Origin of the sequence: Streptomyces sp. NPDC091412, from assembly GCF_044756885.1 — a bacterium.
Taxonomy (GTDB): Bacteria; Actinomycetota; Actinomycetes; order Streptomycetales; family Streptomycetaceae; genus Streptomyces.
This window is the reverse complement of sequence record NZ_JBIVTV010000002.1, coordinates 225,814-282,840: the sequence shown is the minus strand read 5'-3', so window position 1 is coordinate 282,840 and position 57,027 is coordinate 225,814. Positions and strand designations below refer to the sequence as shown.

48 protein-coding genes (1 of these 48 only partly in view) are annotated in these 57,027 nt (G+C 71.9%); 24 read left to right on the top strand and 24 right to left on the bottom strand.

The window, feature by feature from the left end:
- Positions 1 to 175: 175 nt before the first annotated feature.
- Positions 176 to 2,356: a DEAD/DEAH box helicase gene (locus tag ACIQMV_RS05400; RefSeq protein ID WP_402591322.1), complete on the bottom strand. Its 2,181-nt coding sequence runs from the start codon at positions 2,354 to 2,356 to the stop codon at positions 176 to 178.
- 259 nt (positions 2,357 to 2,615) lie between these two features.
- Between ACIQMV_RS05400 and ACIQMV_RS05395 the strand changes: the two genes are divergently transcribed.
- Entirely contained in the window at positions 2,616 to 2,996 is a 381-nt protein-coding gene (locus tag ACIQMV_RS05395; RefSeq protein WP_402591320.1) for a cupin domain-containing protein, read from the top strand.
- A 25-nt stretch (positions 2,997 to 3,021) separates the two neighbouring features.
- Here ACIQMV_RS05395 and purU read toward each other — a convergent pair whose 3' ends face one another.
- From purU to glyA, 7 genes are read right to left on the bottom strand one after another with little or no spacing between them, the layout of a single operon-like run.
- Positions 3,022 to 3,933 carry a formyltetrahydrofolate deformylase gene (gene purU, locus ACIQMV_RS05390; protein WP_402591318.1) on the bottom strand — a complete coding sequence of 304 codons (912 nt, stop codon included), beginning with the start codon at positions 3,931 to 3,933 and terminating at the stop codon, positions 3,022 to 3,024.
- A gap of 25 nt (positions 3,934 to 3,958) precedes the next feature.
- Complete coding sequence (locus ACIQMV_RS05385; RefSeq protein ID WP_402591316.1) at positions 3,959 to 5,323, bottom strand: L-serine ammonia-lyase; 1,365 nt, start codon at positions 5,321 to 5,323, stop codon at positions 3,959 to 3,961.
- A complete protein-coding gene (locus ACIQMV_RS05380; protein WP_402591314.1) occupies positions 5,323 to 5,940 on the bottom strand; it encodes a sarcosine oxidase subunit gamma in 618 nt (205 codons plus the stop codon). Before ACIQMV_RS05380 ends, ACIQMV_RS05385 begins: the two co-directional genes overlap by 1 nt.
- Positions 5,933 to 8,851, bottom strand: coding sequence for a sarcosine oxidase subunit alpha family protein (locus ACIQMV_RS05375; RefSeq protein ID WP_402591312.1), 2,919 nt, complete (start codon positions 8,849 to 8,851; stop codon positions 5,933 to 5,935). The genes ACIQMV_RS05380 and ACIQMV_RS05375 overlap by 8 nt, the downstream gene beginning before the upstream one ends.
- Positions 8,848 to 9,201 (bottom strand): sarcosine oxidase subunit delta, encoded by a 354-nt coding sequence (locus ACIQMV_RS05370; protein WP_402591310.1) that lies wholly within the window; start codon positions 9,199 to 9,201, stop codon positions 8,848 to 8,850. The genes ACIQMV_RS05375 and ACIQMV_RS05370 overlap by 4 nt, the downstream gene beginning before the upstream one ends.
- A 12-nt stretch (positions 9,202 to 9,213) precedes the next feature.
- Positions 9,214 to 10,434, bottom strand: coding sequence for a sarcosine oxidase subunit beta family protein (locus ACIQMV_RS05365; protein ID WP_402591308.1), 1,221 nt, complete (start codon positions 10,432 to 10,434; stop codon positions 9,214 to 9,216).
- Positions 10,431 to 11,837 carry a serine hydroxymethyltransferase gene (gene glyA, locus ACIQMV_RS05360; RefSeq protein ID WP_402591306.1) on the bottom strand — a complete coding sequence of 469 codons (1,407 nt, stop codon included), beginning with the start codon at positions 11,835 to 11,837 and terminating at the stop codon, positions 10,431 to 10,433. Before glyA ends, ACIQMV_RS05365 begins: the two co-directional genes overlap by 4 nt.
- 99 nt (positions 11,838 to 11,936) lie before the next feature.
- Between glyA and ACIQMV_RS05355 the strand changes: the two genes are divergently transcribed.
- The 4 genes from ACIQMV_RS05355 (at position 11,937) to ACIQMV_RS05340 (ending at position 16,404) form a co-directional block, all read left to right on the top strand.
- The gene (locus ACIQMV_RS05355) at positions 11,937 to 12,608 is read left to right on the top strand and encodes a GntR family transcriptional regulator (protein ID WP_402591304.1); all 672 of its coding nucleotides are present in this window, start codon (positions 11,937 to 11,939) and stop codon (positions 12,606 to 12,608) included.
- 173 nt (positions 12,609 to 12,781) lie between these two features.
- Positions 12,782 to 14,149, top strand: coding sequence for an MFS transporter (locus ACIQMV_RS05350; RefSeq protein WP_402591302.1), 1,368 nt, complete (start codon positions 12,782 to 12,784; stop codon positions 14,147 to 14,149).
- Between the two features lie 105 nt (positions 14,150 to 14,254).
- A complete protein-coding gene (locus ACIQMV_RS05345; RefSeq protein WP_216372775.1) occupies positions 14,255 to 15,484 on the top strand; it encodes an aminopeptidase P family protein in 1,230 nt (409 codons plus the stop codon).
- 98 nt (positions 15,485 to 15,582) lie between these two features.
- Complete coding sequence (locus tag ACIQMV_RS05340) at positions 15,583 to 16,404, top strand: IclR family transcriptional regulator (protein ID WP_402591299.1); 822 nt, start codon at positions 15,583 to 15,585, stop codon at positions 16,402 to 16,404.
- A gap of 619 nt (positions 16,405 to 17,023) precedes the next feature.
- On the opposite strand, the gene ACIQMV_RS05335 is transcribed toward ACIQMV_RS05340, so the two are convergent.
- Positions 17,024 to 17,899, bottom strand: coding sequence for a polysaccharide deacetylase (locus ACIQMV_RS05335; protein ID WP_141358797.1), 876 nt, complete (start codon positions 17,897 to 17,899; stop codon positions 17,024 to 17,026).
- Entirely contained in the window at positions 17,880 to 19,370 is a 1,491-nt protein-coding gene (locus tag ACIQMV_RS05330; protein ID WP_402591297.1) for a purine-cytosine permease family protein, read from the bottom strand. The genes ACIQMV_RS05335 and ACIQMV_RS05330 overlap by 20 nt, the downstream gene beginning before the upstream one ends.
- Before the next feature lie 134 nt (positions 19,371 to 19,504).
- Between ACIQMV_RS05330 and ACIQMV_RS05325 the strand changes: the two genes are divergently transcribed.
- Positions 19,505 to 21,019 (top strand): PucR family transcriptional regulator, encoded by a 1,515-nt coding sequence (locus ACIQMV_RS05325; protein WP_402591295.1) that lies wholly within the window; start codon positions 19,505 to 19,507, stop codon positions 21,017 to 21,019.
- A gap of 43 nt (positions 21,020 to 21,062) precedes the next feature.
- Here ACIQMV_RS05325 and ACIQMV_RS05320 read toward each other — a convergent pair whose 3' ends face one another.
- Both ACIQMV_RS05320 and ACIQMV_RS05315 read right to left on the bottom strand, forming a co-directional pair.
- Positions 21,063 to 21,866, bottom strand: coding sequence for a class II aldolase/adducin family protein (locus ACIQMV_RS05320; protein WP_402591293.1), 804 nt, complete (start codon positions 21,864 to 21,866; stop codon positions 21,063 to 21,065).
- A 21-nt stretch (positions 21,867 to 21,887) separates the two neighbouring features.
- Positions 21,888 to 22,859, bottom strand: a complete 972-nt coding sequence (locus ACIQMV_RS05315; RefSeq protein ID WP_402591291.1) for a C-terminal binding protein — start codon at positions 22,857 to 22,859, stop codon at positions 21,888 to 21,890.
- A gap of 208 nt (positions 22,860 to 23,067) precedes the next feature.
- Here ACIQMV_RS05315 and ACIQMV_RS05310 point away from each other — a divergent pair, with 208 nt between their 5' ends.
- The 3 genes from ACIQMV_RS05310 (at position 23,068) to ACIQMV_RS05300 (ending at position 27,287) form a co-directional block, all read left to right on the top strand.
- Positions 23,068 to 24,012: an Lrp/AsnC family transcriptional regulator gene (locus ACIQMV_RS05310; RefSeq protein WP_402591289.1), complete on the top strand. Its 945-nt coding sequence runs from the start codon at positions 23,068 to 23,070 to the stop codon at positions 24,010 to 24,012.
- A gap of 182 nt (positions 24,013 to 24,194) precedes the next feature.
- Positions 24,195 to 25,847, top strand: coding sequence for an amidohydrolase (locus tag ACIQMV_RS05305; protein ID WP_401773296.1), 1,653 nt, complete (start codon positions 24,195 to 24,197; stop codon positions 25,845 to 25,847).
- Positions 25,848 to 25,943: 96 nt separating this feature from the next.
- Positions 25,944 to 27,287 (top strand): MFS transporter, encoded by a 1,344-nt coding sequence (locus ACIQMV_RS05300; protein ID WP_402591286.1) that lies wholly within the window; start codon positions 25,944 to 25,946, stop codon positions 27,285 to 27,287.
- A 69-nt stretch (positions 27,288 to 27,356) separates the two neighbouring features.
- Here ACIQMV_RS05300 and ACIQMV_RS05295 read toward each other — a convergent pair whose 3' ends face one another.
- The 5 genes from ACIQMV_RS05295 to ACIQMV_RS05275 form a co-directional block, all read right to left on the bottom strand.
- Entirely contained in the window at positions 27,357 to 28,778 is a 1,422-nt protein-coding gene (locus ACIQMV_RS05295; RefSeq protein WP_402591284.1) for an aspartate ammonia-lyase, read from the bottom strand.
- A 468-nt stretch (positions 28,779 to 29,246) separates the two neighbouring features.
- Positions 29,247 to 30,410, bottom strand: a complete 1,164-nt coding sequence (locus ACIQMV_RS05290; RefSeq protein WP_402591282.1) for a M20 family metallopeptidase — start codon at positions 30,408 to 30,410, stop codon at positions 29,247 to 29,249.
- Positions 30,407 to 31,084, bottom strand: coding sequence for a DUF1028 domain-containing protein (locus tag ACIQMV_RS05285; protein WP_402591280.1), 678 nt, complete (start codon positions 31,082 to 31,084; stop codon positions 30,407 to 30,409). The genes ACIQMV_RS05290 and ACIQMV_RS05285 overlap by 4 nt, the downstream gene beginning before the upstream one ends.
- A gap of 33 nt (positions 31,085 to 31,117) precedes the next feature.
- Complete coding sequence (locus ACIQMV_RS05280; RefSeq protein ID WP_402591278.1) at positions 31,118 to 32,575, bottom strand: 4-hydroxyphenylacetate 3-hydroxylase family protein; 1,458 nt, start codon at positions 32,573 to 32,575, stop codon at positions 31,118 to 31,120.
- Entirely contained in the window at positions 32,572 to 33,171 is a 600-nt protein-coding gene (locus ACIQMV_RS05275) for a flavin reductase family protein (protein WP_216372776.1), read from the bottom strand. The genes ACIQMV_RS05280 and ACIQMV_RS05275 overlap by 4 nt, the downstream gene beginning before the upstream one ends.
- Before the next feature lie 143 nt (positions 33,172 to 33,314).
- Here ACIQMV_RS05275 and ACIQMV_RS05270 point away from each other — a divergent pair, with 143 nt between their 5' ends.
- The 7 genes from ACIQMV_RS05270 to ACIQMV_RS05240 all read left to right on the top strand — a co-directional run bounded on the left by ACIQMV_RS05270 (position 33,315) and on the right by ACIQMV_RS05240 (position 41,566).
- The gene (locus tag ACIQMV_RS05270; RefSeq protein WP_402591276.1) at positions 33,315 to 34,241 is read left to right on the top strand and encodes a LysR family transcriptional regulator; all 927 of its coding nucleotides are present in this window, start codon (positions 33,315 to 33,317) and stop codon (positions 34,239 to 34,241) included.
- A 93-nt stretch (positions 34,242 to 34,334) separates the two neighbouring features.
- Positions 34,335 to 35,480, top strand: coding sequence for a M20 family metallopeptidase (locus tag ACIQMV_RS05265; protein WP_402591274.1), 1,146 nt, complete (start codon positions 34,335 to 34,337; stop codon positions 35,478 to 35,480).
- Between the two features lie 104 nt (positions 35,481 to 35,584).
- On the top strand, positions 35,585 to 37,012 hold the full coding sequence (locus ACIQMV_RS05260) for an amino acid permease (protein ID WP_402591272.1): 1,428 nt from the start codon (positions 35,585 to 35,587) through the stop codon (positions 37,010 to 37,012).
- A gap of 262 nt (positions 37,013 to 37,274) precedes the next feature.
- Positions 37,275 to 38,567 (top strand): triacylglycerol lipase, encoded by a 1,293-nt coding sequence (locus ACIQMV_RS05255; protein ID WP_216372777.1) that lies wholly within the window; start codon positions 37,275 to 37,277, stop codon positions 38,565 to 38,567.
- 22 nt (positions 38,568 to 38,589) lie between these two features.
- Entirely contained in the window at positions 38,590 to 39,624 is a 1,035-nt protein-coding gene (locus ACIQMV_RS05250) for an alpha/beta fold hydrolase (RefSeq protein ID WP_402591270.1), read from the top strand.
- Complete coding sequence (locus ACIQMV_RS05245) at positions 39,621 to 41,099, top strand: carboxylesterase/lipase family protein (protein WP_402591268.1); 1,479 nt, start codon at positions 39,621 to 39,623, stop codon at positions 41,097 to 41,099. Before ACIQMV_RS05250 ends, ACIQMV_RS05245 begins: the two co-directional genes overlap by 4 nt.
- Positions 41,096 to 41,566 (top strand): diadenosine tetraphosphate hydrolase, encoded by a 471-nt coding sequence (locus tag ACIQMV_RS05240; RefSeq protein WP_402591266.1) that lies wholly within the window; start codon positions 41,096 to 41,098, stop codon positions 41,564 to 41,566. The genes ACIQMV_RS05245 and ACIQMV_RS05240 overlap by 4 nt, the downstream gene beginning before the upstream one ends.
- 164 nt (positions 41,567 to 41,730) lie before the next feature.
- On the opposite strand, the gene ychF is transcribed toward ACIQMV_RS05240, so the two are convergent.
- Entirely contained in the window at positions 41,731 to 42,819 is a 1,089-nt protein-coding gene (gene ychF / locus ACIQMV_RS05235; protein WP_141358831.1) for a redox-regulated ATPase YchF, read from the bottom strand.
- Positions 42,820 to 43,132: 313 nt separating this feature from the next.
- Between ychF and ACIQMV_RS05230 the strand changes: the two genes are divergently transcribed.
- Positions 43,133 to 43,513, top strand: a complete 381-nt coding sequence (locus ACIQMV_RS05230; RefSeq protein ID WP_402591919.1) for a DUF6542 domain-containing protein — start codon at positions 43,133 to 43,135, stop codon at positions 43,511 to 43,513.
- A gap of 108 nt (positions 43,514 to 43,621) precedes the next feature.
- On the opposite strand, the gene ppgK is transcribed toward ACIQMV_RS05230, so the two are convergent.
- Together ppgK and ACIQMV_RS05220 are read right to left on the bottom strand one after the other, a co-directional pair.
- Entirely contained in the window at positions 43,622 to 44,368 is a 747-nt protein-coding gene (gene ppgK / locus ACIQMV_RS05225; protein WP_402591263.1) for a polyphosphate--glucose phosphotransferase, read from the bottom strand.
- A 29-nt stretch (positions 44,369 to 44,397) separates the two neighbouring features.
- Positions 44,398 to 45,405 carry a 4-hydroxy-3-methylbut-2-enyl diphosphate reductase gene (locus tag ACIQMV_RS05220; protein ID WP_402591261.1) on the bottom strand — a complete coding sequence of 336 codons (1,008 nt, stop codon included), beginning with the start codon at positions 45,403 to 45,405 and terminating at the stop codon, positions 44,398 to 44,400.
- A gap of 123 nt (positions 45,406 to 45,528) precedes the next feature.
- Between ACIQMV_RS05220 and xseA the strand changes: the two genes are divergently transcribed.
- Together xseA and ACIQMV_RS05210 are read left to right on the top strand one after the other, a co-directional pair.
- Entirely contained in the window at positions 45,529 to 46,737 is a 1,209-nt protein-coding gene (gene xseA / locus ACIQMV_RS05215) for an exodeoxyribonuclease VII large subunit (protein WP_402591259.1), read from the top strand.
- 9 nt (positions 46,738 to 46,746) lie between these two features.
- Positions 46,747 to 46,980, top strand: a complete 234-nt coding sequence (locus tag ACIQMV_RS05210) for an exodeoxyribonuclease VII small subunit (protein WP_402591257.1) — start codon at positions 46,747 to 46,749, stop codon at positions 46,978 to 46,980.
- A gap of 291 nt (positions 46,981 to 47,271) precedes the next feature.
- Here ACIQMV_RS05210 and ACIQMV_RS05205 read toward each other — a convergent pair whose 3' ends face one another.
- On the bottom strand, positions 47,272 to 47,796 hold the full coding sequence (locus ACIQMV_RS05205) for a DUF4245 domain-containing protein (protein WP_402591255.1): 525 nt from the start codon (positions 47,794 to 47,796) through the stop codon (positions 47,272 to 47,274).
- Positions 47,797 to 47,922: 126 nt separating this feature from the next.
- Between ACIQMV_RS05205 and glpX the strand changes: the two genes are divergently transcribed.
- Positions 47,923 to 48,957 carry a class II fructose-bisphosphatase gene (gene glpX / locus ACIQMV_RS05200; RefSeq protein ID WP_141358844.1) on the top strand — a complete coding sequence of 345 codons (1,035 nt, stop codon included), beginning with the start codon at positions 47,923 to 47,925 and terminating at the stop codon, positions 48,955 to 48,957.
- A gap of 165 nt (positions 48,958 to 49,122) precedes the next feature.
- Here glpX and ACIQMV_RS05195 read toward each other — a convergent pair whose 3' ends face one another.
- Together ACIQMV_RS05195 and ACIQMV_RS05190 are read right to left on the bottom strand one after the other, a co-directional pair.
- The gene (locus ACIQMV_RS05195; RefSeq protein ID WP_141358846.1) at positions 49,123 to 49,500 is read right to left on the bottom strand and encodes a WhiB family transcriptional regulator; all 378 of its coding nucleotides are present in this window, start codon (positions 49,498 to 49,500) and stop codon (positions 49,123 to 49,125) included.
- 141 nt (positions 49,501 to 49,641) lie between these two features.
- Positions 49,642 to 50,337 (bottom strand): DUF1707 domain-containing protein, encoded by a 696-nt coding sequence (locus ACIQMV_RS05190; RefSeq protein WP_141358848.1) that lies wholly within the window; start codon positions 50,335 to 50,337, stop codon positions 49,642 to 49,644.
- Positions 50,338 to 50,518: 181 nt separating this feature from the next.
- Between ACIQMV_RS05190 and ACIQMV_RS05185 the strand changes: the two genes are divergently transcribed.
- The 4 genes from ACIQMV_RS05185 (at position 50,519) to ACIQMV_RS05170 (ending at position 56,922) form a co-directional block, all read left to right on the top strand.
- The gene (locus tag ACIQMV_RS05185; RefSeq protein WP_141358850.1) at positions 50,519 to 52,213 is read left to right on the top strand and encodes a fumarate hydratase; all 1,695 of its coding nucleotides are present in this window, start codon (positions 50,519 to 50,521) and stop codon (positions 52,211 to 52,213) included.
- A 104-nt stretch (positions 52,214 to 52,317) separates the two neighbouring features.
- Positions 52,318 to 53,703: a class II fumarate hydratase gene (locus tag ACIQMV_RS05180; protein ID WP_402591251.1), complete on the top strand. Its 1,386-nt coding sequence runs from the start codon at positions 52,318 to 52,320 to the stop codon at positions 53,701 to 53,703.
- A 72-nt stretch (positions 53,704 to 53,775) separates the two neighbouring features.
- On the top strand, positions 53,776 to 54,468 hold the full coding sequence (locus ACIQMV_RS05175; protein WP_402591249.1) for a DUF402 domain-containing protein: 693 nt from the start codon (positions 53,776 to 53,778) through the stop codon (positions 54,466 to 54,468).
- A gap of 285 nt (positions 54,469 to 54,753) precedes the next feature.
- Positions 54,754 to 56,922, top strand: a complete 2,169-nt coding sequence (locus ACIQMV_RS05170) for a SpoIIE family protein phosphatase (RefSeq protein ID WP_402591247.1) — start codon at positions 54,754 to 54,756, stop codon at positions 56,920 to 56,922.
- Between the two features lie 74 nt (positions 56,923 to 56,996).
- Here the strand turns inward: ACIQMV_RS05170 and ACIQMV_RS05165 are convergent, their stop codons facing one another.
- On the bottom strand, positions 56,997 to 57,027 hold the final stretch of the coding sequence (locus ACIQMV_RS05165; protein ID WP_402591245.1) for a transglycosylase domain-containing protein. The gene runs 2,315 nt beyond the window's last position; the window shows 31 of its 2,346 coding nt (coding positions 2,316-2,346); its start codon lies beyond the right edge, outside the window; its stop codon occupies positions 56,997 to 56,999.

Here is a 57,027-nt window from a genome sequence, read left to right as displayed (position 1 = left end):
ACCCGGCGGTCCGGTGGTGTCGGTGGCGAGGGGCCCGCTCGGCCCGTACGGCCAGGGTGTTCCGGAGCGGATCGGGGCCGACCGCTCCACGGCGAGGCCGGCGCGGGCAAGGCGTAGGGCGCCCCCCGGCACATCGACGCGTCGACTCATCGATGCCGTCGTGCCGGTCGGCCGGTCAGCCCGTTCCGGCCTTCGCGTTCTCGGACAGGCGCCGCTGTTCCTCCTCCACGATGCGGCGGGCCAGGCCGGCGTCGGAGACGTCGACGGCGTCCGGCGTGGCGTCGGCCATGTCGCTGCGCCGGGCGAAGGCGTCGAACAACCGTTCCTTGCGCGCCAGGATGCGCAGCAGCCGGTCGTCGACGCTGTCGGCGGCCAGCAACCGGTGGACCCGGACGGCGCGGATCTGGCCCATGCGGTGGACCCGGGCCACGGCCTGGTGCTCCAGGGTCGGTTTGACCTGGGGTTCGCACAGGATCACCACGGAGGCGGTCTGCAGGTTGAGGCCGATGCCGCCCGCCTCGATCTGGGAGAGCAGCACGGCGTGGCCGGACGCCCCGGTGAAGTCGTCGACCAGCCGCTGCCGGCGGGCCGCCGGGACGCTTCCGGAGATCGGCCCGAATGCGCTGTCGCCCAGGGCCTCGCGGACGGCGTCGAGCACGTCCCGGAAGTAGGAGAACACCACTGCCTTCAGCCCGTTCGCGGCGGCCTCCGCGACGAGTTCCCGCAGCCGTCGCAGCTTCGCGGACGTCTCCGGATCCGCGTAGGCGGCCCGGCGCATCGCCATGAATTTCCCCTCGGCGACCGCCTCGCGGTACGCCGCCCGGTCGGCGGAGCCGAGTTCCACCCACTCGTCGGTGTGCACCAGCGCGGGCAGTTCGGTGAGCACGTCCTCCTGGTTGCGGCGCAGGTAGGCGGGGGCCACCGAGCGGCGGAAGGCGTGCGGTCCGGCGGCCGCGTCGGTGCCGCTGACCGCGGGCACCAGCTCGGGCCGGAGGTGGCGCAGCAGGGCGCGGAACTCCTCGACCCGGTTCTCCATCGGCGTACCGGTCAGGAACAGCACGCGCTCGCAGCGTCCGGTCCACACGGCGACCGAGCGGGATCTGCGGGTGTCCGGGTTCTTCACGTAGTGGGCCTCGTCGACGACGAGCATGCCCGGCGGTGTGCCGTCGGGTCCGGGCAGGGTGTGCAGGACGTCGAAGGTGGTGACGGCGACCCCGCCGCGCTCGCGCCACTCGGCGTGGGCGTCCTGCCGGTCCGGGCCGTGCACGGCGAGGACGCGCAGGGTGCTGCGGGCGTGGATCTCACGGGTCCAGTTGATGAGGACGCTGGCCGGGCAGACCACCAGGAAGTGGCTGTGCCCCTCGGCCGCGAGATGGGCCAGGGCCGCGACGGCCTGCACGGTCTTGCCCAGGCCCATCTCGTCGCCGAGGACCACCCGCCGCTGGGCGAGCGCGAAACGGGCGCCGAACTCCTGGTAGCCGCGCAGGGACACACGGCGGTGGGTGTCGTCGAGCCGCTGGGCGTGGACCCGTTCGGCCACCTCCGACGGGACGAAGCCCTCGCTCGCGGCGGCGTCCGGGCGCTGTTCGGAGACCTCGGCGAGCAGGCCGTAGTACTCCGCGGGGCGCAGTTCGAAGTCGACCCAGGCCTCGATGTCGGAGGCGGCCGGGCGCAGCAGGTCGGTGGAGGCCTGGGCGAGCAGCAGGCGTACGCCGGTGGCGGCCGCGTCGGCGAGCAGTGCGCCGAGCTCGGCGGCCGCGGCCAGGGCGCGTTCGCGGCGCTCGCGGCGGGCCAGCGCCAGCCGCAGCCGTCCGCCGGCCGGCCGGGCCGCGGGCAGCAGCTCGGTCAGCCGGGTGTCCAGCCGCTCGGCCGCGTCGAGGGCGCGGCGCAGTTCCGGGCCGGCCTCGACGAGCCGGTGCAGGGCGACCACCAGGGCGGTGGTGCGGGGCTCGGGGTGGTCGACGTCGATGCGGACGGTGACGGTGTCGGCCACGGCCCGCGCGATCTGCCGGGCGGCGGCCAGCGCCCGGTCGGCGGTCTGCTCGCCCACGCCGGGCACCTGCCGCAGTTCGTACCGGCTCGTCTCGTGCACCGCGCGTACCGTGCGCAGGCCCGCCGCCTCCACGGCGCCGAGGCGCAGCCGTCCCTCGGTGACGTCCCGGAGCCGTGCCACGGGGATGGACTCCAGCTCCAGGGCGACGAGTTCGTCCCGCAAGGGCTCGAAGGCCGCGCGGACGGCGGCCACGGCGCCGGCCTGGTCCGTGCGGAGGTTCCGCGCCGCCTCGTGCAGCCGCGCGCCCTGCTCGCACACCTCTCGGACCCCGCGCCCGGCCCGCGGCGGAACCTCCCCCTCCACGTCACCCCCGTCTCTCCGTACCGCACGGGCCTCCCCGCCGTGCGGTGCGCGTCCATCGTGGCACGCGGCACCGGCACCGGACCCGGGCGGCCCGGCCCGGCGGCCCACGGGGGGGACGGCGGCCGACGAGCGGCGAAGTGGGGTGCGTCACAGTGGTCGTGACGGCCGGCCCGCGCGGGCCCCACCATGGCCGTCCCGCCGCGCCCCGCGGCTTCCGCACGACCGCGGGCGCGGAAGCAGAGGAAGGCAGGAGACTCGGATGCCACCACGGAAGTACCCCTCCGCGCCGCTGGAGCCGCGCCCCTCGGGCCTCATGGGTCGTGTCTTCGTCCCGGCCGGCGACGGCCCCCGGACCTCCCCCGCACTCATGGAATGGGAACTGCGGGGCGAGTCGTGGACGGACGAGCACCCGCACGACGAGTTCAACTACGTCCTGGAGGGCCACTTGTACGTCGAGTGCGACGGAGTGACCGTCGAGGCACGCGCCGGTGAGGCCGTCCAGGTCCCCACCGGTGCCACGGGCCGGTACTGGGCGCCGGAATACGCGCGCCTGCTCGCCGTGTACGGCCCCAACCCCGAAGGTCTTCCGAGCCGGGTGCACGAGCACCGGCGGCTGGCCGAGGACGAGTCGGCCAACTAGCCCGGCGGACAGGCCGGTTGAGCGTTCACTGGAGCACCACGGTGCGCCGGCCGTGGACCACCACCCGCCCCTCGCAGTGCCAACGCACCGCCTTGACCAGTGCGGCCGACTCCACGTCCCGGCCGACGGCGACGAGGTCCTCGGGGGTGTGGGTGTGGTCGACGCCGATGACCTCCTGGGCGATGATCGGTCCCTCGTCGAGCTCGGCCGTGACGTAGTGGGCGGTCGCGCCCACCACCTTGACGCCGTGCTCGTACGCCTGGTGGTAGGGCTTGGCGCCCTTGAAGCTCGGCAGGAAGGAATGGTGGATGTTGATCAGCCGCCCGGCGAGCCGCGCGCACAGACCGTCGGACAGCACCTGCATGTAACGGGCGAGGACGACCAGTTCCACGCCGAGTTCGTCCACGACGCCGAGCAGCCGCTCTTCGGCGGCCCCCTTGGTGGCGGCGGTCACGGGGAGGTGGAAGTGGGGGATGCCGTACCACTGGGCGAGTGCCTCGTGGTCGCGGTGGTTGGAGACCACCGCGACCACGTCGATCGGCAGGTCGCCGGAACGGGCCCGGAAGAGCAGGTCGTTGAGGCAGTGGCCGTAGCGGGACACCATGATCAGGACGCGACGCCTGGAGCCGGCCGGTTCCAGCCGCCAGCTCATGGCGAAGGGGGCCGCCACGGCGGCGAAGTCCCGGCGCAGGAGGCCGGTTTCATCCGCGCCGCCGGTGGCGGAGGCGAACCGCACCCGCATGAAGAAGTGGCCGCCGCGTCGGTCGCCGAACTGCTGGTTGTCGATGATGTCGCAGCCGTGGTCCACCAGGTAACGGGTGACCGCGTGCACGATGCCGGGAGCCTCCGGGCAGTCGAGAGTGAGCACGTGCTCGACCGGAGGGGGCGGGGAAGCCGGTGCGGCCCGGGTGGCCGGGTTGGCCGGGGTGTCAGCCATGGCGACGGCAACTCCCTTCTGTACGTCAGCACTCGATGACGTTGACGGCGAGACCGCCGCGGGCGGTCTCCTTGTACTTGGCCTTCATGTCGCGGCCGGTGTCCCGCATGGTCCTGATCGCCTTGTCCAGGCTGACCTTGTGGGTGCCGTCGCCGGCCAGGGCGAGCCGGGCCGCGTTGATCGCCTTGACGCTCGCGACGGCGTTGCGCTCGATGCAGGGGATCTGTACGAGGCCGCCCACCGGGTCGCAGGTGAGGCCCAGATTGTGCTCGATCCCGACCTCGGCCGCGTTCTCCACCTGGGCGGGGCTGCCGCCGAGCACTTCGCACAGCGCCCCCGCCGCCATGGCGCACGCCGATCCGACCTCGCCCTGGCAGCCGACCTCGGCCCCGGAGATGGAGGCGTTCTCCTTGAACAGGATGCCGATGGCGGCGGCGGTCAGCAGGAAGCGGACGACGCCGTCCTCGTCGGCGCCGGGCACGAAGCGCGCGTAGTAGTGCAGTACGGCGGGCACGATCCCGGCCGCCCCGTTGGTGGGCGCGGTCACGATGCGGCCGCCCGAGGCGTTCTCCTCGTTGACGGCGAGGGCGAACAGGTTCACCCAGTCCATGCCCCGCAGCGGGTCCGTGCTGTCCCCGGTGGTGGCGCTCAGCTCACGGAAGAGTCCCGGCACGCGCAGGCCGCCGGGCAGCACGCCCTCGCGCCGGCAGCCGCGGTCCACGCACGCCCGCATCACCGCCCACAGATCGAGCAGTCCGGCTCGCACCTCCGCCTCGGGCCGCCAGGCCTGCTCGTTGGCGAGCATCACCTCGCTGATCGACAGGTTCTCCCGGGCGCAGACGTCGAGCAGTTCGGCACCGGTGGAGAACGGGAAGCGCACCGGCGTGGCGTCGGCGACGACGCGGTCGGCGCCGGTGGCCTCCTCGTCGACGACGAAGCCGCCGCCCACGGAGTAGTAGGTGCGCGCGGCCAGTTCCCGGCCGTCCGCCGCCAGGGCCCGGAACACCATGCCGTTCGGGTGGGCGGGCAGGGACCTGCGGCGGTGCAGCACCAGGTCCCGGTCGCCGTCGAAGCGGATCCGATGCTTGCCGCCGAGCAGCAGCGTGCCGCCGGCACGTACCGCCGCGACCCGGTCGTCGGACCGGTCGGTGTCGACGGTGGCCGGGTCCTCGCCCTCCAGGCCGAGGACCACGGCCCGGTCGGAACCGTGGCCGCGGCCGGTGGCGCCGAGCGAGCCGTACAGCTCCGCCCGGACGCCGGCGACGTCGTCCAGCCGCCCGTCCCGCTCCAGCAGCCGGACGAAGCGCCGGGCCGCCCGCATCGGCCCCACCGTGTGCGAGGAGGAGGGGCCGATGCCGACCGAGTAGAGGTCGAAGACGCTGAGGGCCATCACGGCACCTCGGCGCCCTGGAACTCGCTCATCGCGTCGATGAGCCAGCGGGCCAGGTAGTCGGCGAACGAGGACCGCGGGAGGAGCCGGTAGGCCGTCTCGCCGGTCTGCCAGAGCACCACCGGGACCGGTCCGACCTGTGTGGACACCGCCCGGTCCGGCCCGAAGGAGCGCGGGTGCAGGTCCAGGGCGCAGCCCTTCTCCAGGACCGCGCGGGCCGAGGGGCCGCTCAGCTCCAGCGTGGTCCGGTTCGCCGACACGTCGACGACCGAGCCCGGCGCCCCGGCGAGCGCGTCCAGCAGTTCGGCGACCAGCGCAGGCCCTTCGCTCTGGGACAGCACGAGCCATTCGTCGGGGCCGAGCCACAGGGTGGAGTGCGGGCCGGACCGCGCGGTGGCGCCGCAGTGGCCGGGCAGCGCGGCGCCGAGTGCCGAGCCCAGTCGGCCGGCCGCCTCGGAGGCGGGGTCGACGCGCAGGCTCACCATGGTGACGAAGGGCCACTCCTCCAGCGACACACCGCGCTCGCCCGCCACCGTGGCGGCGCGCATCCGGTCCCGGAGGTGCGTCAGGGGACCGCGGCGCAGCGCCGCGGGTCCCGCGTCGGTCGGCTCAGCCATCTCGCTTGGTCCCTTCGGGGTCGTAGAGCACGGGGTCGGCGACCAGGACGGGCACCAGGTCGTCGCCGACCGGGGCGAGCAGGGTCTCGCCGATCCGGTTGCGCCCGTCGGCGACGAGCGCGAGGGCGAACGGCCTGCCGAGGGCCTGGCTGTGGTAGCTGGAGGTGACGTGGCCGAGCATCGGCACCGGCCCGTCCTGCGGGGTGACGGGGACGTCCGGCGCGACGATCTGGGAGCCCTCCGGCAGCCGGGTGCTGCCGTCGGCGGGCAGCAGGCCGACCAGGTGCTTGCGGTCGCCGCGGGCGGTGTCGGGGCGGCTGTAGGAGCGCTTGCCGATGAAGTCCTTCTGCTTGGAGACCGCCCAGGACATGCCCGCGTCGTGGGGGGTGACCGTCCCGTCGGTGTCCTGGCCGACGATGACGTAGCCCTTCTCGGCGCGCAGCACGTGCATGGTCTCGGTGCCGTACGGGGTGATGCCGTACGACTGTCCGGCCGCGTGCACCTGCTCCCAGACGGCGCGGCCGTACCAGGCGGAGACGTTGATCTCGTAGGCGAGTTCGCCGGAGAAGGAGATCCGGCAGATGCGGGCGGGGACGCCGGAGGCCAGGGTGGCCTCACGGAAGGTCATGAAGGGGAACGCCTCGTTCGACAGGTCGAGGCCGGGGGCGAGTTGGGCGACGACCTCACGGGACCTGGGGCCGACGACGGCGATCGTGGTCCACTGCTCGGTCACCGAGGTGCAGTGCACGTCGAGTTCGGGCCATTCGGTCTGGAGCCACTCCTCCAGCCAGTCCAGTACGGCGGCGGCGCCGCCGGTCGTGGTGGTCATGAAGTAGCGGTCCTCGTCGAGGCGCAGGGTCACGCCGTCGTCGAAGATCATGCCGTCGGGCTTGCACATCACGCCGTAGCGGGCGGAGCCGGGCTTGAGCTTCTTGAAGGCGTTGGTGTAGATGCGGTTGAGGAATTCGCCCGCGTCCGCGCCCCGGATCTCGATCTTGCCGAGGGTGGAGGCGTCCATGAAGGCGACGCCCTCGCGGGCCGCGCGGCACTCCCGTGCCACCGCAGCGTCCATGTCCTCCCCCTCCCGGGGGTAGTACCACGGCCGCTTCCACTGCCCCACGTTCTCGAACTCCGCGCCGTGCGCGACGTGCCAGCCGTGGATCGCCGTCGTGCGCTCCGGGTCGAACAGGTCGCCGCGCTCGCGTCCGGCGAGGGCGGCGAAGGCCACCGGGGTGTACGGCGCCCGGTAGGCGGTGGTGCCGATCTCGCCCGGGGAGGCGCCGTCGCCGAGGGCGGCGGCGATCACGCCGATCGCGTTGACGCCGGAGGTCTTGCCCTGGTCGTTGGCGGTGCCGAGCGAGGTGTAGCGCTTGACGTGCTCGACGCTGCGCATCCCGGCGCCGGTGGACCGCCAGACGTCGGCGACGGTGACATCGCGCTGGTGGTCGACGAAGTGGGTGTCCCAGGTGCCGGGATCGCCGACTGAGCCCTCGGGGCCGTTGCCGGGTGCGGGCACCAGCCAGAGTGCGCGCACCGGGGCGTGGTCGCGGGCGTCGCCGGCCGGCGGGGCGGGGACGGGCACCGGGAACCCGGCGTCGGTGGCGGCCCGCGCACCGGCGCGGGCCCCTTCGGCGAGCGCGCCGTCGAGGTCGTACGTTCCGCGGGCCGCACCCGCGATGTGCTGGTCGCGCACCGTGCCGTCGGGGACGAAGGCGGCCAGGTCCCCGTCCCAGCGCAGCTTCCCCTGGCGTTGGCTGTGCAGGTGCACGACCGGGCTCCAGCCGCCCGAGACGGCGAGCAGGTCGCAGTCGAACGAGACGGGCTCGCCGGTGAGTTCGCCGGCGTCGTCGAGGGCCTGGACGGTGACCCCGGTGATCCGGCCCTCGCCCGCGGTGCCGGTCACCGCGCTGCCGGTCAGCACCTTGACGCCGGACGCCACGGAGACCTCGGCCGCCCGCCGGGACAGTTGGGGCCGCGCGTCGACGACGGCGGCGATCGGGACGCCGGCCGCGTGCAGGTCGGCCACCGTGTCGTAGGCGCTGTCGTTGGTGGTGGTCACGACCGTGCGCGAGCCGGGGGCCACCGCGTAGCGGTTGACGTAGGTGCGCACGGCGGAGGCGAGCATCACGCCGGGGCGGTCGTTGCCGGCGAACACCAGCGGCCGTTCGTGGGCGCCGGTCGCCAGGATCACCTGGCGGGCCCGGATGTGCCAGAGCCGCTGGCGCGAGACGCCCGCGGAGGCGTCGGGGGCGCCGGCGCCGAGGTGGTCGGTGCGCCGTTGCAGGGCGAGGACGTAGTTGTCGTCGTAGGAGCCGAAGGCGGTGGTGCGGGGCAGCACGACGGCCTCGGGCGCGGCGTCGAGGGCCGCGCGCATGTCGGCGACCCAGTCGAGCGCGGTCTGGTCGCCGACGGTCCCGGTGCGCCCGGACAGCAGCGAACCGCCGGGCTCGGGCTGGTCGTCGAGGAGGATCACGCGGGCGCCGGAACCGGCGGCGGCGACGGCCGCCGCGAGTCCGGCCGGGCCCGCTCCGACGACCAGGACGTCGGTGTGCGCGTACTTCTTGTCGTAGACGGCGGGGTCGGGGTTCGGGTCGAGCCGGCCCATCCCGGACAGGGTGCTGGCGGACAGCCCGTCGTACAGCTCGACGGCCGTCGCGGGCAGCATGCTCTCCGAGCACGGGCCGTCGAGCTGGAGCAGGGCGTTGGGCTCCTCGACTCCGGCGGAGACGATGCCGCGCGGGCGGCCCCGGTAGAGGGACGCTCCGACCTCGACGACACCACTGGCCAGCAGGGCGGAGGCGACGGTGTCGCCGGGGTGGCCGGTCAACTGCCGTCCGTCGACGGTGAACCGCAGTACGGTGCCGCGGTCGACACGGCTGCCGTGCGGCAGACGGAATTCCTGGTCGGTCATCGGTTCCCTCCGGCCGGATCGGCGGACTGGCGAAGGTCGCTCCGCCCGGGAAGCCCGGGGAGCCCGGCAAGCCCGGGGAGATCGGGGCGGGGCTCGTCGAGCCGGTAGACGGCGAGCACTTCGTAACTGACGGTGTCGCGTACGACGTTGAACCAGCGACGGCAGCCCGTGGAGTGCATCCACCGCTCGGCGAAGGGGCCCTTGGGGTTGTCCCGGTAGAAGACGTATTCGGCCCACTGCTCGTCGGTGAGGTCCCCGGGGGTCCCGGGGAAGGGGATGTGGGCCTGGCCTCCGTAGTGGTACTCGGTCTCGTCCCGTGGACCGCACCAGGGGCAGTTCAGCAGCAGCACGGTGTCCTCCTCTCAGTGGGCCACGGCCGCGGCGCCGTGCTCGTCGATCAGGGCGCCCGTGGTGAAGCGCTCCAGGGCGAAGGGCTTGTTCAGGGGGTGCGGCTCACCGGTGGCGATGGTGTGGGCGAAGGTCCAGCCGGCGGCCGGGGTCGCCTTGAAACCTCCGGTTCCCCAGCCGCAGTTGACGTAGAGGTTCTCCACCGGGGTGGTGCCGATGATCGGGGAGGCGTCCGGGGTGACGTCGACGATGCCGCCCCAGGTGCGCAGCACGTGCGCGCGGGCGAAGACCGGGAACAGCTCCACGGCGGCGGCCATCTGATGCTCGATCACATGGAACGAGCCGCGCTGGCCGTAGCCGTTGTACGCGTCGACGCCCGCGCCCATCACCAGCTCGCCCTTGTGCGCCTGGGAGACGTAGACGTGCACGTGGTTCGACATCACGACGGTGGGGTGCACCGGCTCGTGCAGCTCGGAGACCAGAGCCTGGAGCGGGTGCGACTGCACCGGCAGCCGGAATCCGGCCCGCTCGGCCAGGACGCCGCTGTGCCCGGCGCCCGCGAGACCGACCCGGCCGGCCAGGATGCGGCCCCGGCTGGTCTCCACGCCGACGACCCGGTCGCCGTCCTTGACGAAGCCGGTGACCTCGCAGCCCTGGATGAGGTCGACGCCCATCTCGTCGGCGCGGCGGGCGAGTGCCCAGGCGACGTGGTCGTGCTTGGCGATGCCGGCGCGCGGCTGGTAGGTGCCGCCGAGGACCGGGTGGCGGGTGGTGGGCGAGACGTTGAGGATCGGGCAGACCTTGGCGACCTCGTCCGTCTCCAGCCATTCGGCGTCGACTCCGTTGAGGCGGTTGGCGTTGACGCGGCGCACGCCCTCGCGGACGTCCTGGAGGGTGTGCGCGAGGTTGAGCACGCCGCGCTGGCTGAACAGGAAGTCGCAGTCCAGTTCCTCGGGCAGCCGCTCCCACAGTTTGAGGGCGTGCTCGTAGAGGGCGGCGCTCTCGTCCCACAGGTAGTTGGACCGGATGATGGTGGTGTTGCGGGCCATGTTGCCGCCGGCCAGCCAGCCCTTCTCCAGTACGGCGACGTTGGTGATGCCGTGGTTCTTGGCGAGGTAGTAGGCGGTGGCCAGGCCGTGGCCTCCGGCGCCGACGATGACGACGTCGTAGGAGGAGCGCGGATCGGGGGTGCGCCAGAGCCAGTCGGGATGCTCCGGGAGCGGGGTGGCGGTCATCCGGCGGTTCCGTTCTGCTCGGCGGGTCCGGTCGGGGTGGCGGGTCCGGTCGGGTGGGCCGGTCCGGTCGGTTCGGCGTTCGCGGTCCGGCCGTCGGGGGCGGTCCGGTCGGCGTAGAGCGGGAACTTCTCGGCGAGCGCGGTGACCCGGCCGCGCAGCAGTCCGGCGCCCTCGTCGGTGAGGTCCTCCTCCTTCAGGGCGCGGGCGATGATGTCGGCGACCTCGCGGAACTCCTCCGCGCCGAAGCCCCGGGTGGCCAGCGCGGGGGTGCCGATGCGCAGGCCGGAGGAGACCATCGGCGGGCGGGGGTCGAAGGGCACGGCGTTGCGGTTGACGGTGATGCCGACGCGGTGGAGGCGGTCCTCGGCCTGCTGTCCGTCGAGCGCGGAGTCGCGCAGGTCGACCAGGACGAGGTGGACTTCCGTGCCGCCGGTGAGGACGGAGATCCCGGCCTCGGCGACGTCGTCGGCGAGCAGCCGGCCGGCGAGGATCCGGGCGCCCTCGAGGGTGCGCCGCTGTCGCTCCTTGAACTCCTCGCTCGCGGCGACCTTGAAGGCGACCGCCTTCGCCGCGACGACGTGCTCCAGGGGGCCGCCCTGCTGGCCGGGGAAGACCGCCGAGTTGATCTTCTTGGCGAGTCCGGACCGGCTGAGGATCACACCGCCGCGGGGACCTCCGAGGGTCTTGTGGGTGGTGGTCGTCACGACGTCCGCGTACGGCACGGGGCTGGGATGCAGTCCGGCCGCGACCAGTCCCGCGAAGTGCGCCATGTCGACCATGAGGTACGCGCCGACCTCGTCGGCGATGCGCCGGAAGGCGGCGAAGTCCAGCCGGCGGGGGTAGGCCGACCAGCCGGCCACGATCAACTTCGGCCGGTGCGCGCGGGCCAGTTCGGCCACCTCGTCCATGTCGACGCGCAGGTCGGACTCGCGGACGTGGTACGGCACGACGTTGTAGAGCTTGCCGGAGAAATTGATGCGCATGCCGTGGGTGAGGTGGCCGCCGTGCGCCAGGTCGAGCCCGAGGATCGTGTCCCCGGGGTCGAGCAGGGCGGACATCGCGGCGGCGTTGGCCTGGGCGCCCGAGTGCGGCTGGACGTTGGCCGCCTCCGCGCCGAAGAGGGCCTTGACCCGGTCGATCGCGAGCTGTTCGACGACGTCGACGTGCTCGCAGCCGCCGTAGTAGCGGCGGCCGGGATAGCCCTCGGCGTACTTGTTCGTCAGGACCGAGCCCTGGGCCTGCATCACGGCCGCCGGCGCGAAGTTCTCCGACGCGATCATCTCGAGTGTCGTCTGCTGGCGCCTCAGCTCCTCGGAGACGGCGACGGCGATCTCGGGGTCCAGCGCCGCCAGCGGGAGGGAGAGAAGGCCGCTTGCCTCCGTCGTCGACGGACTCGCTGCCATAGTGAGCACCACCTTAATATGCGACTGCTCCCACACTGATATATCAGTTGCTGCGGTAACGTAGGACAAGCCGACGGAACGGGTCAAGGGGGCAGCGCGATGGATCGGACAGAGGCCTCGCCGGCGAGCGCCGAGGAGACGCTCACCCTCGCCGAGCGCGCGTACCGCGACATCCGCGACCGGCTGATCATGCTGGAGATCCCGCCCGGCGCCCCGGTGAACGAGGATCTGCTCGCCCAGAGCGTCGGCTTCGGGCGCACCCCGGTGCGCGAAGCCCTCAAGCGGCTCCAGCACGAGCGGCTGATCGTGGCCTACCCGCGGCGCGGGACCTTCGCCACCGAGGTCAACATCACCGACCTCGCGCACATCTCCGAGGTGCGGCGCCAGCTGGAGCCGATGGCGGCGGCATGCGCGGCCGAGCGTGCCACGGCCGCCGACCGCGAGGCGCTGGGCGCGCTGCTGCGGCGGCTGGAGGGCGAGGACACCCCCGGGCAGGGCGCGGACGCCCTGATGCGCCTCGACCTGCGGGTGCACCGCGCCATCTACGCCGCGACCCACAACCCGTACTTCGAGGACACCCTCGTCCGCTACGACAACCTGGCCACCCGGATCTGGTGCCTGTTCGTGAACCGGCTGCCCGGCATGGCAGGGCACGTCGTCGAGCACGGACCGCTGCTGCGGGCCATCGTCGACGGCGACCCCGACAAGGCCTCGGAGCTCGCGCGAAGCCATGTCGTGGGCTTCGAGCGGGCGATCCGCGAAGCGATCTGAACGCAACAAACCCCTCAGCCGTCGGCCTCAGGTCGGCGGCTTGTTGCGTTTGCCGCAACAGAGATGCTCGTAAGGAAAAACCATGAGTGAATCTCTTGCGCAAGCCCGAGGCTCCACCTAGCTTGTGCAACAACGTTGCTGGATATGCAACTCCATGTTGGGGAGTCCGTTCCATGAACGACCAGCCAAGCGCCCCGGTGCGGCCCCAGCCGCCCGATCCACCCCCGCCGCTCGCCCCCTCCGCCGACGCCATGGCCGGCTCGCCCGCCGGCCGCCCCGCGGTACGCCGCCGCGTGGTGGCGGCCAGCTTCATCGGCAACTTCGTCGAGTGGTTCGACTACGCCGCCTACGGCTATCTGGCGGCGACCATCTCCACGGTCTTCTTTCCCGACACCGACCGCACGACGGCCCTGCTGGCGACCTTCAGCGTCTTCGCCGTCTCCTTCTTCGTCCGTCCCCTCGGCGGATTCGTCTGGGGGCACATCGGCGACAAGGTCGGCCGGCGCAGCGCGCTCTCGCTGTCCATCGTGATCATGTCGGTGGCGACCTTCTGCATCGCCCTGCTGCCCACGTATCACGCGGTCGGCCTGTTCGCACCGCTGCTGCTCCTGGTGGTCCGGGTCGTCCAGGGGTTCTCCGCCTCCGGTGAGTACGCCGGCGCCTCCGCCTTCCTGGTCGAGTACGCGCCCGCCGGACGGCGGGGTCTGTACGCCTCCGTGGTCCCGGCCAGCACCGCCTCGGGTCTGCTGCTCGGCTCCCTGCTCGCGGCCCTGCTCACCGGAGTGCTCTCCGAGGGCCAGATGCACGGCTGGGGCTGGCGCCTGCCCTTCCTGCTCGCCGCTCCGATGGGCCTGATCGGCCGCTACATCCGGATGCGACTGGAGGACACCCCGGCGTTCCGGGCCCTGGAGGAGCAGGACGTCGCGCGGACCCCGGCCAAGCAGATGCTGCGCGCCAACCGCCGCCCGCTGGTCCTGGCGATGGGCGCCACCGTGCTCAACGCGGTCGGCTTCTACATGCTGCTCAGCTACATGCCGACGTATCTGTCGGAGGAACTCCACTTCGGCACCACCGAGTCGTTCCTCGCCACCACCGTCTCGCTCACGGCGTACATCGCCTTCGTCTTCCTCACCGGCCTGGCCTCGGACCGGTTCGGCCGGAAGAAGATGCTGATCACGGCGTCCACCCTGTTCACCCTGTGCACGGTGCCGGCGTTCATGCTGCTGGACGGCGCCGGGCTGCTGACCGTCATCGCGATCCAGGTGCTGCTCGGCGGCATGCTCACCCTCAACGACGGGACGCTGCCGAGCTTCCTCGCCGAGCAGTTCCCGACCCGGGTCCGCTACAGCGGTTTCGCCATCAGCTTCAACCTGGCGAACGCCCTCTTCGGCGGCACCGCGGCGTTCGTCGCCACGCTGCTCATCTCCTGGACCGGCAGCAGCCTCTCCCCCGCCTGGTACCTCGCCGCCGCGGCGCTGGTCTCGCTCTGGGCCGTCCTGGCCTCGAAGGAGACCTCACGCGAGCCGCTGCGCGAGCACTGAGGACCACCCACCCACCGGACGGCTCCTCTTCCCCGGTCGACGGGGAGACGCCGAACCGATGAAGAACCAATGAAAGCCGACGAAAACCGACGCGAAGGAGTACCCGTGTCCGCTGCCGACCTCGAGCGCCTGAAGCTGATCCGCAACGGTGAGAAGGAGCGACTGACCTTCTCCGACGCCGAGATGGAGCGCCGGCTGTCGATGCTCCGCAAGGCGATGGCCGAAACGGGCGTCGACGTCGCCCTGTTCACCTCGTACCACAACATCAAGTACTACTCCGACTTCCTCTTCACCTCCTTCGGCCGCCCCTACGCGCTGATCGTCACCACGGACGACCAGATCACCGTCTCCGCCAACATCGACGCCGGCATGCCGTGGCGGCGCACCTTCGGCGACAACGTCGTCTACACCGACTGGCACCGCGACAACTACATCCACGTCATCAAGGAGACCCTGAGGGGGCGGGCCGTCACGCCGCGCCGGATCGGCGTCGAGCACGACAGCCTGCCGCTGGACACCCTGCGGAAGTTCGAAGCCGCCTTCCCCGAAGCGGAGTTCGCCGACATCGCGCAGACCGCCATGCGGCAGCGGATGGTCAAGTCGGACGAGGAGATCGCCCTGATCAAGGAGGGCGCGCGGGTCGGCGACCTGGGCGGCGAGGCCATCCGCGCGGCGATCCACGAGGGCGTCTCGGAGTACGAGGTCGCACTGGCCGGCACCGACGCCATGGTCCGCGAGATCGCCCGCGCGTACCCGCACACCGAGATCCGCGACACCTGGGTGTGGTTCCAGTCGGGCATCAACACCGACGGCGCCCACAACTGGCCCACCACCCGCAAGGTGGGCCGCGGCGACATCCTGAGCCTCAACTGCTTCCCGATGATCTCGGGTTACTACACCGCGCTGGAGCGGACCCTCTTCTACGGCGAACCCGACGCCCGGTCGCTCGAACTGTGGGAGATCAACGTCGAGGTGCACCGGCGCGGTCTGGAACTGATCAAGCCGGGGATCAGCTGCGCGGAGATCGCCCACTCGCTCAACGAGATCTACATCGGCCACGGCCTGCTGCCCCACCGCACCTTCGGCTACGGCCACTCGTTCGGTGTGCTGTCCCACTACTACGGCCGCGAGGCGGGGCTCGAACTGCGCGAGGACATCGACACCGTGCTCGAACCGAACATGGTGGTGTCCATGGAGCCGATGATCATGGTGCCCGAGGGCGAGCCGGGCGCCGGTGGTTACCGTGAGCACGACATCCTGGTCGTGACCGAGAACGGCGCCGAGAACATCACCAAGTTCCCCTTCGGTCCTGAGCACAACATCCTGGGCGTCTGATCGCGAACCCGACGGCGCGCGGTGCCGCACCGGCCCTCCCTGGGTCGGCGCGGCACCGCGCCGTGCCGTGCCGTGCCGTGCACACCGAGGGAGCGCCCATGGCGGACAGGCGGACGGACCCGAGCGGCGTGGACACCGGAACGGCGGAGAACCGGGGGACCTCCGTCCTGCGCAACGGGATCTCCGTCCTGCTCTGCTTCAGCGCGCGGGAGCCCCTGCTCGGGGTCACCGACATCGCCGCCCGGGTCGGTCTGCACAAGAGCACCGTCTCCCGCATCCTCGCCACCCTGGAGCAGGCCGGCCTGGTCGAACGGGCCGCCGGCTCCCGGCGTTTCCGGCTCGGCCTGGGCGTCATCGCCATGGCCGGGCCCCTGCTCGCGGACCTCGACGTGCGCCGCGTCGCCCACCCGGTGCTGCGGGAACTGACCCGGCGCACCGGTGAGACCTCGGCGCTGATGCTGTGGAACGGCACCGAGGCCGTGTGCGTCGAGCAGGTCCCCAGCCCTCACGAGGTCAAGCACACCACCGCGCTGGGCACCCGGTACGACACCGCCGCCAGTTCGTCGGTGCGGGTGTTCCTGGCCCAGCTGCCCGGCAGCACCGTCCGCGCCCTGCTCACCAGCGGCACGCTGGTCCTGCCCGGGCTCGACGAGACGGTGCTCCAGGCGTATCTGTCCCAGCTCGACGCGATGCACGGGCAGGGCTACGCCACGAACTTCGGGGAGACCTCGTTGCAGGAGGCCGGCGTGGCCGCACCGGTCTTCGACCACCGTGGCGAGGTGGCCGCGGCCGTTCTCACCTCGGCGCCCCGCTTCCGCGTCTCCCCCGACCTGCTGCCGGTTCTCGGCGAGGCGGTACGCGCCGCCGCCGGCCAGGTGACCCGCCGACTCGGCGGCCACGACCCGGACCGGCCACGGTGACGGGGACGACCGCGCGGAACGCGCCCCGCCCGTCCATGCCCCACCCGCACCACGCCGGAGAGGCCCGGGGCGAACCCTTCCCGTGACGCACCGGACACATGCCCGACAGCCCAGCAGCCCAGCAGCCCAGCAGCCCGACACCACGGCAGCCCGGCACCCCAGCAGCCCGACACCACGGCAGCCCGGCACCCCAGCAGCCCGACACCACGGCAGCCCGGCAGCCCGGCAGCCGCAACCCCGTACACCCGACGGCCAAAGGCCGAACACACCGCACTCCCGGCGGTCCGCCCAGGCGGTTCCGCGGGACGCCGGAGCCGCCAGCCACCACCCCGCCCCGACCCGGTCTTCAGGACAGCCCGGCTGAAAGGTCAGGGACCCAGACCCCCTCCAAGGGCGCACCCGGCACATCGCGCCCCCGGCCCGACACCACGGCGCGCAGTACCCACCGCCGGCCGGACGGCGCCACGGCGACCCGGCGGCCACAACCCCGGACTCCCAGCCGCCGAAGACCGAACGCGCCGCACTCCCGGCGGTCCGCCCAAGCGGTTCCGCGGGAGTTCGGCGCGTTCGTCGGGCGCTGCCCGGCCGGTGCAACCGGGTCTGTGCTACCCGGCCAGTGTCAGCCGTGGCTCGTGGTGAGTGAGCCGGGTGCTTCGATGCGCTCGATGTGCCGGATCTCCTTGACGGTCCCGGCCGTGTGGGCCGCGATCTCCTCCAGCGTCGTGATCCACATGCCGTCCAGGGCGCGCACGTCCTCGATCAGCCGTTCCAGGGCCGCCGCCCTGGAGGGGCGGCCGGAGATGAACGGGTGGTTGGTCAGGACGAAGCAGCCGCTCTCGGCGTGGTGCGCCTGTGCCTCCAGCAGCCACATCTCGTGCACCTTGCGCGGACTCTCGATCACCCCGCTGCCCGTCCAGCCGGGGTAGAAGGCGTACTGCTCCCAGTCGTCCAGGCCCCAGTCGACCGGGATCTCGACCAGGTCGCCCGTCGTGCCGGTGCCGTGCAGCCGGTACGGGGTGTCGCCGTCGAGCAGACTGGAGTCGTACTGGAAGCCGCGCTCGATGAGCAGGTCCGGCGTGTGCCAGTTCATCTCCCACCACGGGGCCCGGTAGCCGGCCGGGCGGATGCCGAGCCGGTCCAGCGCCTCCAGGCCGCGGTCGAGGTACTCGGCCTCGCGCGCCGCGTCGATGCCCTGCATCGGCTCGTGGAGGTAGCCGTGGTGCGCCACCTCGTGTCCCTCGTCGACGATGCTCCGCACCATGTCGGGATAGGTGTCGGCGGTGAATCCGGGGACGAAGAACGTGGCCTTCACGTCCTGCCGCCGCAGCAGCCGCAGCAGCCTGGGCACGCCGGCCCGCGGGCCGTAGGCCTGGTGGGTCATCAGCGACATCCGCGACGAGGCCGAGGGGTCGTGCGCGAGGACGCACGACTCGGCGTCGACGTCGAAGGTGAACGCGGCGGCGGCGCGGCGGCCGTCAGGCCAGGGGAAGTTCATCGTCGGTCCTTTCCGGGACGGAGGGGAGAGCGGCGGCCTGGGCCCGGCGGGCGGCACGCGGTCCGAGCACCGCGTAGACCGTCGCGCTGGTGACGCCGCCGGCCAGCCACGACAGGTCCACGCCGCCGAGGGCGACGGCGACGGGCCCCTGGAAGAACGGGATCACCCCGTACATGAACAGCCAGGTGGCGAGGACGCCGGCGAAGAACGCGGTGTAACCGGCCCAGTTGACGTTGGGAAGCCGCCTCGTGCCCACGGGGTCGAAGAGCCGCTCGACCCGGATCGAGCCGCGCTCGACCCGGTAGTAGTGGACGAGCATGATGCCGCCCCACGTGGACACCCAGGCCACCAGGCCGACCAGCCAGGTGTCGAGGACGGAGGCGAAGTCCGACTGGTAGATGAAGAAGACCACGGCGGCCATGGAGAGCACGCCGACCACGCTGCTCAGCGTGCGCCGCGGCACCCGGATGTCCAGGGCCTGGGTGGCGACGGTGAAGGTGTAGATGTTCAGGATGTTGGTCGCCACGGGTCCGTGCAGGACGAGCAGCAGCACGGGGATGGCGAGCGCCCCGAAGTTGTCGACGATGAGGCGGCCCGGGTCGACGGAGCCGTTCTTGGTGGCGAGGGTGGCGCCGAGCACCCCCAGCCACACCACGGGGATGAACTGCCCGAGGGTGCTTGCCAGATAGAGCCGGCTCCGGGGCATGCTCGTGCTGACGAAACGCGAGTAGTCCGCCGCGTAGGTGAACCAGGTGATGCCCCAGCCGATGCCGATCGCGGTCATCACCCCGGTCATGGCGGCCAGGCGCGCGCCGCCGGTGAGCACGTGTCCGGGCGGACCCGCGTACGACCAGTCGATGTGCAGGAAGAACCAGGCCACCACCGACATGGCCACCAGGACCACGATGGTGGGCGGCACCGTCCAGCGTTCGAAGGCGGAGATCGCGCGGTAGCCGATCCACGAGATGCACACCTGGACCGCCATGATCACGGCCGCGACGGCGATCTTCCACACGTGGTTGGCGCCGTGCGGATCGACCAGGCCGATCTTGCCCAGCAGGGCCATGACGAGGTCGAGGATGATCCAGGTGTTGACCGAGCACCAGCCGATCGCCAGGAACGCCTGGATGGCGGCGGGCAGATAGTTGCCGCGACGCCCGAAGGCGGCGCGCCCCAGGACCATGCCGGTCACACCGGTGCGCTGGCCCATGAGGACGAAGACGCCGAAGAAGGCCATGCCGATGAGGTTGCCGACGATCAGCACGACGAGCGTGTCGGACAGGCCCAGACCGAGCTGGATGCCGAGCGCGCCCAGGACCCAGTTGATCGGGGCGATGTTGGCGCCGCACCAGATCCAGAACTGGCCGGACACGCTGTTGGTCCGGGCCGACTCCGGGACGGGCTGCAACGCGGCCTCGACCTCGGGGACGGTGGACGGTGGCGGGGACGAGGGTGCGGAAGAAGCAGACATGGGTTGACCCCCAGGTTGAGGCGGCCTGTTCGCACGCTGGGCGGGCCGCTTGCCCCGCAATCCTGGTGGTCCCGGTCACACGGAACAAGAAACGATCTGTCATACAGTTGTTCCGCCGTGCTAAACAAATCGTCATGCTGATGTCGCTGTCGCGGGTCCTCGCCCATCCGAGCCTCGCACCGGCCGAGCCACGGGTCCTGGCCGGATCGCGGGGTCTGGAGCGGACCGTGCGCTGGCTCCACTCCAGCGAGGTCCTGGAGGTGGCGCCGCTGCTGCGCGGCGGTGAGCTGCTGCTGACCGGCGGCACCATGCTGGCCCGCGCGAGCGAGGACGAGCAGCGCGCGTACGTCCGGAGCCTGGCCGTCCGGGGAGTCGCGGGCGTCGCGATCGAGACCGGCGGCGAACTCCGGGAGGTTCCGGCGTCGCTCGTCGAGGAGGCGGCCGCGCGGGACTTCCCCGTCGTCGAGCTGCGGCGGGTGGTCCCGTTCGTGGAGGTCGCCGAAGTGATCAACGGCGCCCTGATCAACGACTCCGTGGCGCGGCTGCGCTCGGTGGACGCGCTCTCCCAGGAGCAGTCCGAACTGCTCGCCGAGGGCGCCGGCGTGCAGGAGGTGCTGGACGCGCTCGTGCGGCACACCTCGACGGCGGCCGCCGTCTTCGACGCGAACGACCGGCTCATCACCGTCAGCGGCCCCGAGAAGGACCAGGGGAGCGGGCCCGCGCGGGAGGAGCCGACCCCGTTCGGCGGCATGGGGACGCGGCTGACGATCCGCGGGGTTCCCGCGGCCACCCTCGTGCTCTACCCGGACGCCGACGCGGACGTCGAGACGCTGGAACTGGCCCAGGACCGGACGGTGGAGGCACTGAAGCTGGCACTGCTGCGGTTCCGGCCGCCGGGCCCGCGGGAGTTCGCCGCGAGTGAACTCGTCCGGCTGGCCGCCGCGGACGGCGCCCATCCGCAGCGGATCCGCCGGCTGGGCGTGTCGATCGGTTTCAGCGCCGACGCGCCGGTCATCGGGGTGGCCGCCCGCGCCACCGGGCCGTCGGCCGAACTGCGCCGCTTGGACGATCTGCTGTCCCGCTACGGCCGGACCGCGGTCGACGTGCCGTCCCCGCTCGCCGTGCACACACTCCTGTCACTGCGGGACCGTGACGGCGCCGCCGGCCTGCGGGCCCGGCTCGTCGCCGATCTCACCGAGTGGCGCTCGTCCGACCGGACGGCGATCGCGATCGGCCCGCTGATGCCGGCCCTGGAGGACGCGGCCGTCTCGCTGGGCGCGGCGCTGGAGTGCGTGCGCCGCCCCACGCGCGCGTTCCGGGCCGGGGTGGTCGACGCCACCGAGCTGAGTGCGGAGCGGCTGCTGCTCGACGACGAGCTGCGCATCCCGGCGGAGCGGCTCGTACGGGAACAGCTCGGGCTCCTGCTCACCCTGCGGCACGAGGAACGCGACCTCCTGCTCACCACCCTGGAGACGTATTTCGAGACCGGCTTCAACAAGACCCGCGCGGCGGCGGAACTGCATCTGCAACGCCAGTCCCTCTACGCGCGGTTGCAGCGCGCGTTCGACCTCCTGGGCGGCGATCCGACGGGAACGCCCCGGGCGCTGGCCCTGCACCTGGCGCTGCGCGTCCACCGCCGGCTCGTCTGACCGCGGCCCCCACCGGAGCAGGCCGGGGCCGGCCGGGTGCTGGTCAGTCCTTGTAGTCGGGGCAGGTCCGGTCGAGCAGGCGCAGCAGCGCCGCCCAGGCGAGTGCGTAGGCGTCGACGTCCTCGAAGTCCGAGGTCGCCTCGCCCGCGAGCTGCTGGGCGGTGTACTCGCAGACCTCGGCCGGCGGGACGACGAGGGGGCCACCGCCCGCCTGCGCGGTCACCTGGATCTCGCAGGCCTTCTCCAGGTAGTACATGCGCAGGAACGCCTGGGCCGCGCTCTCGCCGACCGTCAGCAGCCCGTGGTTGCGGAGGATCAGGGCGGGGTGGCCGCCGATGTCGGCGACGAGGCGTCGCTGTTCGTCGAGGTTGAGGGCGACGCCCTCGTAGTCGTGGTAGCCGACCCGGTTGTGGAACTCCATCGACATCTGGTTGACCGGCAGCAGCCCGTCGCGCTGGGCGGCGACGGCGCAGCCCGCCTTGGTGTGGGTGTGCAGCACGCACCGCGCGTCCTCGCGTGCGGCGTGGATCGCGCTGTGGATGACGAAACCGGCCGGGTTGACCGGGTACGGGGTCGGCTCGACCGGGTTGCCGGACAGATCGATCTTCACCAGGTTCGAGGCGGTGATCTCCTCGAACAGCAGGCCGTAGGGGTTGATCAGGAAGTGGTGGTCCGGGCCCGGCAGCCGCATCGAGATGTGCGTGAAGATCAGGTCGGTCATGCGGAAGTGCGCGACGAGCCGGTAGACGGCGGCCAGTTCGCGGCGCAGCCGCAGCTCCTCTGCTGCCGGATCGAGGGCCGGCGCGGCCGGGCTCCGGGTGGCGGGTGTGCTCAGCAGGTCGGTCATGGAGGGCTCCTTCGGGACGGTTCAGGCCTCGGGGTCGACGACGGGCGTGAGGGGGCGGCCGGTGCGCTGCCAGGCGATGACGTTCTCGGCGGGCTCGCACACGTACGCGCGGTGCGAGGCGTCGGACAGGAAGGCGCTGTGCGGGGACAGCTGGATGCGCGGGTGGCCGCACAGCGGGTCGCCGGCGGGCGGGGGCTCCACGGGCAGGACGTCGAGGGCGGCTCCGGTGAGCCGGCCGCTGTCGAGCGCCCGGAGCAGGGCCTCGGGGTCGACGAGTTCGCCGCGGGAGACGTTCACCAGCAGTCCGCCCGGCCGCATGCGGGCGAGCAGCCCGTCGTCGACCATGCCCCGGGTCCGGTCGGTGAGCGGGACGTGCAGGGACAGCACGTCCGCCGCGCCCACCAGTTCGTCCAGTTCGAGCCGGTCGACACCGGCCGGCCATCCGGAGGGGTCGGCCTGCGGGTCGTACGCGGCGAGGCGGCCGAAGACGGGAGCCGCGATCCGGACGAGTTCCCGGGCGATACGGCCCATCCCGACCAGGCCCAGCGTCAACCCGCCTGCTCGGCGCGGCAGTTCGGCCCTGGCGAAGTCGGTGGCCCAGCCTCCGCCGCGCACCACGGCGTCGGCCTGCGGCAGCCGGCGTACGAGGGAGAGGGCCGAGGCGAGGGCGTGGACGGCGACGTCCTCGGTGGCGGTGCCGGGCAGGTTGGTCACCCACAGGCCGCGCCGGCGGGCCGCGGCGGCGTCGATCATGTCGTACCCGGCCGACATGGTGGCGAGGACGCGCAGCCTCGGCAGGCGGTCGAGGAGTGCCTCGTCCACGCACGCGTAGCCGACGATCAGCGCCACCGCGTCATGAGCCGCGGCCGCGATGGCCCCGGGGTCGCGGCTGCCGGCGATCCGCACGGCGAAACCCGCGTCGGTGAGGAGCCGGACGCCCGGCTCCGGGTCCAGCTCGCCCAGGTCCGTGTAGACGACCACGGGTTGCCCCACGGCGACCTCCTCAACTGATTCGACCGTTTGGAACGCCCTCAACCTACGTTTCGACTGATCTGATGTCCATTGGTGATTGACTCGACTGTGCAGTGATGCGCATCACCCGCCGGTGGGCCCGGCGGGCGATGCCCGAGAATGACACCGGACCCGGGCGCCGCCGCACCACGGGCCGACACACCGAAGGAACCGAAGGGGAACAGCCCAGGTGGATCTGGACCACACCGACCTCGCCGTCGTGCGCGAACTGCAGACGGACGGTCGCCTCACCTACGAGACGCTGGCCCGGCGCGTGGGCCTGTCACGGCCCGCCACCCGGGCCCGGGTCCAGCGGATGCTGGACTCCGGCGCGGTGCGCGTGGTGGCCATCGTGCACCCCGCCGTGCGCGGGCTGACCGCCTCGGCACACCTGTCGATCGACACCTACGGCGCGGCCGGACCGGTGGCGCGCGCCATCGCCGCGATGCCCCAGGCACCGTTCGTCACCCTCACGGCGGGACAGCGGGCCATCATGACCGAGCTGCGCACCGAGGGGTTCGCCGAGCTGGACCGGGCGATCGAGCGGGTGCGCACCCTGCCGGGCGTGCGGACGGTCGATCCGCTGCTCACCACCCGCCAGCTGAAGGACCCCTACCTGCTCCCCGACCCTCCGGCCGCCGCCGAGCTCGACGAGCTGGACCGGCGGATCCTGGACGAGCTGGAGCGCGACGGCCGGCTGCCGTTCGCCGAACTCGCCGACCGGGTGGGGCTGTCGGCGGGCGCCACCCGGTCCCGCACGCTGCGGCTGCTCGACGGCGGCGTCGCGAAGGTGCTCGCCCTGGTGCGGCCCGAACTGCTGGGCATGGGCCACCTCTGCGGCTTCGCGGTGCGCCTGGACGGTCCCGCGGATCCGGTGGCCGAGCGGCTCGCCTCCTGGGACCGCGTGTCGTTCCTGTCCGCCTGCATCGGGCGGGCCGATCTGGTCGGCACCATCACGGCCGAGTCGCTGCCCGCGCTCCTGGCCACTCTGGAGCGGATGCGGGCGTGCGAGCAGGTGAGCGGCGTGGAGAGCTGGCTGCACATGGAACTGGTGAAGGAGCGCTACGACCCGGGAGCCCCGGGACCGGCACCGGACGCCGGAGCACGAACCTCGACACCGGACGCCGGAGCATGAACCGCCGGCAATCACCCCCTCTGACGGACGATCCGTAAGCACACACCCCCGACACCTTCCGAAATTTTTCTCTGAAGCACCTCTAGCCAATCTGTCGTTCGTTATCTATCGTCCAGGCGAACGAATCAGCCGTCGCGTCGCCTCCGCGTACCTTCGGCGTCCCCTGGTCGAAAGCAGGCCCCATGCACCACCCTCTCGACGACCCCGACCGCACCCTGCTGGTGACCGGCGCCGCGATCGCCTCCGCCGGCACCACGACCCGCGCGGAAGCCCTGGCCGTGCGCGGCGACCGGATCGTGCACGTCGGCACCGCCGACGACGCCCGCGCCGCGCTCGGCCGCGTGGACCGCGAGCTGGAGCTCGACGGCGGTCTGGTCCACCCAGGTTTCGTCGACGCGCACTGCCACCCGGTGATGTACGGCCAGGCCCTGGCCTGGGTCGACTGCCGGCCCGAGCGCGTACCGGACATCGACACCCTGGTCGACGTGCTGCGCGACGCCGCCCGCGACCTGCCCGCCGGAGTCCCGGTGCGCGGCTTCGGCTACGAGCACCGCCGCCTCGCCGAACGCCGCCACCCCACCCGCCACGACCTCGACCGCGTCGCCGACGACCGCGAGGTCTACGTGATGAACGCCTCCGGTCACGGCGGCGTCGTCAACTCCCACACGCTGCGGACCTGCGGCATCACGGCCGGCACCCCGGACCCCGAGGGGGGCAGCATCGGCCGTTTCGCCTCGGGCGAGCCCGACGGACAGCTGTGGGACGCCGCGTGCGACCTGCTCACCGGACCGGGCGGGGTGAAGATCGGCAACCACGGCCCGAACTTCCACCTCACCGAGCCGGACGCCATCATGGCCGACCATCTGGCGCGCGCCCAGGAGGTCTTCCTGGCCGCCGGTGTCACCACGGTCGGTGACGCGCAGGCCTCGCGCCGCGAGATGGAGACCTATCTGCGGGCGCAGGAGTCCGGCTCACTGCGCATGCGTGTGTCGGCGTACCTCACCTCCGCGCTGCTGGACACCGCGCTCGAACTCGGCGTCGTCCACGGCTTCGGCGGCGACCTGTTCCGTGTGCAGGGCGTGAAGTTCTACGCGGACGGCACGCTGGGCGGCTGGACCGCCTACTTCCCCGAGGGCTACGCCGCCGACTGCTGCCACCACGGGCAGCTGTACCACTCGGTCGAGGAGTACGCGGAGATCGTCGCGCGGGCCCACCGGGCGGGGTTGCAGACCGCGACGCACGCCCAGTCCCCGTACGCCATCGGCATGGTCCTCGACGCGGTCGAGAAGGCGCAGGCGGACCGGCCCCGGCCGGACATGCGGCACCGTATCGAGCACTGCGGACTGCCCACCGACGAGCAGATCGACCGCATGGGCGCGCTGGGGGTCGTCCCGGTGATGCAGCCGCAGCACCACCTGCGGACCGGTGACGGCACGCTGACCGCCGTCGGCGAGCTCGGCCACCGCTACAACCCCGCGGGCCGCTGCCTCACGGCCGGTGTTCCGGTCGTGTTCAGCTCCGACGCGCCGGTCGCCCCGCCCGCCCCGCTGGAGGCGGTCTCCGCGGCCGCCACACGGCGCACGGTCCTGGGCACCGTCCTGGGCGACGAGGCACTGCGGCTGCCGGTCGCCGACGGCCTGCACGCGCACACCGCCGCGGCCGCCCGCGCCCTGCACCGCGAGCACGCGGTGGGCGCGCTGGCGCCGGGCATGCTCGCCGACTTCGTCGTCCTCGACGCCGATCCCCTGCACACCGCGGCCGACGAACTCACCGGCATCGGCGTGCGCGAGACCTGGATCGGCGGCACCCGCGCCTGGGCGGCACCCGGCCGCTGAGTTCCGCCCCCGCTCCGTCCCCTTCCCCCGGGAGCGGCGCGCACCGCCGCGCCGCTCTCCCGCTCCCCCGTCCCCACCCTCAGCCGGAGGTCCCGCATGCCGGACCGCACCCACCAGCCCGATCCGAGAAACGCGCGCAGAGCCGCGCTGGCCGCCCTGGCCGGCACCTCGATCGAGTGGTACGACTTCTACGCCTTCGCCACCGCCGCGGCCATCGTCTTCAACGACGTGTTCTTCCCCGCGGACATGCCCTCGCTGCTCAAGACCCTGTCCGCCTTCGGCACGTTCGCCGTCGGCTTCCTGCTGCGACCGCTCGGCGGCATCGTGTTCGGGCACATAGGCGACCGGGTGGGACGCAAGAAGACCCTCGTCATCACCCTGCTGATGATGGGCATCGCGTCCTTCGCCATCGGCCTGCTCCCGACCTACGCCCAGGTCGGCGCCCTGGCTCCGGTCCTGCTCATCGTCCTGCGCCTGGTCCAGGGCATCGCGATCGGCGGCGAGTGGGGCGGCGCGGTGCTGATCGCGGTGGAGAACGCCCCGAAGGGCAGGAGGACCTTCTTCGGCTCGTTCGCCCAGCTCGGTTCGTCCGTCGGCGCCCTGCTCTCCACCGGCGCCTTCAGCCTGATGAACCTCTTCGGCCACGACGCGTTCCTCAGCTGGGGCTGGCGCGTGCCGTTCCTCGCCTCCGCCGTCCTCGTCGCCATCGGACTCGTCATCCGCGTCAAGCTCGAGGACTCCCCGGTGATGTCCGAGGTGCGCGAGGAGCGCGGGACCGAGGCCAAGCTGCCGGTGGCGGAGGTGCTCCAGAAGGCCTGGCGCACCGTACTGGTGGGCGTCTTCGCCCTGGCCACGGCCACCGGCGGCTACTACGTGGTGACCAGCTACCTGCTGTCCTACGGCACCGGACACCTGCACCTGTCCGAGTCGATGCTGCTCAACGGCCTGACGCTGGCGGCCTTCCTCGAACTGCTGGTGACCCCGGGCCTGGCCTGGCTCGGCGACCGCGTCGGCGCGCACAAGGTCGTCATCGCCGGACTCGCCGGAGTCGTCGTCCTGGCGGCGCCGCAGTTCATGGCGATGGGCACGGGCAGCGTCGCACTGATCTACCTGATGATGCTCGCGATGCGGTTCGTGATGTCGGCCCTGTACGGACCGATCGCCGCGATCCTCGCCGAAGGTTTCGAACCGCATGTCCGCTACACCGGGATCTCCCTGTCGTACCAGGTCTGCAACCTGATCTTCGGCGGCTTCGCGCCGGTGGCCTGTGTGTCCCTGGCCGCGCTGGCGGGCGGCCACTACTGGCCCCCGGCCGTGCTGCTGATGGTGATCTCGGCGATCGGCATCTGGTGCACGGGGCGTCTGCACGTCGCCCGCGTGCGGCGGGAGGCCGCCCGGCCGGCCACCGCGGAGGCGGATCCGGTGCCGGCGGTCTCCTGACGACTCACGGCGGGGAGGACGGGCGCCTCTCGGGTTCTGTTTCGAGTCCGCCCTCCCCGCCGTGCGGGTTCAGCCGTCGGCCCGCCGCTCGCGCCGCGGGCCCACGAGCCGTTCGGGGTCGCCGAGCAGGGTGACCAGCGTCGTGTCGTCGAGCAGGTGCTGGGCGCGGATCTCCTCGACCACGCTGGTTCCGTTGCGCAGCGCCGCCTGGGCCACCTCGGTCGCCCGGTGATACCCCAGGTGCGGCACCAGCGCGGTCACCAGCCCGATCGAGCGCTCGACACCCGCCCGCAGCCGGTCCCGGTCGGCGGTGATGCCGTGCACGCATCTGGTCGCCAACAGGCGGCAGGCGGCGGTCAGTTCGGTCAGCCCCTGGAACAGGCAGCGGGCGACGACCGGTTCGAAGGCGTTCAGCTGGAGCTGTCCTGCCTCGGCGGCCATCGACACCGTGACGTCGTTGCCCACCACGCAGAACGCGACCTGGTTCACCATCTCCGCGATCACCGGGTTCACCTTGCCCGGCATGATGCTGGATCCCGCCTGCACCGCGGGCAGCCGGATCTCGGCCAGGCCGGCCCGCGGGCCCGAGGACAGCAACCGCAGATCGCCGGCCACCTTGGACAGCTTCACCGCCGTGCGTTTGAGCACCCCCGAGAAATGCACCAGCGCTCCCACGTCCTGCGTGGCCTCCACCAGGTCCGCGGCGGAGACGAACGGCCGGCCGGTGAGCGCCGCCAGGTGCCGGGTGGCCAGCCGGGCGTACTCCGCGGGGACGTTCAAACCGGTTCCGATCGCCGTGCCGCCCAGGTTGACCTCCAACAGCAGTTGCCGGGCCTCGCGCAGGCGCTGCTGGTCCTCGGCCAGCATGACGGCGAACGCGCCGAACTCCTGCCCCAGGGTCATCGGCACCGCGTCCTGCAACTGGGTCCGGCCCATCTTGAGGAAGCCGGCGAACTCCGCCGCCTTGGCCCGGAACGCGTCCTCCAGCAGCGCCAGCGCGGCGAGCAGGTCGTCGGCCGCCTCGCAGAGCCCCACCCGCAGCGCCGTGGGATAGGCGTCGTTGGTGCTCTGCCCGAGGTTGACGTGTCCGTGCGGGTCGAGATGCGCGTAGTCGCCCCGGGGGCGGCCCAGGATCTCCAGGGCCCGGTTGGCGATCACCTCGTTGGCGTTCATGTTGGTCGAGGTGCCGGCCCCGCCCTGCACGACGTCGACCACGAACTCCTCGTGCAGTTCTCCCTTCCGGATCTGCTCGCAGGCCTCGACGACGGCCCGCGCGCGGGATTCGTCGAGGAGGCCGAGATCTCGGTTGGCGAGCGCGGCCGCCTGCTTGACCGTGGCGAGCGCGCTCACCAGGTGCGGGTACGACGAGATCGGCGTGCCCGACACCGGGAAGTTCTCCAGGGCGCGGGCGGTGTGGATGCCCCAGCGCACGCCGTCGGGCACGTCGAGGCGACCGATCAGGTCCCGCTCGGTGCGAAACGAGGTCGTCATGCCGCCCCGCCTTTCTGCTTGATGACTTCCATGACTCGCCCACGACCCCCACCTGCGGAGGCCCCGCGGGCGACGAACAAGAACAGCGGCCCGGAGGACACCGGGCCCGTCACGACCCGGCCCGCGTACGCGACGCCCGGCGACGGACGGCCGGCCGCCACCGGGCACCCCCGTTCCGAGCCCGCGCCCACGACGCCCAACGGCACCCGGCCGGCCGCCGGGGACCCCCGGCCCGGCCGGCACCCGCGACGATCTCCGGCTCCGAGCCGACCGCCGCCAAAAACCCCGATCCCGGCCCGCGCCCACGACGACTGCCGGCCGCCGCCGCGAGCCCTTCGCCGGCGCCGCTCGGCCGCCCGGTCGACGACACAGCCCGCCGGCCGCCCGGCACCCACGCCCGCAGCGGAGGGCGGACGTCCTCGGCGAGTGCGGACCGGGTTCGCGCGCGCTCGCGGACTGCGCGGGCCATCAGGTCCCGCCCTTGAGCAGCCGACCGCGCAGATCGTCGTGGGCGGCCAGGTCGAGGCAGGTCCAGGCCATGGCGAGGGCGCCGTCGAGGACCGCCCGGTCGGCGGCCGGGCCGGCGCAGTGCGCGGCGAACTCCTTCTGGTGGTTGACCGCCGGAAGCGAGTCGATGCCCAGGTACGGATGGATGGCCGGCACCCGGTGCGAGACGTTGCCCATGTCCGTGGACGCCCGGTTCATCCGGGACGCCGCGCTCGGCTCGGGGAAGTCACGGCCCAGCGCGGTGGCGTTGCCGACATAGAGCGCGAGCAGGTCCTCGTCGGTGACGAAGTCGGCGTACGGCGGGCTCTCCGGCTCGACCTCCAGCCGGCAGTCCGTCGCGAGGGCACCGGCCTCGAAGCACCGGTTCACCCGGGTCTCGAGTTCCGCGAGGTCGGCCAGGTTCTCCGCGCGGACGTACCAGCGGCCCTCGGTCAGCTCGGGAATCGCGTTCGGGGCCTCCCCGCCGCGGGTGACGATGCCGTGCACCCGTGTTCCCGGACCGAGATGCTGGCGCAGCAGCCCGATCGCCGTCTGGGCGACGGTGAACGCGTCCGCGGCGTTGCGCCCGTACTCGGGGTAGGCCGCCGCGTGGGAAGCCCGCCCGTGGTAGCGGATCCTGTGGTGCGCCACGGCGAACGGCTGCGCCCGGGCGACGTCGAGCGGGCCGGGGTGGATCATCATGGCCGCGTGCACGCCGTCGAACCCGCCCCGGTCGAGCATCAGGATCTTCCCGCCGCCGCCCTCCTCGGCCGGGGTACCGAGCACGGTGACGGTCAGCCCGGCGTCGTCCGCGAGATCGGCCAGCACCCCGGCGGCACCCACCGCCGCGGCGGCGATGACGTTGTGCCCGCAGGCATGTCCGAGGCCGGGCAGCGCGTCGTACTCGGCGCAGATCGCGACGTTGAGCGGACCGCCGCCGATCCGGGCCCGGAACGCGGTCGGCAGTCCGCAGAACTCCGGCTCGACGGTGTAGCCGAGACCGTTCAGCTCCTCGGCGACCCACCGCGCCGCACGGTGCTCCTCCCAGGCGACCTCGGGATGGGCGTGCAGGCGGTGGGACAGGCGCAGAACCCGCTCCGACAGACCGGGCAGCCGCGCTGCCGCCCGGTCCTTGAGAGTGCTCACAGGTCACCCGGCACGCCGTAGCTCGGTGCCTCGGCGGGGTGCAGCGCACGCGACAGGTAGTCCCGCTTCTCCTTCGCCCACCGCCGCCACAGCTGCTCCAGCTCGCCCATCGGGTCGTCGTCCGCCCAGTCCACCCGCAGGTCGGTGACCGGCCAGCTCGCCTCGTGCACGACGACGAGGCCCGCCGAGTGCTCCGGCCCCTCCTCCCCTCCGGCGTCCCGGCCGGCGAGCAGGCCGGCCAGCAGCCGCTCCTCGAACTCGGCGCCCGCGGCCCGCTCGTAGGCGGCCAGCATGGCGTCCACCACACCGGGGTCCGAGAGCAGGTTGCCGGCCGCGACCACACCGCTGCCTTCGACGGCCCGGTGGGTGCCCAGCGTGCCCGCGCCGGAGAAGGCGGCGGTCCGCTCCTTCGCGTCCACCACCGCCAACTGCCGGTAGCCGCTGTACTCGTCCGAGGCGACGGCGGCCGCGACCGCGTGCTTCGGGTCCACGCCCTCCGCCAGCAGCCTCAGCAGACGCGGCCCGAGCGCCGGGTTGGTGACGTTCTGCGACGCGGCGGCTCCGACGCCGGCGCGTACGTGAGCGCACCGCGCGGCGACCGCGGGGCTCGAAGAGGTGACGACGACGCCGAACGCGCCGGTGGTCTCGTCACGGGCGACCAGGGAAAACGTCATGGATGATCCTCACTGTGCGGGCGCGCGGCGCGGTCAGCGCGACGCGTCGACCTTGTCGGACAGCTCGGCCGCCGCCTTGACCAGGTCCAGCGGGCCGTTGAAGTCGAAGTTGCGGTACACCGCGCCGAGTTGGGCGAACGGCGGGGACTGGGCGAACAGCTGGAACGTCAACCGGTGCCCGGCGTAGTCGCTGTTGAGCAGGTCACGGGCGAAGGCCAGCAGCCGGCGCCGGTCCTCGGCCACCCAGTTCTCGTTGACCGTGTAGTACTTCTCCAGCCACGGGGCGACTTCGGGGTCCGCGAACGTCGCCGCGTCCGGGGTGATGCAGATCTGGCCGCCGCACAGCTCGCGGGCGGTGTGCATCATGACCGGGAGCTGGGACAGCGCGACCACGCGGCCGGTGTAGAGCAGCGACTGGTTCGGCATCAGCAGGCCGCCCGGGCTCGGCTCGGCCATCGCGATGGCGGCCGTCAGGTGCGCGTTGACACTCTCCCGGTAGCAGGCCAGCTGGGCCAGCTTCTCCTGCACGGCGGGCTGCTTCTCGAGACCGGTCTGCTTCACGTTCCACAGGGCGGCGCCGATCATCAGGTCCGCCAGGTGCAGGGTGCGCTGCACGAACGGGAAGGCGCTGTAGCGGTGCAGCGTGGCGCGGATGAAGGAGGCGGCGCGGGTGTGCTGGTAGAACAGCACGTCCTCCCACGGGATCTCGACGTCGTCGAAGATCACCAGCGACTCGACCTCGTCGACCCGGTTCGCCAGCGGGTAGTCGCTCGCCGGGGCGCGGCCGGCGAAACCGTTGCGGCAGACGAACTTGAGGCCCGGCGCGCCCATGTCCAGCATGAACCCGACCGCGTAGTCGGACATCGCGTCGTTGCCCCAGTTGGCGATCGTCGGCTTGGTGAAGGCCTGGTTGGCGTAGGCCGCGGCGGTCTCGTACTTGGCGCCGCGGACCACGATCCCGTTGTCGGTCTCCCGCACGACGTGCAGCAGCATGTCCGGGTCCTGGTCCTTGGGTGCCTTGGACCGGTCGCCCTTGGGGTCGGTGTTGGCCGAGACGTGGAACGGGTCCGCGGTGACGGCCCGGGCGATGTGCCGCCGGATGTTCTCGGAGAAGCGCGGGTCGACCTCGTTGAGCACGTCCTGGCCGTCGTAGAGGGACCACATCTCGCCGATGGTCTCGTCGCCGACACGGGTGGCGACCCCGCCCGCGGCCCGCTGCACCAGTTCGACCGCGGCCCGCTTGTCGTGCCAGTCCTGCCGGGTGCGGGGCAGCTTGTTCGCGACCGCGTTGAGCTCGCCGCTGCCGGCGTCCTGGTAGGTCATCCGGGCCTGGGTCGCCTCTTCGTGCGCCAGATCGTGGATCCGGGCCCGGACGTCGACGATCGGCTTGAACATCGGGTGCCGGGTGACGTCGTCGACCTTCTCCCCGTCCACCCAGACCTGCCGGCCGTCCCTGATGGACTCGCGGTACTCGTCGCCTGTACGGATCATCGTGTCGTCCTTCGCTGCTGGTGGTGGACCGGACCGGAGCCGGGGAAGTCCGGGAACGTCGACGGCGGGAAGGTCTCGGGCTGCGCGTACCGCCGGCCGCTGTAGACGAGCGGAGTACCGCCGGAGACGGTGACGTCGCGGATCACACCGACGTAGACGTGGTGGGTGCCGACGGTGAGTACGGTGTGCAGCTCGCAGTCGAAGGACGCGACGGCGTCCGCGATCCGCGGCGCGCCCGACACCGTTCGCGCCCACTCGCCGCAGGTGAAGTCCCACTTCTCCTTGCCCGGCCAGGGGCGGCCGGCGAACGTGTCCGCGACGTGGTCGTGCTGCCGGCCCAGGACGCTGACCGCGAACGACCCGTGGGCCTGGATCGCCTCGTTCATGGGGCTTCGCTGGTTGACGCAGACCAGGAGACTCGGGGGGTCCTCGGACACCGAACACATCGCGCTCACCGTCTGCGCGAACCGGCCCGACGGGCCGTCCGTGGCGACCACGGTGACACCGGTGGCCGCGGCACCCATGGCGGCCCGGAAACGGGCCACCGGGACCGACGTGATCGTGGCCGTCTGCACATCTGTCTCGGGGCTTGGCACGACTTCGCCTCCTTCGGGGAAAGTGCCGTGCTGACTTGCCGAGAAGTATGTGAGCGGGCTCTGCCATAGGACCAACAGAACTTTTTGTGGACAGCCTTCGATTTCACTTATACGTTTCGGGCGGCAGAGAGGACCGCCCGGCCATGCACGAGATCAGTTTTCGACAGCTCGAGTACTTCGTCGCCGCCGCCGAGACGGGCAGCGTCACCGCAGCCGCCGCGAAGGTGCACCTGACCCAGTCGGCGGTCTCCACCTCGCTGGCCGAGCTGGAGGAGAACCTCGGCGTGCAGCTGTTCCTCCGGCACGCCCGCGGACTGAAGCTGACCGCCCCGGGACGGCAGGCCCTGGCGGACGCGCGGCGGCTGCTGTCCGGCGTGGACGAACTGCGCGACTCGGCACGCTCGGTGACCTCGTCGCTGTCGGGCAGCCTGGTCGTGGGCTGCTACAGCACGCTGGCGGCGGTGCTGCTGCCCCGCGTCATCGCCGACTTCGTCGCGAAGTACCCGGACGTGGACCTGCGCTTCATCGAGGGCTCGGACCAGTACCTCGTGGGCCAACTGCGCGGTGTCAGCTGCGACATCGCCCTGATGTACGAGGCGGACGAGTTCAAGCTGGCGAAGGACCTGCGGATGACGGCGCTGTACGCCGCCGAGCCCTACGTCCTGCTGCCGGCCCGCCACCCCCTGGCGGCCCGGGACGAGGTCGGCGTGGCGGACCTGGCCACCGAACCGATGATCCTGTTCGACCTCCCGCCGGGCGCCACCTACTTCCTGTCCCTGTTCAAGGACGAGGGCCTGACGCCGGACGTGCGCTACCGGGCGACCAACTTCGAGATGGTCCGCTCGCTGGTCGCCCACGGCCTCGGCTACTCGGTGCTGACCCAGCGCCCGGGCATCCCGATCAGCTACGACGGTCTGGAGATCGTCACCAGGCCGCTGGCCCCGCGACCGCCCGGACTGAACGTCGGCATCGTGCGCCTCGCCGATCTCGCGCCCAGCCGCCGCGCCGTCGCGTTCGCCGAGCAATGCGCCGAGACGCTGGGCGGAACCATCGATTCCTTCGATGGTTGATTTCAAATAATTCTGTTTGTTCTAACTCCGCGTTTGCTGGCTGAATGACCTGCACTCCAGCTCAACCACTCAGCCGGACGGAGACGCAAGTCCATGTCGAACCGCGACCTCGAACTTCTCCTGCAGACGCTGGCCATCGATTCCACCTGGGGCCGGGAGCGGGAACTCGCAGAGTTCATCGCCGACCAGCTCCGGCAGTGGGGGGCGGACGAGGTGCGCCTCGTGGAGTCGATGCCGGGCCGGCCCAGCGTCGGGGCCCGGATCAAGGGAACGGGCGGCGGCAGCTCGCTGATTCTCAACGGCCACCTGGACACCTACGAGGTCTCCGGGGACTGGGACACCGACCCGTTCGCCCCCTACGTCGCCGACGGCAGGATCCACGGTTCCGGAATCGCCGACATGAAGGCCGCCACCACGGCTTCGCTCGCGGTGATGCGCCGGGTCCTGGAATCGGGCACCCGCCCCCGCGGCGACCTCGTCTTCCAGGGCGTGTCCTGCCACTTCGAAGGCGGGGTCGGCACACGTTCCCTGATCGACGCCGGCTTCACCGCCGACGCGGCCGTCTGCGGCGAACCGACGGACAACACCATCGGCGCGGTGCACCGCGGCGCGGCCTATCTGGAGATCACGACCTACGGCAAGCAGGCCCACACGGCGGGCAAGCACCTGGGACTCAACGCGATCGAGACGATGGAGCCGATCCTGGCCGCCCTGCGCGAGCTGGAGGGCACCCTGCCCTACGAGCCCCACCCGGAGCTTCCCGGCGGTCCGATCCTCAACATCGGCACCATCCAGGGCGGCACCAAGCACAACCAGGTCCCCGACCGCTGCACGATCTCGCTGGACCTGCGGCTGCTGCCGTCCCAGGACCCCTACGCGGTCCGGCAGCAGGTCATCGCCATGATCGACAAGCTGAGCGCCGACGACCCCCGGATCAGGGCGACGGTCGAGTTCAGCCCCCACTGGCTCAGCGGCCCGCGCCTGCCGTACGAGATCGACACCGGGGCGCCCATCGCCCGCACCGTGGCCGACGCGGTGCGCACCACCGGCGGGGACCCGGTGTTCCGCGGCATCCAGTTCTGGACCGACATGGTCCCCCTCAAGCAGGCCGGTATCGACTCGGTCAACATCGGCCCGGGCACGCCCCCTTACAACTGGGCGAACGAATGGGTCGAGACGAGCAAGTACCTCGAGATCGTCGAGATCTACGCGGCCGCCGCCCACGCGTGGTGCTCCTGACCCGTGGTGCGCGCGACACGGGGTGCCCCTGACCGGGGCACCCCCCAGGACGGCTCCGGCTTACCCCTCTCCCTCGTCGTATCCGAAGAAGAACGAGGTCCACCGTGGCAACGACCAGTGATCGACCCGTTTCGACCGTTCCCCACGAAGAGGCCCCAGCCCCCGGCGGCGGACTCAAGAGATCCCTGAAGAACCGGCACCTGACGATGATCGCGCTCGGCGGCATCATCGGCGCCGGGCTCTTCGTCGGCTCCGGTGCGGTGATCAACCAGACCGGTCCCGCGGCAGTGCTGAGCTACGCCGTCAGCGGCGTACTGATGATCTTCGTCATGCGGGCCATCGGCGAGATGGCCGTACTGCGGCCGTCCGCGGGCTCGGTGGCCAACTTCGCCCGGCACGGGCTCGGCAACTGGGCCGGGTTCACCATCGGCTGGCTCTACTGGTACTTCTGGGTCGTCGTGGCGGCCATCGAGGCCGTCGCCGGGGCCGGCATCCTGGGCGGCTATCTGCCCTCGGTGCCCACCTGGGCCCTGTGTCTCGGCCTGATGCTGGTGATGACCGCCATCAACCTGCTGTCGGTGAAGGCCTACGGCGAGTCGGAGTTCTGGCTCGCCTCCGTGAAGATCGCCGCGATCATCTTCTTCGCCTGTGTCTCGGTGGTCTTCCTGTTCGGCGGCACCGGCAGGCCCAGTCCGGGCCTGAGCCACCTCTTCGGCTCGGGCGGTTTCTTCCCGCTGGGTGTCACGGCCGCGGTGATCGGCAGCGTGACGGTGCTGTTCTCCATGGGCGGCGCGGAGATCGCCACGATCGCGGCCGCCGAGTCCGAGAAGCCCGCCGAGTACGCCGCCAAGGCGACGAAGCAGGTGATGTACCGGGTCTTCACCTTCTATGTGCTGTCGGTGCTGCTGATCGTGTGCATCGTGCCGTGGAACTTCTCGTTCTCCGGCAAGATCATCAAGAGCCCGTTCGCGGTCGCCCTGGACACCGTGGGCGTTCCCTACACCTCGGTCATGATGCAGGTGGTCGTGCTGACCGCGGTGCTCAGCTCGCTCAACTCCTGCTTGTACATCACCTCGCGCATGCTGCTCACCCTGGCCGAGCAGGGGGAGGCACCGAAGTTCCTCGCCAAGGTCAACTCCCGCGGCGTGCCGGTCCGGGCGATCCTCGCCGGGACGTCGATGGGCTACCTCGCCGTGGTCGCCAACTACTTCTTCCCCGAACAGATCTTCATCTTCCTCATCAACTCCTCCGGCGCCATCCAGCTCATCTACTACATCGTGCTGGTGGCGGCGCAGATCCGGCAGCGCAGCCGGATCGAGCGCGAGGGCGGCGAGCCGATCAGGCTGAAGATGTGGCTCTTCCCGTACCTGTCCTACGTGACCATCGCGTGGATGGCCGGAGTGCTCGCCGTCATGGTCGTCATGCCGGAGACACGGCCGCAGGTGGGATTGAGCTTCCTCAGCCTGGCCGTGGTGCTGGCCGCCTACGGGTACCGGGTCCGTGCCCAGCGGCGGGCGGCGCAGGCTGTCTGAGGCCGCGGTCCCCGGCACCTGAGGCCGCGGTGCCCGGCCGGTGGCCCGACCCGGCCGGGCCCCGCGCATCGCCCGGCCCGCGTCCCACCTTGTCCGCCCGGTCCTTCCCGGCCGACTGGACGAGGTGGGATGCGGGCTGCCGCCCCATACAGGCTGCCTTCCTTGTGGGTTCCGCACACATGCCCTCCCTCCGTGTGCCGCGCCTAAGGTGAGCCGCCGCGGTGGGACGGAGCCGTGGAAGCGCGGACGAAAGGGCGGGGACATGCGGTACAGACGAAGCCGTACGGGCCGGTGGCGGATGGTGCTCGCCCTGCTGATGGCCGTGGTGGCCGGACCGGTGGCCGGCGCCGGCACCGCGTCGGCCGCCGAACCGCCGCCGTCCTACCTCAGCCTGGAGGCGAGCTACGGAGCCGGCACCGTCACCAACGGCTGGGAGCGCGTGGAGCGCTACGCCGACACCACCCCCGGATTCCGCACCGAGGGCTACCCGGCCGACGGCCGCGGTGACCAGGACGGAAAGCGCGTCACGTACTTCGGCGGGGTCTCCCGCCCGAGCTCCGGCCGCTTCCTGCTCTACTCGGCCCCCGGCTGGGACACCGGCAGCCGCACCACACCGGTCCTGCTCGTGCACGGCGCCAACGACACCGCGGACCGCGCCTGGGCCAACCCGGGCGAGGCGGGCGGCTACGGCTGCGGCGCCCTGTCCTGCCCGTCCACCGGTCTGATGCAGTACCTGTCCGCGCGCGGCCACCGCGTCTTCGCCGTCGGCTTCGCGCACAAGCAGGGCGACAACCTGATGCAGGCGCAGATCGTCGGCGACGCCATCGCCGTCATCAAGGCGAAGCTCGGCGTCGCCAAGGTCGACCTCGTCGGCTGGAGCAAGGGCGAGATGTCGACCCGCGCGTACGTGTCGTCGCTGAAGCCGAGCTGGGGGCGGGCGTACGCCGGCGACGTGCGCAGGCTGATCACCGTCGGCGGTCCGAACGGCGGCTACGACTACCCGTACGCGCACGGCTGGGCGCACGACTTCTCCATCTGGCCCGAGTGCGGCGGCAAGGTCAACGCGCCCTCCCCGCACTCGCGGATGACCTGCTACGGCCTGTACACCGCGCACCCCGAGTTCTCGATGACGCCGTCCGGCGGCTACGACAACTACCCGGGCCAGCGGCAGATGCTGGCCCGCTGGGACGGCAAGTACGGAGTCGACGGCGCCGCGCAGGACTGGTACACGACGTACTACGGCGGCCAGGGCTTCTACACCGCGGGCAGCGGCATCCAGGCCGCCATCGACGCCGGTTCGCTGATCAAGCCGCTGCACGACGCCGGCGTACCCGCCTCCGTCACCACCTACCTGCTGGCCGGCGGATCCCCCAGCGTCGTCGGCATCTTCAACGAGAACCGCGGGCCGAGCGACGGTGTCGTCTTCATCGCCAGCGCGCTCGACACCACCGGCATCCCCACGGTCGGCGGCACCGCCACCGTCGCCGGCGCCAACCACCTGGAGCTGGGCTGGAACAGCTCGGCCGCCGCCCAGATCGCCACGTGGCTCTCGTAAAGGACCAAAGGACCAGATGACGATGACCAGCAGCATCCGCACCCGCCGGGTAGCCACCGACCGTCTCACCGTGCAGATCGCCGAACTCCGGGACGAGGGCGAACCGGTCGTCTTCGTCCACGGCAACGTCTCCTCCTCCGCCTTCTGGCACACCACCCTGCCCCTGCTGCCGGACCGCTACCGCCCCATCGCGCTGGACCTGCGCGGCTTCGGCGGCACCGATCCGCTGCCCATCGACGCCACGCGCGGCCTGCGCGACCACGCCGACGACCTCGCCGCGCTGCTGACGGCCCTCGGGATCGACCGGGCACACCTGGTGGGCTGGTCCATGGGCGGCGGCGTGATCATGCAGTACCTGAGCGACCGTCCGGCCGCGGTGCGCTCACTGACCCTGGTCAACCCGGTCTCGCCGTACGGCTTCGGCGGCACCCACGGCGTGGACGGGACCCTCAACTCCGAGGACGGGGCGGGCTCGGGCGGCGGCACGGCCAACCCGGAGTTCGTCTCGCTGCTGGCCAAGGGCGAGCGCGGCGAGGACTCCCCCGTCGCACCCCGCTCCGTCCTCGCGAACTGCTACGTCAAGCCGCCGTGGCGCCCCGAGGGCGAGCACGAGGACGCGTACGTCGACTCCATGCTCACCACGCGCACCGGCGACGACCACTATCCGGGCGACAGCGTGGCGTCCACGGCCTGGCCGGGCGTGGCCCCCGGCACCCGGGGGGTGCTCAACTGCCTTTCCCCTGTCCATTTCCGCCTCGACGAGCTGCACCTGATCGATCCCAAGCCGCCGGTGCTGTGGATCCGCGGCGAGGACGACGTGATCGTCTCGGACACCTCGGTGTTCGACCTGGCGCACCTGGGCGCGATCGGCGCGGTGCCCGGCTGGGACGGCACCCCCGCCCAGCCGATGGTGGCGCAGACCCGTCACGTCCTGGACCGGTACGCGGCGCACGGCGGCACGGTCCGCGAGGTCGCCGCCCCCGACGCCGGGCACGCGGTGCATCTGGAACGCCCGGAGGAGTTCGGCGCGGCCCTGCTGGGGATCCTCACGGCATGACACCACGCACCACGGTACGCACGACCGAACAGGGCGCCGTTCGCGGCGGTGTTTCCGCTTCCGCGGACGGCGGCGTGGCGTCCTTCCTGGGCATCCCGTACGCCGCCCCGCCGTTCGGCCCCCGCCGCTTCCTGGCGCCGTGCCCGCCCGAGCCGTGGCGGGGGGTGCGCGACGCCACGGCCTACGGCCCGACCGTGCCGCACGCGCCCTACGCGCCGCCCTTCGACACCCTCATCCCGGAGGACGTCATCCCCGGCGAGGACTGCCTGAACCTCAACATCTGGACACCCGCCCCGGAGCCGGGGGCCGGCCTGCCGGTGATGGTGTGGCTGCACGGCGGGGCGTTCTCCAACGGCTCGGGCTCCGCGTCGGCGTACGACGGCAGCGCCTTCGCCCGTGGCGGGGTCGTCTGCGTCACTCTCAACTACCGCTTGGGCTCGGACGGTTTCCTCCATCTGCCGGGCGTCCCGGACAACCGCGGACTGCTGGACCAGGTGGCCGCGCTGCGCTGGATCCGCGCCAACATCGCCTCCTTCGGCGGCGACCCCGACCGGGTGACGGTCTTCGGCGAGTCCGCGGGCGCGATGAGCATCGGGGTCCTGCTGGCCACCGGTCTGGCACGCGGACTGTTCCGCCGGGCGATCCTCCAGAGCGGCGCCTGCCACCACTACCTGCGCCCGTCCTCGGCGGCCCTGATCGCCTCCCGCCTGGCCGCGAAGCTCGGCATCGACCCGACCGTGGAGTCCTTCGCCGCGGTCCCCCTGACCGACCTCCTCCCCGCCCAGGCCGAACTCCGCGCGGAGGTGAGCGCCCGCCCGGACCCGGCGCTGTGGGGCGAGGCGGTCCTCAACCTGATGCCGTTCGAACCGGTCACGGCCGGCCTGTCCCTCCCCGGCCCCGACTGCGGCGTCGACCTCCTGATCGGCAGCAACCGCGAGGAGTACCGCCTGTTCCTGGCTCCCACGGGACTCCTGGACGCGATCCCCGACTCCGGACTCCGCGCCACAACGACGGCATACGGCCTGGACCCGGACGAGGCCCTCCCCGTCTACCGGGTGACCCGCCCCGCCGCCACCCCGGGCGAGCTTCTCTCCGCGGTGGCGACGGACTGGTTCTACCGCATCCCCGCCATCCGCCTGGCCGAGTCCGTTCCGGGCTCCCACGTCTACGAATTCGCCTGGCGCTCCCCACAATTCGAAGGCCGTCTGGGCGCCTGCCACGCCCTGGAACTCCCCTTCGTCTTCAACCGCCTCCACGACCCGTCGTACACCCCCCTACTGGGCCCCCACCCACCCCAGCCCCTCGCGGACGCCATGCACACGGCCTGGCTCTCCTTCGCGAAGACCGGCAACCCGGGCTGGCCCGCCTACGACACGACCACCCGCACGACGATGGTCTTCACCGAGGCCCCCACCCCGGAAAACGACCCACGCAGCCAGGAACGCCTCCTGTGGAAAGGCGTGCGCCAGTCGTGACCGGCAACTGGCGGAAGGACCGCATCGGCAGCGCGCTTCGGGCCGAGAACCCCGCCGTGCTCCGCAGGCTGGAAGCGGGCTTCGCGGTGATCGGAGACGTTCAGTTCCTGCCCGGGTACTCGGTGCTTCTCGTGGACGATCCCGCGGTGGAACGGCTGTCGGAGCTGCCGAAGAGCAGGCCGATGGCGTTCCTGTCCGACATGGACAAGCTGGGGGAAGCGGTCGAACGTGCCTGCAGGCGGCTGGACCCGGCTTTCCGACGGGTCAACCTGGAGATCCTGGGGAACACCGATCCGTTCCTGCACGCGCATGTGTGGCCACGCTTCGACTGGGAGCCGGCCGATCTCGTGGGCCGGCCGGTGTGGCTGTATCCGCGCCGGCACTGGCACGACGAGCAGTACGCGCTCGGCCCCCGGCACGACACGCTGCGCGGGGCAATCACAGCCGAACTGGACCGCCTCGCGTAAGGCAGTGCCGACCAGTCGCCGCTCGCACCACGCCTCCTGTTCCGTCCCGATCGGGGAGACCGGCTCAGTGACGAACGGCCGACGCAAAAGGGGCCGACCCCGAAGGAGCCGGCCCCTTGCCACCTGCGAACTTGACGAACCACCTAGCTCACAGCAACAACCGCTCACACGTTGAAGCGGAACTCCACCACGTCCCCGTCGCGCATGACGTAGTCCTTGCCCTCCATGCGGGCCTTGCCCTTGGCGCGGGCCTCGGCGACCGAGCCGGACTCCAGGAGGTCCTCGAAGGAGATGACCTCGGCCTTGATGAAGCCCTTCTGGAAGTCGGTGTGGATGACACCGGCGGCCTCGGGGGCGGTGGCGCCCTTCTTGATGGTCCAGGCGCGGGACTCCTTGGGGCCGGCCGTCAGGTAGGTCTGGAGGCCGAGGGTGCGGAAGCCGACGTGGGCGAGGGTGGCGAGGCCGGGCTCGTCCTGGCCGACGGACTGGAGGAGCTCCAGGGCCTCGTCCTCGTCCAGCTCGGCGAGGTCCGCCTCCAGCTTGGCGTTGAGGAAGATCGCCTCGGCGGGGGCGACCAGCGCGCGCTGCTCGTTCTTGAAGTCCTCGTCGACCAGTTCGTCCTCGTCGACGTTGAAGACGTACAGGAAGGGCTTGGTGGTGAGCAGGTGCAGGTCGTGCAGGAGCTCGGCGCGCTCGCTGCCCTGGACGATGCCGTGCGCGAAGAGCGTGTCGCCCTTCTCCAGGATGTCCTTGGCCTCCTCGACGGCCTTGACCTTGGGGCCGACGTCCTTCTTGATCCGCGACTCCTTCTGGAGCCGGGGCAGGACCTTCTCGATGGTCTGGAGGTCGGCGAGGATCAGCTCGGTGTTGATCGTCTCGATGTCGTCCTTGGGCGAGACCTTGCCGTCGACGTGGACGACGTTCTCGTCCTTGAAGGCACGGATGACCTGGCAGATCGCGTCCGACTCGCGGATGTTCGCGAGGAACTTGTTGCCCAGGCCCTCGCCCTCGCTGGCGCCGCGCACGATGCCGGCGATGTCGACGAAGTCAACGGTCGCCGGGAGGATCCGCTCCGACTTGAAGATCGAGGCGAGCTGGGCAAGACGACCGTCCGGCACGCCGACGACACCGACGTTCGGCTCGATCGTGGCGAACGGGTAGTTGGCCGCGAGCACGTCGTTCTTGGTCAGGGCGTTGAACAGGGTCGACTTGCCGACGTTCGGCAGACCGACGATTCCGATCGTGAGCGACACGTTGCGACTTCCCGTACGTGAGGAGATTGGGGCCAGGCGGCCGATCCACCAGTCTACGGCGTGTCCCAGCCGGGCCCCGCGACGGTTCGAACGCTTGGCCAAGCTGCCGCGCACGGCGTGTCAGGCGGGCTATTCGCCACATAAGCCGACCTAGGTTGGTCCAGTGGAGCAGCACAGGACGCGACACCAGCAGCACGGACCGCGACGAAGCAGGCCGCCGGTACCCCCGGCACGGCGGCCTCCTGCCGCATGTCGTCCCACCCTTCCGGCGCCGGCTCCGGCGCCCGAGCCGCGGCGGCCGTCCGGTCCTCGGCTGACGGGCCTGGGCGCCGGGATGTTCTGCGGGGCAGTCATGTTCCTGCTGGGCGCTCTCGACCTGCTGCTCTTCGACGAGGCGCCCACCGCGTACGGGGTGCTGTTCCTGCCGGTGTGCGCGCTGACCGCGCTGTGGGTGCGCAAGGGCGACCTGCTGACCGCGCCCATCGTGGTGCCGATCGGGTTCGCCGTGGGGCTGCTGCCCATGATCGACGCGGAGCCGGGGTTCCTGGGCAAGCTGATGGGCCTGGTGGCCGCGCTCGCCACCCAGGCGCCCTGGCTGTACGCGGGGACGCTGATCGCCGTCGTGACGGCGCTGGCGCGGCGGGTGGCGCTGGCCGCGCGGCGGCGGGCGGTGCGCAAGCGCCTGGCGGGCTGACGCACCGGGGCGATCCGCCGGTGTGAGGGCCTCCGGCGGATCGCCCGGACCCGTCCGCGTCGGTGGGTACGTCCGCGTCAGCGCGTCCGCGCGTCGAGGGCTACGGCCTCACCCGTGCTCCGCCGCGTGCATCGCCGCGCCGACGATCCCCGCGTTGTTCTGCAACTGGGCGGGAACGATCTCCGCCTTGATGTCCTCGATGAGGGGCAGAAACTTCTCGGACTTGCGGCTGACGCCGCCGCCGACGATGAACAGCTCCGGGCTGAAAAGCATCTCGACATGGGCGAGGTACTTCCGCACCCGGCGCGCCCAGCGCTCCCAGCTGAGTTCGTGGTCGTCCTTGGCCTTGCTGGACGCCCGCTTCTCCGCCTCGTGGCCGTTCAGCTCCAGGTGCCCGAGTTCGGTGTTGGGGACGAGGACGCCGTCGACGAAGACGGCGCTGCCGATGCCGGTGCCGAAGGTCAGCAGCACCACCGTGCCCTTGCGGTCGCGCCCGGCGCCGAAGCGCATCTCGGCGACGCCCGCCGCGTCCGCGTCGTTGACCACGGTCACCGGCAGACCACCCAGCCGGCCGCCGAACAACGCGCGCGCGTCGGTGTCGACCCAGCTCTTGTCGACGTTGGCCGCCGTGCGGACCATGGCGCCGCCGGTGACGACGCCCGGGAACGTCAGCCCGACCGGCCCGGTCCAGCCGAAGTGGTCGACCACCTCTTTGACCCCGTCGGCGACGGTGTCGGGGGTCGCCGGGTGCGGGGTCAGCACCTTGTACCGCTCCTGGGTCAGCTCTCCCCTGTCCAGGTCCACAGGGGCGCCTTTGATGCCGGACCCGCCGATGTCCACGCCGAAGATCTGCATGGCTCCACGTTACGACGTACGACGGACCGTCACCGCTGCGTCGTACCGGACCCTCCGCGCTCGGCGACCAGCGCGGCCGCCTCCTCGCGCAGGTCCCGGCGGAGCTCCTTGGGCAGGGAGAAGGTGATGGACTCCTCGGCCGCCTTGACGATCTCCACGTCCTCGAAGCCTCGCTTCGACAGCAATTCGAGCACCTGCTCGACCAGGACCTCCGGCACGGAGGCGCCCGAGGTCAGGCCGACCGTGGTCACGCCCTCCAGCCAGCTCTCGTCGATCTCGTCGGCGAAGTCCACGAGGTAGGCCTGGTCCGCGCCCGCGAGCTTGGCGACCTCCACCAGCCGCTTGGAGTTGGAGGAGTTGCGGGAGCCGACGACGATCACCAGGTCGGCCTCGGCGCCCATCTGCTTCACGGCGAGCTGGCGGTTCTGCGTGGCGTAGCAGATGTCGTCGCTGGGCGGGGAGAGCAGCTGCGGGAACTTGTCCTTGAGCGCGTCGACCGTCTCCATGGTCTCGTCGACGGACAGCGTGGTCTGCGACAGCCACACGACCCGGGAGGGGTCGCGGACCTCGACGTTCGCGACGTCCTCGGGACCGTCGACGAGCTGGATGTGGTCGGGGGCCTCGCCGGTGGTGCCGATGACCTCCTCGTGGCCCTCGTGCCCGATCAGGAGGATGTCGTAGTCGTCGTTGGCGAACCGGACGGCCTCCTTGTGGACCTTGGTCACCAAGGGGCAGGTGGCGTCGATGGTGGCCAGGTGGCCCCGCTCGGCCTCCTCGTGGACGGTGGGGGCCACGCCGTGCGCCGAGAACATCACGATGTTCCCCGGCGGCACCTCCTCCGTGCGCTCGACGAAGACGGCGCCCTTCTTCTCCAGGGTCTGCACGACGTACTTGTTGTGGACGATCTCGTGCCGGACATAGATCGGAGCCCCGTACTGCTCCAGGGCTTTCTCGACGGCGATCACGGCGCGGTCCACACCCGCGCAGTAGCCACGGGGGGCGGCGAGCAGGACACGGCGGCCAGACGAAGCAGTCATGCCCCCATCGTAAGGCCGCCGCCGCGGCCCGAAGATCGCCCCGCGATCGTCCCACGGACGCGCGGACCGGGCCGGTGGGCGAGGGGGTGGGGGTTGTCGGTGGGGGCGGCTACTCTCGCGGGCATGGCTCTCTCCACGTCTCCCGAAACCCCCCTGCCCGTCGGTGAGGTGTCGCGACTGATCGGGGGGTGGATCGAGCGGCTCGGCGCGGTGTGGGTCGAGGGGCAGATCACGCAGTTGTCGCGGCGCCCGGGTGCGGGCGTGGTGTTCCTGACGCTGCGCGATCCGTCGTACGACATCTCCGTCAGCGTGACCTGCTACCGCCAGGTGTTCGACGCGATCGCCGACGTGGTCGGCGAGGGCGCGCGGGTCGTGGTGCACGCCAAACCCGAGTGGTACGCGCCGCGCGGGCAGCTGTCGCTGCGGGCCGCCGAGATAAGGCCGGTGGGCGTCGGTGAGCTGCTGGCCCGGCTGGAGCAGCTGAAGAAGACACTCGCGGCGGAGGGGCTGTTCGCGGCCGAGCGGAAGAAGCCCCTGCCCTTCCTGCCCCAGCTCGTCGGGCTGGTCTGCGGCCGGGCGTCCGCCGCGGAGCGGGACGTGCTGGAGAACGCCCGGCACCGCTGGCCCGCGGTCCGCTTCGAGGTGCGCAACGTCGCCGTGCAGGGCGTGCACGCCGTCCCGCAGGTCGTGCAGGCCGTGAAGGAGCTGGACGCGACCGACGACGTGGACGTGATCATCGTGGCGCGCGGCGGCGGCAGCGTGGAGGACCTGCTGCCGTTCTCCGACGAGCAGCTGGTGCGCGCGGTCGCCTCCTGCCGTACGCCCGTGGTGTCCGCGATCGGGCACGAACCGGACACCCCGCTGCTCGACTACGTCGCCGACCTGCGCGCCTCCACACCGACCGACGCCGCGAAGAGGGTCGTACCGGACGTCGGCGAGGAGTACGAGCGGGTACGACAGCTGCGCGACCGGGCCCGCAGGTGCGTGCGGGCGCTCGTCGAGCGGGAGGAGCGGGGGCTCGCCCACGCGCTCGCCCGGCCCTGCATGGAGGACCCGCACCGCATGATCGAGGAGCGCGAGGACCACATCGCGTCGGTCCTCGACCGCGGCCGGCGCACCCTGCGGCACCTGCTGGACCGCGCGGACTCCGAGCTGACGCACACGCACGCGCGCGTCGTGGCGCTCTCCCCCGCCGCGACCCTCCGGCGCGGGTACGCCGTGCTCCAGAAGGCGGACGGGCACGTGGTCCGCGACCCGGGAGAGGTGACGGCGGACGAGGCCCTGCGGGCCCGGGTCGCCGAGGGCGAGTTCACGGTTCGTGTCGACACATAGGGTGGGCGGATGACTGGCAAGGCGGATGAGGCACTCGGCTACGAGCAGGCACGGGACGAGCTGATCGAGGTCGTCCGGCGCCTGGAGGCGGGCGGCACGAGCCTGGAGGAGTCCCTCGCGCTGTGGGAGCGCGGCGAGGAGCTGGCCAAGGTATGCCGCCGCTGGCTGGAGGGCGCCCGCGTCCGCCTGGACGCAGCCCTCGCGGAGGAGACGGAACGGGAGGGGGCGGAGGGCTCGGAGTAGGACGGCGGGGCACGGCCGGGCCGGGCGGTCGGCGCCAGGGGATCCGCCAGACGGAGCCAAGGCCCGTAATCGGGACCGAGGGCCTCGGCCAGGGCCAAGGCCCGCAGTCGGGGCTACGGGACCCACGGATCGGGGGCCGAAACCGGCCGGTCGGGGCCGAAGGCCCGCGATGAAGGCGGGGGCCCGCATTCGGGGGCAGGGCCGACGTCCGGGACCGAGGCCCGCGGTCGCGGCAGGGGTCGGCGGGCACGGTGGGGGGACCCGCCGATCGGCGTGGGGCCGTGGGCGGGCTCAGGACGTCTTCAGTGCTCGCGCCATCGTCGTCAGCTGATCGAAGGACGCCGTGCCCGCCACCACGGTCGTGGCCCCCTCGCCGTCCTCCAGCACGAGCGCGTCGTAGCGGCCGCCGGTGTAGCGCGTCCACGTGCGGCCGTCGATCTGCTCGGTGACCTTCGTGGCCCGCCCGCCCAGGCTGGCCGCGTCGATGAAGTCCTTGCGCTTCTGCGCGGACTGCTCGACCGCCACGTACTGACCGTCGGGATCCTGGAAGCCCAGGTGCCAGTGGTCCTTCTCGTGGGCCCGGAAGCGGACCGAGGTGGCCTTCCAGGTGTCGGGCAGTCCCTCGGGCGCGGCCACCGGGTACGACGCCGCCCGGCGTGCGGTGGTCAACTCGATGCTGTAGTCGACCCGCTTGATGTCGGGCGCCTTGCTGTCGTGCGGGACGAAGAGGTAGATGACCGCCGCCGCGATCCCGATCAGGCCCAGGGAGAGAATCATGTCCCGGACCGTCTTCTGCTTGCCGTTCGAACCTGCCACGCCCCTATCGTCGCAGGTGCCCGGTCCGCTCATCCGTGGGGTCCCCTGCTCATTCTGCCCGTCCGGAGATAGAGTCGGGGCCAACACCCTCATCCGGCCGTCGTCGTATCAGAAAGGTGCGCTCCGATGACCGAGCATCATCATCTTCCCTCCGAGCTCGAGGTGCCCTCCGAGGCGCCCGACCGCAACATCGCCCTGGAACTCGTCCGGGTGACCGAGGCAGCGGCGATGGCCGCGGGCCGCTGGGTCGGGCGCGGTGACAAGAACGGCGCCGACGGCGCCGCCGTGCGCGCCATGCGTTCCCTCGTCTCCACCGTCTCGATGAACGGCGTCGTCGTCATCGGCGAGGGGGAGAAGGACGAGGCCCCGATGCTCTTCAACGGCGAGCACGTCGGCGATGGCACCGGGCCGGAGGTCGACATCGCCGTCGACCCGATCGACGGCACCACCCTGACCGCCAAGGGCATGCCGAACGCAATCGCGGTCCTCGCCGCCGCCGAGCGCGGCGCGATGTTCGACCCGTCCGCCGTGTTCTACATGGACAAGCTGGTCACCGGGCCGGACGCGGCCGACTTCGTCGACATCGACGCGCCGGTGTCCGTGAACATCAAGCGCGTGGCCAAGGCCAAGCGGTCCACTCCGGAGGACGTCACGGTCGTCATCCTGGACCGGCCGCGGCACGAGAGCATGATCAGGGAGATCCGGGAGACGGGCGCCCGCATCAAGCTGATCTCCGACGGCGACGTGGCCGGCTCGATCCTGGCGCTGCGCGACGGCACCGGCATCGACCTGCTGCTCGGCATCGGCGGCACGCCCGAGGGCATCATCTCGGCCTGCGCCGTGAAGTGCCTCGGCGGCACGATCCAGGGCAAGCTGTGGCCGAAGGACGACGAGGAGCGGCAGCGGGCGCTCGACGCCGGGCACGACCTGGACCGCGTGCTGACCACGGACGACCTGGTCTCCGGCGAGAACGTCTTCTTCGTCGCCACCGGCATCACCGACGGCGAGCTGCTGCGCGGAGTGCGCTACCGCGCCGAGACGGCGACGACCGACTCGATCGTGATGCGGTCCAAGTCCGGCACGGTCCGCCGGATCGACTCCGAGCACCGGCTGAGCAAGCTGCGGGCGTACAGCGCGATCGACTTCGACCGGGCGAAGTAGCCGGTCCGCGGACCGGCTACTTCGATGGGGCGCTCCCTGTGCGGAGGGGCGCCCCATACGCGTACAGACATTCGATCCGGCGACGGTCGCCCGGCTCGAAAGGGTGGCCGGGGCGGGGCGGAGCCGGTCCGGCGGGCGGGCCCTGTCCCGCCGCCCGGGCGGGCCTTACCCCGCCGCCGCTATGCGTCCCGTGGCGCGGGCCGCCTTCTTCAGCTCCAGGTCACGGCGACGGCGCCGGGCCAGGACGACGCGGCGCTCGGCGGCGGTGAGGCCGCCCCAGACGCCGTACGGCTCGGGTTGCAGCAGCGCGTGCTCGCGGCACTCGACCATGACCGGGCAGCGCGCACAGACCCGCTTGGCCGCCTCCTCGCGGGACAGCCGCGCGGCGGTGGGCTCCTTGGAGGGTGCGAAGAACAGGCCCGCCTCGTCACGCCTGCACACCGCCTCCGTGTGCCAGGGCGCGTCCTGATCCCTGTCTCGCGCCGGCGCCCGCTGGGCCGGAACGGCAGCTACCTGCAGCGACGAATGCGGCGGTTGCAGCACGGTCTTCTCCTGACGACGGCTTCGCGAGCTGGAGGGTCCGAGAGACGATGCAGCAAGGCCTACCCGCTGTGCGCGCGCCTATGCACTGAGTTCCCAACCGCCCGGCCGGTGACCGCCGTCGTCCGAGGACGACCGCCGTTGTCACATGTGCTTGCGCAGATGCTTGTCCACCTTGCGCTGGACGCGGTCGAGAATGTCCGCGACGAGCTTGCCCCGCTTCGGCCGCGCCTCGACGTTGCCCAGCACGGCCCAGCCGTCGACATAGACGACGGGCGCCTCGGACTCGGGCGAATCCAGCGTGACCACCTCGAAGTTGCCGAGGACGCCGCCGCCGGTGCCGCGCAGCGACACGTTCTCCGGGACGCGGACCTGCACGTCGCCGAAGACCGAGACGGCCTTGATCACGACCTGCTGGTACTCGAAGACCGCCTCGCTGAGGTCGATCTCCACGCTGCCGAAGATCGCGTACGCGTGCACCCGGCGTCCGGGGCGCCAGCGGCCGCGGCGGGTGGCCTGGCTGAACACCGCCACCACGTTCTCGTCGGCGACGTGGGGTATCTCGCCGGCCGCAGGCCGGTTCGGCGCGGGGGTGTACGCGGCGGCCGCGCGGCGCTGATGGGCGGCGGGCAGGTCCTGGATGAAGACCTCCAGCTCGCCGACCGTCTTGGCGTTCAGCACCCCCTCGACGCGCTCGGCGTGCTCGTCGGCGTTCAGACGGCCCTCGGCGAGGGCCTCGCGCAGGATGTCGGCGATACGGTCACGGTCGGCGTCCGAGGCGCGCAGTTCGGCGACAGGGGCGGCGGCCGTACGCGGTGCGGTCTGCTTCTGAAGGTCCACGGCAGCAGCGTACCGAAACGCGATAGATCGCGACTAGGGGTGGGGACGACGGGCGCGCCGCGCACCGCGTCAAACCGCACTGAGCCGGACCTCACAGATTCGCCGTCGGTGGCAGGTTCTACGCTGGTCGGTGCCCGCCGGCGTCGGCGGGCAGCCGTCTGCCGAGTGAGGAATGGGCCAGATGCCGCACAATTCCCCCCCTGCCCGCCCTGCGTTCGCGTACACCGATCTGCTCCCCCAGGGTGAGGACACCACCCCGTACCGGCTGGTGACGTCCGAGGGCGTCTCCACCGTCGAGGGGCCCGACGGGCGTACGTTCCTCAAGGTCGAGCCGGAGGCGCTGCGCAAGCTGGCCGAGGAGGCCGTCCACGACATCCAGCACTACCTGCGCCCGGACCACCTCGCCCAGCTGCGCCGCATCATCGACGACCCGGAGGCCTCGGCGAACGACAAGTTCGTCGCCCTGGACCTGCTCAAGAACGCGAACATCGCCGCAGCCGGTGTGCTGCCCATGTGCCAGGACACGGGCACGGCGATCGTCATGGGCAAGCGCGGCCAGAACGTGCTGACGGCGGGCGAGGACGAGAAGGCCCTCTCCCAGGGCATCCACGACGCCTACACCACGCTCAACCTGCGCTACTCGCAGATGGCTCCGCTCACCATGTGGGAGGAGAAGAACACCGGCTCCAACCTGCCCGCGCAGATCGAGCTGTACGCGACGGACGGCGGCGCCTACAAGTTCCTGTTCATGGCCAAGGGCGGCGGCTCGGCCAACAAGTCCTTCCTGTACCAGGAGACGAAGGCCGTCCTGAACGAGGCCTCCATGATGAAGTTCCTGGAGGAGAAGATCCGTTCGCTGGGCACCGCCGCGTGCCCGCCGTACCACCTGGCGATCGTGGTCGGCGGCACGAGCGCCGAGTACGCCCTGAAGACGGCGAAGTACGCCTCCGCGCACTACCTGGACAACCTGCCCACCGAGGGTTCGCCGCTCGGGAACGGCTTCCGGGACGAGGAGCTGGAGGAGAAGGTCTTCGAGCTGACGCAGAAGATCGGGATCGGCGCGCAGTTCGGCGGCAAGTACTTCTGCCACGACGTGCGCGTGGTCCGGCTGCCGCGGCACGGCGCGTCCTGCCCGGTGGCCATCGCCGTCTCCTGCTCGGCCGACCGCCAGGCGCTCGCGAAGATCACCCCCGAGGGCGTCTTCCTGGAGCAGCTGGAGAAGGACCCGGCGCGGTTCCTGCCGGAGACCACGGACGAGCACCTGGACGAGTCGTCGGACGTGGTCCGCATCGACCTCAACCAGCCGATGGAGTCGATCCTCGCCGAGCTGACCAAGTACCCGGTCAAGACCCGGCTGTCGCTGACCGGCCCGCTGGTGGTGGCCCGTGACATCGCGCACGCCAAGATCAAGGAGCGGCTCGACGCGGGCGAGGAGATGCCGCAGTACCTCAAGGACCACCCGGTGTACTACGCGGGCCCGGCCAAGACCCCCGAGGGCTACGCGTCCGGCTCCTTCGGCCCGACCACGGCCGGCCGCATGGACTCCTACGTCGAGCAGTTCCAGGCGGCGGGCGGCTCCAGGGTGATGCTGGCCAAGGGCAACCGCAGCAAGCAGGTCACGGACGCGTGCGGCGCCCACGGCGGCTTCTACCTCGGCTCGATCGGCGGTCCGGCCGCCCGCCTGGCCCAGGACTGCATCAAGAAGGTCGAGGTCGTGGAGTACGAGGAGCTCGGCATGGAGGCCGTCTGGAGGATCGAGGTCGAGGACTTCCCGGCGTTCGTCGTCGTCGACGACAAGGGCAACGACTTCTTCCAGAACCCGGCCCCCCAGCCGACCTTCACGTCGATCCCGGTCCGGGGCCCCGGTCTGGCCTGAGCCGGTCCCCGCGATCCTCCTGGAGCCCCCGGCAGCCGCCGGGGGCTCCGCCCCGTCCGGCCCACCGCCGGAACATCCGCACCGCCGCCCGCGCTGTACGCGGTATGAGCGAATACCGCATCGAGCACGACTCCATGGGCGAGGTCCAGGTCCCCGTGCACGCCAAGTGGCGTGCGCAGACGCAGCGGGCGGTGGAGAACTTCCCCGTCTCCGGGCAGCGGCTCGAGCGCGCGCACATCGAGGCGCTGGCGCGGATCAAGGGCGCCGCGGCCAAGGTGAACGCACGGCTCGGGGTGCTGGACGAGGACGCCGCCGGGGCGATCCAGGACGCGGCGGCCGAGGTGGCCGAGGGCAAGTGGGACGAGCACTTCCCGGTCGACGTGTTCCAGACCGGGTCCGGGACCTCGTCCAACATGAACACCAACGAGGTCATCGCCACCCTCGCCGGTGAACGGTTGGGCCGGGACGTGCACCCCAACGACCACGTCAACGCCTCGCAGTCCTCCAACGACGTCTTCCCGTCGTCGATCCACATCGCCGCCACCGCCGCCGTCACCCGCGACCTGATCCCCGCCCTGGACCACCTCGCGAACGCGCTCACCCGCAAGGCCGAGGAGTTCGCCGACGTCGTGAAGTCCGGGCGGACGCACCTGATGGACGCCACACCCGTGACCCTCGGTCAGGAGTTCGCCGGGTACGCGGCCCAGGTGCGGTACGGCGTCGAGCGCCTGAACGCCTCCCTGCCCCGGCTGGCCGAGCTGCCCCTCGGCGGGACCGCCGTCGGCACCGGCATCAACACCCCGCCCGGCTTCTCCGCCGCCGTGATCGAGGAGGTCGCCCGCGCCACCGGGCTGCCGCTCACCGAGGCCCGCGACCACTTCGAGGCGCAGGGGGCCAGGGACGGCATCGTCGAGACCAGCGGCCAGCTGCGGACCATCGCCGTGGGGCTGACGAAGATCGCCAATGATCTGCGGTGGATGGCCTCCGGGCCCAGGACCGGGCTCGCCGAGATCTCCCTGCCCGACCTCCAGCCCGGCTCCTCGATCATGCCCGGCAAGGTCAACCCGGTCGTCCCCGAGGCGGTGCTCATGGTCTGCGCCCAGGTCGTCGGCAACGACGCCACCGTCGCCGCCGCCGGCGCCGCCGGCAACTTCGAGCTCAACGTCATGCTCCCGGTCATCGCCAAGAACGTGCTGGAGTCGGTCCGGCTGCTCGCGAACGTCTCCCGGCTGCTCGCCGACCGGACCGTGGACGGGATCGTCGCCCACCGCGAACGGGCCCGCGAGTACGCCGAGTCCTCGCCGTCCGTGGTCACCCCGCTCAACAGGTACCTGGGGTACGAGGAGGCGGCGAAGGTCGCCAAGAAGGCGCTGGCCGAGCAGAAGACGATCCGTCAGGTCGTCGTGGAGGGCGGCTATGTCGAGCGCGGTCTGCTCACGACGGAGCAACTCGACCGGGCGCTGGACGTCCTGCGGATGACACGTCCGTAACCCGGTGCCGCCGGGGCGTGAACCCTGACGTCCCGCACGGCGGCGGATGCCCCGGGCACCTAATATTCGTCCATGGCACACGACGGAGCGAGCGCACGCGCGACGACGGGCGGTGCGGCGGCGCCCTGGACCCCCGGCAGCCGGATCCTGTGGCGGTACCGGGAGAACGGCGGCGCGCGCTACCACATCGTGCGGCCCGTGACCGTCGTCCAGGACGACCCGGGGCTGCTCGCCGTGTGGATGGCGCCCGGCACCGAGTGCGTCAGACCCGTGCTCGCCGACGGCACACCCGTGCACCTGGAACCGCTCGCGTCGCGTTACACCAAGCCGCGCACCGTGCAGCGCGACCGCTGGTTCGGCACGGGCGTGCTGAAGCTGGCCCGGCCCGGCGAGCCCTGGTCGGTGTGGCTGTTCTGGGAGCCCGGCTGGCGGTTCAAGAACTGGTACGTCAACCTGGAGGAACCGCTGGCCCGCTGGGCGGGCGGGGTCGACTCCGAAGATCACTTCCTGGACATCTCCGTTCATCCGGACCGCAGTTGGCACTGGCGGGACGAGGACGAGTTCGCGCAGGCGCAGCGGGACGGGCTGGTGGACGCCGAGCTCGCCGAGCGGGTCCTGGCCGCGGGCCGGGATGCGGTGGAGACGATCCGCGCCTGGCGGCCACCGTTCTGCGAGTCATGGCAGCAATGGCGCCCGGACCCGGCCTGGGAGGTACCGTCACTGCCGGACGACTGGGACCGCTCCCCCACGCGCGTGGCCTCATGAGACCCTTGATGCGCCCCCGGGCGGGAAACGTAGGATCGTCCTCCGCAACAGGCGTAGGGCCGGTACCAACTCCCGGAGTACAAACCGAGTCTGATCGAACGTCACCGAGGGGCGGCAGGACGTGAGCGAGGGGTACGAGGGCAACACCCGTGCGGACCGCGGTCGGTTCGCCGGCGGCACAGCAACAGCCTCTGACCACGCCGGAAATCCGTTCCTGGGGCAAGTATTCCGGGTATCGGGTCTTCGGCGGGACGAACTGCGCGCCCGGCGCGCAGCCCCGGACGGATGGATTCGACACGCGTGACGGAGCAGCCGACCTCCTTCGAACGCCCCCAGCCGGGCGCCGACCCCGCGGACGCCGGTGGGGCGCTTCTGCGTACCCCCACCGCCCCGGGGGCCGCGGCGTTACCGCTTCAGTCCGGCCCGGCCGACGACGTGCCGCGTCCGGTCGGCGCGGCCGGGTCCGAGCATTCCCAGTCGGCGTCCGCCGAGCCCGACGCACACCGTCCGCGCCCCGCGCCGGAGGGCATCCCCGCCCAGCCGGACGCGGCGGCCAGGGTCACCGGGGGCAGGACCGGCGAGGACGGGACCCCCGACGGCACCGACTCCGGGCAGGCGAACGCCGAGGCGCCCCCCGCGGCGGGCGGGCCCGGCGGCCGGGAGCGGCGGGCCGGGCGCGGTGTGCCTCCCGACGGCCAGGAGCGCCGTACCGGGCAGGGACTGCCGCCCGGGCGGACGCTGCCCATGCGCCGGGACGGGGACCGGCTGCGGTTCGTGGGGGCGGCCACCCGGCGCATCGCCCGTGGCATGGACCTCGACGAGATCGTCCTGGGGCTGTGCCGGGCCACCGTGCCGACCTTCTCCGACGCCATCCTCGTGTATCTGCGCGAGCCGCTGCCGGTGGGCGACGAGCGGCCCGCCGGCCCGCTCGTCCTGCGGCTGCGGCGCACCGACCGGATACCGGCGGAGCGCGACACCGAGCTGGGGTTCATGCCGGCGCCGGTGCCGGAGCAGCCGGCCGAGCTGTCGGCGGTGACCAACGAGCTGTGCGAGGTACGGCCCGGCTCCGCGCTGGGCGAGGTGCTGCGCGGCGTACGTCCGGTGTTCACGGACACCGCGTCGGCCCATGCGGCGCTGACGGAACTCCTCGGCGAGGACTCCGAGTTGGTCGTGCCCGACGGGCAGCGCACCATTCTCGCCCCGCTGCGCGGCCGGCGCCGGGTCATCGGTGCCGCGCTGTTCCTGCGCCGCCCGGAGCGCCACGCGTTCCAGCCCGACGACCTGCTCGTCGCCGCGCAGCTCGCCACGCACAGCGCCCTCGGCATCGACAAAGCGGTGCTGTACGGCCGTGAGGCGTACATCGCCGACGAGTTGCAGCGCACCATGCTGCCGGAGACGCTGCCCCGCCCCACGGGCGTACGGCTGGCCTCCCGCTATCTGCCCGCCGCGGAGACCGCGCGGGTCGGCGGGGACTGGTACGACGCGATCCCGCTGCCCGGCAGCCGGGTCGCCCTCGTCGTCGGCGACGTCATGGGCCACTCCATGACCTCGGCCGCGATCATGGGCCAGCTGCGCACCACCGCGCAGACCCTGGCCGGGCTCGACCTGCCGCCGGAGGAGGTGCTGCACCACCTCGACGAGCAGGCGCAGCGCCTGGGCTCCGACCGCATGGCGACCTGCCTGTACGCGGTCTACGACCCGGTCGCGCACCGCATCACCATCGCCAACGCCGGCCACCCGCCGCCGGTCCTGCTGCACCTGGGCGGCCGCTCGGAGGTGCTGCGGGTGCCGCCGGGAGCGCCGATCGGCGTCGGCGGTGTCGACTTCGAGGCGGTCGAGCTGGACGCCCCGGCGGGCGCGACCCTGCTGCTCTACACCGACGGCCTGGTCGAGTCACGGCTGCGGGACGTGTGGACGGGCATAGAGCAGCTGCGCGAGAAGCTCTCGGCGACCGCGCAGCTCACCGGCCCCGACCATCCGCCGCCGCTGGAGGCGCTGTGCGACGAGGTGCTCGACATGCTCGGCCCGGGTGACCGGGACGACGACATCGCGCTCCTCGCCGCCCGTTTCGACGGCATCGCGCCGAGCGACGTGGCGTACTGGACCCTGGACCCGGAGGACGCCGCCCCCGGACAGGCCCGCCGCCTGGCCCGCCGGGCGCTGGCCCGCTGGGGCCTGGAGGAACTCACCGACTCCGTGGAGCTGCTGATCAGCGAGGTCGTCACCAACGCCGTGCGCTACGCCTCCCGCCCGGTCACCCTGCGCCTGCTGCGCACCGATGTGCTGCGCTGCGAGGTCGGCGACGACGTCCCGCAGTTGCCGCGTCTGCGGCAGGCCCGCGCCACGGACGAGGGCGGACGCGGGCTGTACCTGGTCAACCGGATGGCCAGACGCTGGGGCGCGACCCGGCTGAGCACCGGCAAGGTGGTCTGGTTCGAGCTGAACCAGGGCTGAGCCGGAACCAGCGGACACGCGAAGGGGCGCCCGGTCCGACCGGGCGCCCCTTCGCGCTGCTCACCGCGCGTCGCTCACTGCTGATCGTTGGGCAGGAGCGGGTTG

Excerpts from the sequence above, each read along its gene's own strand:
- ACIQMV_RS05255 (WP_216372777.1), top strand. The coding sequence starts at position 37,275 with ATGCGGTACAGACGAAGCCGTACGGGCCGGTGGCGGATGGTGCTCGCC.
- ACIQMV_RS05380 (WP_402591314.1), bottom strand. The coding sequence starts at position 5,940 with ATGGCTGAGCCGACCGACGCGGGACCCGCGGCGCTGCGCCGCGGTCCC.
- ACIQMV_RS05365 (WP_402591308.1), bottom strand. The coding sequence starts at position 10,434 with ATGACCGCCACCCCGCTCCCGGAGCATCCCGACTGGCTCTGGCGCACC.
- xseA (WP_402591259.1), top strand. The coding sequence starts at position 45,529 with ATGGCTCTCTCCACGTCTCCCGAAACCCCCCTGCCCGTCGGTGAGGTG.
- glpX (WP_141358844.1), top strand. The coding sequence starts at position 47,923 with ATGACCGAGCATCATCATCTTCCCTCCGAGCTCGAGGTGCCCTCCGAG.
- ACIQMV_RS05375 (WP_402591312.1), bottom strand. The coding sequence starts at position 8,851 with ATGACCGACCAGGAATTCCGTCTGCCGCACGGCAGCCGTGTCGACCGC.
- ACIQMV_RS05340 (WP_402591299.1), top strand. The coding sequence starts at position 15,583 with ATGGCGGACAGGCGGACGGACCCGAGCGGCGTGGACACCGGAACGGCG.
- ACIQMV_RS05395 (WP_402591320.1), top strand. The coding sequence starts at position 2,616 with ATGCCACCACGGAAGTACCCCTCCGCGCCGCTGGAGCCGCGCCCCTCG.
- ACIQMV_RS05180 (WP_402591251.1), top strand. The coding sequence starts at position 52,318 with ATGAGCGAATACCGCATCGAGCACGACTCCATGGGCGAGGTCCAGGTC.
- ACIQMV_RS05185 (WP_141358850.1), top strand. The coding sequence starts at position 50,519 with ATGCCGCACAATTCCCCCCCTGCCCGCCCTGCGTTCGCGTACACCGAT.
- ACIQMV_RS05250 (WP_402591270.1), top strand. The coding sequence starts at position 38,590 with ATGACCAGCAGCATCCGCACCCGCCGGGTAGCCACCGACCGTCTCACC.
- ACIQMV_RS05335 (WP_141358797.1), bottom strand. The coding sequence starts at position 17,899 with ATGAACTTCCCCTGGCCTGACGGCCGCCGCGCCGCCGCCGCGTTCACC.
- ACIQMV_RS05350 (WP_402591302.1), top strand. The coding sequence starts at position 12,782 with ATGAACGACCAGCCAAGCGCCCCGGTGCGGCCCCAGCCGCCCGATCCA.
- ACIQMV_RS05265 (WP_402591274.1), top strand. The coding sequence starts at position 34,335 with ATGTCGAACCGCGACCTCGAACTTCTCCTGCAGACGCTGGCCATCGAT.
- ACIQMV_RS05210 (WP_402591257.1), top strand. The coding sequence starts at position 46,747 with ATGACTGGCAAGGCGGATGAGGCACTCGGCTACGAGCAGGCACGGGAC.
- ACIQMV_RS05175 (WP_402591249.1), top strand. The coding sequence starts at position 53,776 with ATGGCACACGACGGAGCGAGCGCACGCGCGACGACGGGCGGTGCGGCG.
- ACIQMV_RS05285 (WP_402591280.1), bottom strand. The coding sequence starts at position 31,084 with ATGACGTTTTCCCTGGTCGCCCGTGACGAGACCACCGGCGCGTTCGGC.
- ACIQMV_RS05170 (WP_402591247.1), top strand. The coding sequence starts at position 54,754 with ATGGATTCGACACGCGTGACGGAGCAGCCGACCTCCTTCGAACGCCCC.
- ppgK (WP_402591263.1), bottom strand. The coding sequence starts at position 44,368 with ATGCAGATCTTCGGCGTGGACATCGGCGGGTCCGGCATCAAAGGCGCC.
- ACIQMV_RS05280 (WP_402591278.1), bottom strand. The coding sequence starts at position 32,575 with ATGATCCGTACAGGCGACGAGTACCGCGAGTCCATCAGGGACGGCCGG.
- ACIQMV_RS05300 (WP_402591286.1), top strand. The coding sequence starts at position 25,944 with ATGCCGGACCGCACCCACCAGCCCGATCCGAGAAACGCGCGCAGAGCC.
- glyA (WP_402591306.1), bottom strand. The coding sequence starts at position 11,837 with ATGGCAGCGAGTCCGTCGACGACGGAGGCAAGCGGCCTTCTCTCCCTC.
- ACIQMV_RS05355 (WP_402591304.1), top strand. The coding sequence starts at position 11,937 with ATGGATCGGACAGAGGCCTCGCCGGCGAGCGCCGAGGAGACGCTCACC.
- ACIQMV_RS05295 (WP_402591284.1), bottom strand. The coding sequence starts at position 28,778 with ATGACGACCTCGTTTCGCACCGAGCGGGACCTGATCGGTCGCCTCGAC.
- ACIQMV_RS05330 (WP_402591297.1), bottom strand. The coding sequence starts at position 19,370 with ATGTCTGCTTCTTCCGCACCCTCGTCCCCGCCACCGTCCACCGTCCCC.
- ACIQMV_RS05325 (WP_402591295.1), top strand. The coding sequence starts at position 19,505 with ATGCTGATGTCGCTGTCGCGGGTCCTCGCCCATCCGAGCCTCGCACCG.
- ACIQMV_RS05305 (WP_401773296.1), top strand. The coding sequence starts at position 24,195 with ATGCACCACCCTCTCGACGACCCCGACCGCACCCTGCTGGTGACCGGC.
- ACIQMV_RS05220 (WP_402591261.1), bottom strand. The coding sequence starts at position 45,405 with ATGACTGCTTCGTCTGGCCGCCGTGTCCTGCTCGCCGCCCCCCGTGGC.
- ACIQMV_RS05385 (WP_402591316.1), bottom strand. The coding sequence starts at position 5,323 with ATGGCCCTCAGCGTCTTCGACCTCTACTCGGTCGGCATCGGCCCCTCC.
- ACIQMV_RS05270 (WP_402591276.1), top strand. The coding sequence starts at position 33,315 with ATGCACGAGATCAGTTTTCGACAGCTCGAGTACTTCGTCGCCGCCGCC.
- ACIQMV_RS05245 (WP_402591268.1), top strand. The coding sequence starts at position 39,621 with ATGACACCACGCACCACGGTACGCACGACCGAACAGGGCGCCGTTCGC.
- ACIQMV_RS05320 (WP_402591293.1), bottom strand. The coding sequence starts at position 21,866 with ATGACCGACCTGCTGAGCACACCCGCCACCCGGAGCCCGGCCGCGCCG.
- purU (WP_402591318.1), bottom strand. The coding sequence starts at position 3,933 with ATGGCTGACACCCCGGCCAACCCGGCCACCCGGGCCGCACCGGCTTCC.